The sequence below is a fragment of the Mesorhizobium sp. M1217 genome (assembly GCF_040318275.1).
GTDB lineage: Bacteria > Pseudomonadota > Alphaproteobacteria > Rhizobiales > Rhizobiaceae > Mesorhizobium.
Genome location: NZ_JAMYMA010000001.1, coordinates 281,103 through 338,773, shown reverse-complemented (window position 1 = coordinate 338,773; position 57,671 = coordinate 281,103). Strand labels below are relative to the sequence as shown.

Genomic DNA, 57,671 nt, shown 5'->3' with positions numbered 1-57,671 from the left:
GCGAGATCGGTGGCACCGTCGGCGACATCGAGGCGATGCCGTTCCTGGAGGCGATCCGCCAGCTCGGTAACGACCTGCCGCGCAACAACGCCGTCTACGTCCACCTGACCTTGATGCCTTACATTCCGACGGCGGGCGAACTGAAGACCAAGCCGACACAGCATTCGGTCAAGGAGTTGCGCGGCATCGGCATTGCGCCTGATATCCTGCTGGTCCGCGCCGACCGGCCGATCCCCAAGGAAGAGCGCAGAAAACTGTCGCTGTTCTGCAACGTGCGAGAAAGCGCCGTCATCCAGGCGCTCGACGTGCCGCATATCTACGACGTGCCGATGGCCTATCACAATGAAGGGCTGGATTCGGAAGTGCTGGCCGCCTTCGGCATCGATCCGGCGCCGAAGCCGCGCATGGAACGATGGCAAGCGGTGTCCAACCGCATCCACAATCCGGAAGGCGAGGTGACTATCGCCGTCGTCGGCAAATATACCGGCCTCAAGGATGCCTACAAATCGCTGATCGAGGCGCTGTCGCATGGCGGCCTCGCCAACCGGGTCAAGGTCAAGCTCGACTGGATCGAAAGCGAGATATTCGAGAAGGAAGACCCGGCGCCGTGGCTGGAAAAGGTCCATGGCATTCTCGTCCCCGGCGGTTTTGGCGAGCGCGGCTCGGAGGGCAAGATCCTGGCGGCGAAGTTCGCGCGCGAGCGCAAGGTGCCGTATTTCGGCATCTGCTTCGGCATGCAGATGGCCTGCATCGAGGCGGCTCGTTCGCTGGCCGGCGTCGAGCACGCATCATCGACCGAGTTCGGTCCAACCGAGGAGCCGGTCGTCGGCTTGATGACCGAATGGCTGAAGGGCAACATGCTGGAAAAGCGCAGGGAAACCGGCGACCTCGGCGGCACCATGCGGCTCGGTGCCTACCAGGCCGACCTCGCCAAGGGATCGAAGATCGCCGAGATCTATGGCGATACGCAGATTTCCGAACGCCATCGCCACCGCTATGAGGTCAATGTCGACTACAAGGAGCGGCTCGAGGATTGCGGCCTGGTGTTTGCCGGCATGTCGCCGGATGGCGTGCTGCCGGAAACGGTCGAATATCCCGACCATCCCTGGTTCATCGGCGTGCAGTATCATCCCGAGTTGAAAAGCCGGCCGCTCGATCCGCACCCGCTGTTTGCCAGCTTCATCGAGGCGGCGGTAGAGCAGTCGCGGCTGGTCTAGACTAGCCGCTGATGCGAACTTACGTCGCGCTGCTCTACAGCATCATCCTGGGCGAGGGGCGGCGGGTCGTCATGTCCGATCTCAAGGCGATGGCCGAAGGCCTGGGCCTGAACAACCCGCGCACACTGGTGGCGACCGGCAATCTGGTCTTCGAGGCGCAGGAGACAGAACTCGCGGCGTTGGAGCAGCGGCTGGAGGCGGCGTTCGCAAAGACTTTTGGCCGCCATGTCGACATCATCGTGCGCCGCGCCGACGGCTGGCTGAGGCTGGCGGCCGGCAATCCGTTCCCAGCCGAATCGGCTAAAGCCGCGGACCAGGTGGCGGTGCGCGTGATGCGGGCGCCTGTTTCCCCCGATGCGGTCTCTGCGCTGCAGGCCTATATCGGCAGGAATGAAAAGCTGCAGGCGGTCGGCGGCGACATCTGGATCGTCTTTTCGCGCGAGACGCCGAGTTCGCGGCTGCTTGCGGCGGTGAGCCACAAACGCCTCGGCATCGGCACGTCGCGCAACTGGAACACCGTGCGCCGCCTGGCCGAGATGGTCGCAGAATGAACGGGGCGGCTTGCGCCGCCCCGAATCCGTTTAGGCCTTGGCCATCTTGGCCCAGGCGCCGAGTGCCATCGTACGCAGCACGTAATAGATGACGCCGGCAATTGCCACGCCGAAAAACCAGCCATAGACGCCCCACCAGGACGGCAGCAGGCTGGTGAAGTTGGGCAGGATCGACGAGAAGACCGCGCCAATACCGGCGGCGATGAAGGCATTGACATGCCAGCCGCCCTGGAAGCGGAATTCGCCATTCTCCCTGTAGAGCGCCTCGACATCGACCTCGCCCTTCCGGATCAGGTAGTAGTCGACCATCATCACGCCGAAGATCGGCCCCATCGTCGCGCCAATGATGTTGACGAAGGAGGCGGCACTGCCTTCCCAGGGCGCGAAGGGATAGAGCACCAGCGCGATCAGCGCCGCGATGTAGCCGCCCTTCTTGAAGTCGATCTGACGTGGAAAGACGTTGGAGAAGTCGAAGGCCGGCGACACGAAGTTTGCCACCACATTGATGCCAAGCGTCGCTACGGCAAAGGTCAGGGCCGCGAGCGCCGCCAGGAACCAGCTGTCGAATTTCGCCGAGATCTGGTCAGGATGCAGCAGCACCTCGCCATAGACGTCGAAGGCGGCGATCGTGGTGACGCCGGCGACCAGCGAGAACAGGATGAGATTGACCGGCAGGCCCCAGATGTTGCCCTTGCGCAGCGATGCCTTGTCCGGCGCATAACGGGCGAAATCGCAGAAGTTGAGGTAGAGCGCTGAGAAATAGGTCACCCAGATCGCCGCTACAGCAAACAGCGAGGTCCAGGAGCCCGGCGTGCCCGGCACGCCCGCGTCCTTGGTCTTTTCCAGCAGCACATCCATCGGGATGTCGCTGGTGAAGGCGAAGGTGCCTGCCTTGATGCAAAGATAGATCGCCAGGATCAGCATCATCACCCACACCGCCGGTCCGGCCCAATCCTGGAAGCGGCGCACCGTTTCCATGCCCCTCTGGATGATCAGGAGCTGCAGCGCCCAGATGACGGCGAAGCAGATCACCTCGAGCCCGGAGTGGCCGAGGAAATGTGTGCTCTGGTTGAAGTCGGCGAACCATTGCGAGCGGATCAGCAGGGCTACGATCGCGCCGGAGGCCGCCGCCGTCTGCGCGCCGTACCAGAAGCAGGCGACGATGGCACGCACCAGCGCCGGTATGTTGGCGCCCCAGATGCCGAAGGAGGCGCGCGCCAGGACCGGGTAGGGCACCCCGGTCTTCACGCCGGCATAGCCGACCATGTTCATCAACGCATAGATGATCAGCGAACCGATACCGATGGCGATGATGAAGTTGACGAAGCCGCCGCAGAACAGGAACAGGCTGGCAGCGAGATAGTAGCCCCACAGGCTGTGGACGTCCGACGTCCAGACGTTGAAGATCGAGAACGGTCCCCAGTTTCGAACCTTCGCCGGAGCGAGATCCTCATTGTACAGGTCCGGTGATGCGCCTTGTATGGTCATAGAGATGTCCTCCCCTTGTTACCGCACGCGCCTCCACGCGTGGCACGCAGGTTAAGCCTGACGCAGGGGAACCGGCAAGCAGACGATTTGCCGGCTTTGGGCTTAAAGATATTCAATGAGAAACGCGCTTATCGACCGGACGCTGCCGTGGCTGCGATATTGAGCTTCGCCCTTGATTCGGTCTCTGCCTTGTTGTCGGCCGGTCGGGCACCGGAGACCGGCGAGACTTCGAAATTGGCCCCGAGCCAGGCTATTGCGCCGGTCACGCCATCGAGGACATAGGTTGCGGCCGTCGGTCCGTTCGGCTTCACTCGGATCGAGATGCCGCCAATTTCGTTGATGGCCTCGAAACCGTGTTCGTCCGATGTGTCGTCTCCGAGGAATATCGGCCGCCGGCCGACAAAGGGCGGAATGTCCATGAAACGCCGGATGGCAGCACCTTTGACGGCTTCCAGAGGCATGAGCTCGACGCCGGCGTTTCCGGGAAGCACCCGATAACCCTTCGGAAGCCGGGCCAATGCCTGTTCGACCAACTGGATTGCCGGCGCAAGCAGTTGCGGCGCTGCTCTTGTATGGACGGCAAGGACCGGACCCTTGCGCTCGACATAGACCTTGCCGCTGCCCAGTTCGGCCTCGATCTCGTCGGCAAGGGCGGCGATGTCGGCAGGCGCGTCGGCGGCATCGATCGGACCCGTCGGCGTCAGCCGGTGCTCCAGCCCATAGAGGCCGGCGATCCTCAGCTTCAGCGGGTGGAACAGCTTGTCCACAGCGGGGATCGAGCGGCCGGTGATGAAGGCGACCGCACCATCCAGCCGCTGCTCGATGCGCCCAAGCAGATTGCGCAATTCCTCGCCGACCGACACCGCGTCGGGATGGGCAGCGTGTTCCAGCAGGGTTCCGTCGATGTCGAGGAAGAGCGCCCATTGCCCTTCCGGCAGGTACGGCGCCGGCGGTTGTTCAAAGCTTTTCACGACGCTGCCTTCCGTGCCCGCTCGAACATCGAGATGACGTTGTTGGTGTTCGACGGCGGGCGCTCGCCAGTTCCGGTCACCCTGTCGAGATCGCCGCGTTTGCGCAGGCGCGCGGCATCCAGCAGCATGCTGCCGGCCCAGCGGTAGACATTATTGTCGCGGACCATCTCGCGCATCGGCCGCAAACGCTCGCGCTGCTCTTCCGGCGTCATCGTCAGCGCCTGCAACAGCGCCTCGCTCATCATGGCTGCATCGTAGGGGTTGACGATCAGTGCCTCCAGCAATTCGCGCGAGGCGCCGGCGAAGGTGCTGAGCAAAAGCACGCCCTGTTCGTCGTCGCGCGCCGCGACGAATTCCTTGGCGACAAGGTTCATGCCGTCATGCAGGCTGGTGACCATGCAGATGTCGGCGGCGCGATAGACCTCGTAGACCTGCTCCTGCCGATGATGTTCGGCGACCATCAGGATAGGGCTGTATGTCTCGCTGCCATAGCGCCGGTTGAGCTCCTCGGCACAGCGGCGGCATTCGTCATGGAGTTGCTGGTAGGCCGGCAATGTCCCCCGGCTCGGCGCCGCGATCTGCAGGAAAACCACCTTGCCTATCCATTCGGGATATCTGGTGAACAATTCGTCCAAGGCATGGAAGCGATCGAGAATGCCTTTCGTGTAGTCGAGGCGCTCGACGCCAACGCATAGTTTGGTCTCCGCAGACAGGCCGAATCTGTCGCGGACACGGGCGCGGCACTCCTCGACAGACGGCAAACTTGCGAGCAATTGGGCCGGCCATTCTATGGAAATGGGATAGGCGTGGACCAACGTGGTCTGTCCGCCATAGGAGATCGCCGCGTCGGCCCGTTCTATGCGGCTCTCCAGAAAGCGGTCGACACTTTCGGTGAAGTTGTTGGCATGGAACTGGGTATGAAAGCCGATGATCGAACTGCCGAGCAATCCCTCCAGGATCCGCTCACGCCACGGACAGATGCTGAACACTTCCGAATTGGGCCACGGGATGTGCCAGAAGGTGATGATGATGGCGTCCGGCAGGCGCTGACGGATCATGCGCGGCAGCAGCGCGAAGTGGTAGTCCTGTACCAGCACGATCGGCCGCTCGTTGCGTGCTTCGGCGACCACCGTATCGGCGAACTTGCGGTTGACGGCCTCGTAGGCGTCCCAGTCCGAGGCGCGAAAGATCGGGCGGGTGAAGGCGATATGGCAAAGCGGCCATAGGCCCTCATTGGCGAAGCCCAGGTAATAGCCCTGATATTCCTCCTCCGTCAGCCAGACCCTGCGCAGCGTGTAGGACGGATTGCCTGGCGGCACCTGCACCCGGTCGTCCTTGTCGACCGTGAGACGGTCTGCCGTTCCGCCGCCATAGGCGATCCAGGTTCCGGCACAGGCGCGGGTGATGGGCTCGAGTGCCGAAACCAGCCCGCTGGCCGGCACCAGAAGTTGGACCCCGTCATCCTTGATGTTGTGGATGTAAGGTTCGCGGTTGGACACCACGATGACCTGTGCGTCCGGCAGGTCGTCGGCCAGGATCTTACGCAATGTGTCGGGCGACCATGTGACCAGCGCCGCGTCGGCCGACTGGCCGTTCTTTTCGAACTCGCGCAGCACCTTGCGTGCCGCTTCCGATGCGACATCCTCGCTCGGCGTGTATGCGGCCGCCGTTGCGCGGCCGCGGCGCTGGCGGGATATCGATAGGAGAATGGCAAAAGCGGAAAAGCCAAAACTTGCAATCAGCAAAACCCAGAGCAGGTCTACAGTATAATCTGACATGGAATGTGATCTCGCCTCCGGCCGCCGATAGCCGTTTTTATTGCTCTGGTTCACTGCCGTGCGACAACAACAGTTCCCACGCCGCCCATTTTTGCAACGCACAAAGAGGCTATCGGTTCCGGACGATTGCGGTGCCGCGCGTCGTTTTCGATGCGCCGCTGCGAGGCGGCGTCAGGTGCGCACGATGAGCGGTACCATCCCCTCATACCGATCGGCGAGAAAGGCGACGACCCGATCGCCGACACGCTGGAATGTGAGGTCGACCACCGCCGAGCCGACACCCAGATGCCGCAGTGTCAGCGTGTCGATGCCGATCGGCAGCCTCGGGCGGGTGACCCGGATTTCACCGTCCCAGCCATCGATTTCCAGGCCAAGGCAGGCCTGCATCAACATGAAGGCCGATCCCGCCGACCAGGCCTGCGGCAGGCACGCGACGGGATAGGCGATCGGCGCTTCGCCTGGCGACCTGGTAAAACCGCAGAACAGTTCCGGCAGCCGCATGTTGAAATGGACAGCCGACTCGAACGTGCCGCTCATCAGCCGCACCACGCTGTCGCGTACGCCATAACGTGCCAGGCCGGCACCGCACATGGCAGTGTCGTGCGGCCAGATCGAACCGTTGTGGTAAGACATGGGATTGAAGAATATCGCATCGTCGGCCAGCGTCCTGACGCCCCAACCCGAGTGGAACGACGCCGAGAGCAGCTGATCGGCGACCAACTGCGCCCGTTCCGGCTCGGGCAGCCCGACATAGAGGAGATGGCCGGCATTCGACGTCCGTACCTTGCAGACCTCGCCGGCACCGTCGATCGCCATGGCGTAGAAATTGAGATCGTCCATCCAGAAATGGCGTTCGACCGCGGTGCGCATGGTTTCGGCGCGTTCGTCCCAATGATCGGCCTTGTCGTCCTCGCCACGGCGGCGGGCGAGCGCTGCCAGACCACGGAACGCAGCAAAGACATAGCCTTGCACCTCCACCAGGGCGATCGGCCCCTTGGGCATGCGACCGTCGGCATGGAAGACCGAATCGAAGCTGTCTTTCCAGCCCTGGTTGGCGAGGCCGGACTCGGCGCCGCGCTGATAGGTAACGAAGCCGGTCGCGCGGCTTATCTCTTCGGTCCATTCGGCCGCAGCACAGAGCGATGGCCACAGGCTGTCGAGGAACGCCATGTCGCCGGTACGATCCGCATAGGCACAAGCGAGATGAATGTAGAGCGGCGTGGTGTCGACACCGCCGTAATAGCGGCCAAACGGGAGCTCCCGCAGTGCCGCCATCTCGCCCTTGCGGGTCTCGTGCATGATCTTGCCCGGCTGCGAATCGCTGAACGGCGACGTTTCGGTTGCCTGATGCTGGGCGAGGAAGGCGAGCACGCCGCGCGCCAGCCCGGGATTCAACCACAGCATCTGCAGTGCGGAGATCACCCCGTCGCGGCCAAACGCCGTCGAGAACCAGGGTATGCCGGCATAGGGGTAAGGTCCGGTTGCAAGCTCGGTGGTCAGCAACGCCACGTCCGCGCGCGCGCGCTCGATCCAGTCGTTGAAGACGCGGCCAGAGCTGTGCACCGTCGCGCCGTGGCGGCGTTTGGCGCGCATGCCGAAGCGAGCGCGGGCGGCGGCAGCCCGAAAACGGTCGCGGTCGGGTGTCTCCGCCACTTCCGGGCCGACTTCGATATAGAGGACCTCGCTGCTGCGCTTAGTCACCGCAATCAGGAAATCCGCACGGTTGGTGGTCAAATTGTCCGGGGCTTGCGAGAACGAGATCGCCGACAGGCGCACAAGCTGGTCCAGCCCGTCATATCGAAGCACCACGGACGTCGGACTGGTCTCGGCGGCATGGGCTATCCCGCGCTTGGGCCGGGTCGAGCCGCGCACCTCGAACATGTCACGGAAATCTGCTGCGAAATGCAAGGAAACCCGAATGGCCGACGATTCCTGGCTGTAGTTGGAAAGGGTGATGCGCTCGAACAGCCGGTCCTGCCAAAGCAGCCTGACGCGTTCTATGTGGATCGCGCCCTGCGGAATATCCCGGCCACCGACACTCTGAATCGGCAGATTGGTCAGGTTCGAGGTGAAAAGCACATTGTCCTGGCTGAGCGATGCGCCGAGCAGTGACATTTGCCGGCCACCGACCGTCAACCGAAATTCCGAAAGCACACGCGTGTCGTCTCGGAAAAAGCCGTCGCCGGCGCCGCGGATGTCGCCATAGGCGTCGGCCACCGCGAAGCAGTCGCCTTGCTTGAGGGCGAACAGCCGGTGCGGCTCCCGAGGCGCGACCTCGTCGAGAGAGGCAAGGGCTACGGCGGGATCAAGCTTACGCTCGTCGAGTTGATTCATTCGTCACAAACTCTGTCGTTTCGTTCTCAACTTCCGCAATGACGCCGATCAGGACGCTCTCGCTTCACCGGGAGCGCCGATCAGGCGCGCATAGGCTGCCACATAGTCGTGGGCCATTCTCGTGGCAGAAAAACGGTTCTCGAATACGGCTCTCACCTGACGCCTGTCGAGGCGTAGCATTTCCGGTATCGAGGCGACCGCAGCGTCGACTGTATCGACAAGGAAACCGGTCACGCCGTGGTCGATGATCTCCGGCAGGGCACCGCAATTCCAGGCGATTACCGGCGTGCCGCAGGCCATCGCCTCTATCGCGGCAAGGCCGAACGGCTCCGGCCAATCGATCGGAAACAGCAGGCCGGCCGCCTTGCCGAGGAATTCCGCCTTTCCGTCCTCTTCGATCTCGCCGATATAGTCGACACGGTCGCCGTCGATCAGCGGCTCGACAGTGTCGTGGAAAAACGCGCGGTCGTCATCGCCGATCTTTGCGGCAAGCTTCAGTTTCAGCCCGGAGCGCAAGGCGATCTCGATGGCACGATCGGGGCGCTTGTCGCGCGACAGCCGGCCCAGGAACGCCAGATACGGCTCGTCCGCATCCGTCTCGAAAGTCGGCTCGTAGATATCGATCGGCAGCCCGTGATGGATGGTCGCCAGCCAATTGGCCTTGGCGAGCCCGGCTCTCTGGCTGCGGGAAATCGAGATCATCGGAAAGCGCGGAAAACGTTCGTAGGCCGGCGCCAGATCGACATAGTCGAGCCTGCCATGCGGTGTCGTCACCGTCCGGTCGGGCATGTGTTCGAAGAAAGGAAAATGCAGGAAGTGGCTGAGATGGAAGTGGATGACGTCGAACTGCTGCGCACGGTTCCTCACCTCGGCAAGCATCGAGAAATGCGCCGCGGTTTCGGATTTGTGGGGGCGCGGATCGAGACGCAGCGCACGCTCGCGACACGCCACCAATTTCGCCGACGTCTCGGTATCGCCGCTGGCGAACAGGGTCACGTCATGGCCAAGCTCGACCAATCCTTCGGTCAGATAGGAGACGATGCGCTCCGTCCCTCCATAGAACCGGGGTGGCACGGATTCATGGAGCGGCGCCACATGGGCTATTCTCATGTTTTGGCATTTCCCTCAAAAAAAGACTGCTCGTGGGATCGAAATGCATCAGCCGCGCTAACGTTCCCGTACAACGGCAAGATGTCGCGCAATTGGGACTGCTGGAACTTCTCGTCCACCCAACATTTTTCACGGCAAGCCTCTTTTGCCGGGAACCAAAGGGCCAGTTCGCGAGTTTAGTGGGGTTCGATCGTACGCATCCGGTCGACGGGGAGGAAACGATGGACCGCTTGCAATTCTTTTCGCCCGTGCGGATTTTGCGCGGACAGGGACAGCCTGTGGAGGAGATCGACAGCGTTGCCGAAGCGATGGCATTCCTGCGAAAATGGCCGGCCGGGCGGCGCGGGCCGGTTTACCAATGTGCGGTGAATTGCTGTGCTGCGGCCATGGCCGGCCGGATGTCGGCCGAGGAAGCGAGAAAGGCTTTTGCCGGCTTCGCCCGGATCACCCGCCTGCTCGAGGGCGATCGGCCGTTGCCGGTGAGCGGCGAGGATCGGCATCGCGCGGATGCGCTGCGACGATAGCGCCAGCTGCCGCTAACCCTCAAAACAAGATATCATTCAGCCGGAACGCCCGATCGGCGACCGACTCGCTTTCGCGAACAGTCGTTTGAACTGGGCTACAGCACCGTTCTCGGCGATGTAATCGCAATAGGCGGCGTAATCGGGGTCGCGTGACAGATGGCGTTCCTCGGTGATGGCGCGAAGTGCATAGACGGCGTTGAGCCCGAGCAGGATGGCGGAGTGCCGCAGCGCTTCAGCGGGTCCCGTAGCGGTGAGGAAAGGGACGGAGACCAGCCACCAGGAGAGGTTTTTCGAAACATAGGCGGGGTGCTTGATCCAGCGATACGGTCCGCAGGTGATGATTCCGCGGTTGGTGAGATTGGAAAATCTCAGGCCAAAGCTCACGGTGGACCAGACAAAAATCAAGACGCAGAAGACGATCGCCGATCCCCAGAAAACCTGGAGCGCCGGTGTGGGCATCACCGCCGTCCAGTTGGCGCCCGTTTCGTAATTCAGGTAGGCACGGGTGGTGGCATTCATGGGTTCATAACAGGCAAGACAAACCAGCCAGCCGAACACAGTGGGCTCGACGGTGCGGATATGGTTGTCGAGGACGCGCAGCGTGAAAATGTAGCCGACGACCGCGACAAGGACATCCACCATGAACAGGAGATCGATTGCAAAAGCGTGCCAGCGCATGATGTCGAATTGATACGGTTGTTCCAGTCCGGCCAGGATCGAACCTAGCGCGGAGCACAGATAGACGAACATCAGCGGCAGGAAGAAGCCTTTGACGATCCAGCCCCGCACATGCTGGCGTATCTGCTCAGTCCTTTGCGGCACTGCGCCGCCGAGGACGAATGCACCGATTTCGGCATATGAATCTTCCGGATCGGTTTGCCGGCGATCGACATAAGCAACATAAAACGGCGCGGTGACGAGCAGCGCCGGCAAGGTGTCGTAGAGAGCTGCCCAGTTGGGGGCGTAAAACTCACGCCGGTATTCCGGCAATATCCAGTAGACTGCGGCAATCGTCGTGAGCGTGACGATGAAGCCGATGAGTTTGCGCATGACGCGCTCGACTTCAAGCGCTCGCATCGGCTTTGCCTGCAATCCCGTTGAACGCCTTCGAAACGTCTGGAAATAGGCCGTGTCGACCGCGATCATCGCTGCCGCGGTAGCTGCAATGACAGTCATGGCCTGCAAATGCACAGGCCAGCTTCTGTCGACGAGCACCCCGACGGCCAGCGCAAGACCAAGCAGTCCTGCAAGGCCGGTGAGGGGCGCGGTCGCGGATTTCGGTTAGAGCGTCAAGCTACTACTCCCGTTGTCGTGAGGGTTTGATCGTCGTGGGCGGCCGGCACGGGTCACGTGGTGTGCCCACCCGCCGCCGCTGGAGCCACTTGAGCAGCTGCTACACTCCACCGCTGCCGTTGGATCCGCCGCTGCTTGTTCCGTCATTGCCGCCGCTTGAACCACTGGTGCCACTCGAACCACTGCTGCCGCTGGATCCGCTGCTGCCGCTTGAACCACTGGTGCCGCTCGAGCCGCTGCTGCCACTCGAACCACTGCTGCCACTCGAACCACTGCTGCCGCTCGAACTGCTGCTACCACTCGAACCACTGCTGCCGCTTGAGCTGCTGGTGCCGCTCGAGCCGCTGCTGCCACTCGAACCACTGCTGCCGCTTGAGCTGCTGGTGCCGCTCGAACCACTACTGCCGCCTGAACTGCTGGTGCCGCTCGAACCGCCGATGGGCCCCTTGTTGACATTGCGCGGGGAGGGATGGTTGTTGGGCCCTCGCTTACATTCTCGCAGGTGCACTTGCGCTGATATTTGGTGCCGAAAGCACTGCGTTCATTGCTCGCCTTCTGGCAGACCACCCTATGGCAAATCAAAGTCGCTTCGGTTGTCTCGGGGGTAAGGCCTGTGATGACTATTGCGGTTGTCGTGGCCGCCATGCCCATGATTGTGAACCGGAGTAAATTCCGAAAATTTTGCATAGATACCTCGCTTTCTGACGCCTCGCTTCTCGGGCTTTCGCCCAAGCTTCCTCATTGTCGAGCGGGTGTTTGCAACAAGGCCGCATACGGATCGCTTACGCCTCAGCGGTCGGGCTCAGGGGCGGCGTAAAAACGTTGGACAAAGCGCAGACAATGGTGCCGCATTGCGGTATTTCGATCAGAAAAAGACCAAAGATGCGCTTTTCGGGGGAAACAGATAATGTCGAAACGGCTTAGACTGGTGTTGGGAACGGCCGGCGCAATTGCCGTCGCCATCGTCTGGGGGATCATCGCCACGTCGATGGGGCTGCCATCGATCCTGATAACCGTAGGAGCGGTCGCGATCGGCGCCGGCATCTACAGCTATCAAAGCCGGAGCTGATCCGGCATCCGGCGACGGCGGCTTAGCCCAAAAAATCCCACAGTCCCGGACTGCCCGCGGCAATGTTCAGTGTACGAAAATTACCAACGGCAGCGTCCTGTGGAACGTGTGGCCTCTCGAAGCTATTGTGGTGGCGGTCCGAGACACCCCCGCCCGGGCCGTTGGCTCACCCAGCCGAGTGGTCCGCTGCTACCCAATGGCGGCGGACCGTTCACCCGCAAGACGGACCCCGGAAGACGGACATTGTGCCGAATCGAGGGAGAACCATGGTCGTTGACGAGATTGCAGCGCGGCGCCTGAAAATTCTGATCGGGCAATATATCGAGACCAGGAAGAGGCGCCACGATGAGGTTTCTACCGCAGCGGCTGAGATCGCCATCAGGGCTGTCATGCCGAATTGCCCGGTCTCCGGAAAAGCCTTGGACGACATGATTGCGGCATGTGCGTTCGAACATGGGCTGGGGGTGCTGTTCGATCGACCTGACGCATGAAGGCTAAAATTAGATAAACCGACCAACCGGAACCGGCATGCCGAGATATTTTTTTCACTTCCGAAACAATGACGGCCGCTTGACGGAAGATTTCGAGGGTCAGGAGTTGGACGGTTTGTCCGCGGCTCAGGATAACGCCATGGCTTCGGCCAAGGAAATCCTGGCCGAGGGCCTGCTCAGCGGCAGCCCGGTCCTGACAGGTCTTTCCTTCGAAATCTGCGACGAGAACCGGAAGCTGCTATTCCGATTTCCCTTCTCGGAAGCTGCCGAAAAGGCTGGCACTCGACCGTGATTGGCCAAAGGGCCCGCAATGCGGGCGAGCTTTGTCGAGCCTGGCTGAAAAACCGCATGTCGCGGCAAGGCGGTCGTTGGCGCAAATCAGCACCATAAGCAAATTAGTAGCATAGCTGCCGGCACAAAGCAAGAACAAACATGGCTTGCCTTGCCGACAGGGGAACTATTTATGCTCCCGTTTGTCGGCCCAGGGCTACCGTAGCGTTCCAGGATCTCGAGGGCAGGGGACTGACCAAGGCGAGCGCGGCGAGACTGATCCGCGATCGCGACGGCCTGATCTCCCTGGTCGCCGAGTTGGGCTCTCTGACGCTCCAGGCGCGACGAGGGCGCCTGACACTTTCGACGCACATCTGCTGCGGGCATTGCCCTGCTGTGCGCAAATATGTGATGAGGAGGTGCCGCGCCATCGTTGCGGCGCGCAGATTAAGCCGGGCAGTGTGCTAACTTCCGCTGGCAATCGACCAATTTCCGGACCGGCCTGGTACGTGACCGTGATCTTGAGTCGCAGTGCATGGGAGTTCCATTCCCGATCTTGGCTTATTACGTGCACCGGAAGCGCTTCGTTGCGGGATAAGGCCATGTCTGATGACGGCAGAGTTTCTCTCTGCCGTCATCAGAACACATACCGAATGCTGGAGGATACAGGTGAAATTGAGAGACGCGGCACTTGCTGTTTTTTCAAACAAACGCCGAGGCGTGGCTTGGTATAAGATCGCACAGAAGAAGGCGGACAGATACGGCTTCTATGTCTATTCCAGCCATATGGTCTGGAAGGACCAGCCATTTTTCCGCAAGGCACTGCAGCGGGTCAAAAACATCCGCGGGATTCCAGATCCGCGAGCTTTTGTCCTGCAAAGCTGCCTACGATCGATCGAGCGGATCGACGGCGATGTGGCCGAATGCGGCGTAAGGCAAGGCCGGTCGACGATATTCATGCTGATGAGCGATCTTCGGCCACGGCACTATCACCTTTTCGACTCGTTCGCCGGCCTCTCGGAACCGACCGCAGAGGATCGCAAGCGAAACGGCCAAACGCCGTGGAAGTCCGGCGATCTCAGCACTGACGAGAGGGTAGCCAGAGAGAATATTTCGGACTTCGGCAACACAACTTTTCATGTGGGATGGATACCGGAAACTTTTCCCAGCGTAGCCGACCGGCGTTTCGCCCTGGTCCATATTGACGTCGATCTATACGAGCCGACGCGTGACGCGCTTGCCTTCTTCTACGATCGGGTGTGCGCACATGGCATCATCATATGCGATGACTACGGCTCCGCGCTCTGTCCTGGAGCCCGAAAGGCCTTTGACCATTTCTTCGAAAACCGCCCGGAAGGCATTATCGAACTTCCAACGGGGCAGGCGATTGTCGTAAAGGCAAGCTAGTCCTGAATGGTTGCGGCGGCTCTCCATCGGATGAAGCGAGGACGTCGCCGAAAGCCATGATGGAAATCGGCAGGGCACGGGTATCAATTCTCGCTTGATGGCACCTGAGACGGAGCAAAATAGGCATTGAAGAACTGCTCAACGATCTCGTCGACGACTGAGTTCTTTACGTGCCGCAAGTCCTCTCTGTAGCTACGAGCAAGGCCCCCATAGGTGACAAGCTCGAACGAGGGAAGATAATGGACATTGTCCCGTTCCCGGCAGACTTGACCAAGCACGGCGCGAAGAACGGACTTGCCTTCAGTGCTCGCGGTGACGACATCCGCGTCCTGAAATGTGCGCGCCAATGCAACCGGTGAGACCGTGAGAATTATCGGCGCATCGGGTTTGCGTTCACGGACCATGTCCACGGCAGCCATCACGTTGGCGTAGTTTTCCTGAAAGCTGCTGACGTGAAGCGTTGTTTCCTGCATTCCGCCGCCGCCGAGATAGAGCGGCTTCTGCGCTGCTGCTTTGCCACTGGCCTTGTTGATGAAGACCTCGGTCATTCCAAAGGTGAATATGAATGCCGTGGCGGCATCGAAGCCAGCCCGCATCTCCCGGTTTACGCTCCCGATCACCTCTTTGAGAACTTCCGGAGATTTGGCGAAAATACCGCGCCGATACGGGTCCTGAAAGCTGGCCGAGCCCCAAGGGACGCGTTTCTTGACCTGCCACCAGTCGTCGTCTGCCTGATCCCACACGCCAAGCATTTGCTCGAGCTGGAGGCGAACAGTGAAAGTGTTGTAGAAGTTCATATGTTCCTGCCGAGGCAGCTCATCTACAATGGCCTCCGCGGGGTCGAAGCTGATATTTCCGTAGGACGGGACGCATGCGATGCGTCTGTTTGTCAACGCGCGTCGAATTTCCTGCGCAAAGCAACTCCCCATCGTGAAGAATATATCGTCAGAAGTTAAAACGGGGGTTTTGCGTATAGTAATGGCGCCAGAGCTTACAAAGTCGCCATACTTCGCGTTCAATTTATCCGACGCCATCAGACGGACAGGTTTGGCGTATCCGAGTCGATTGCGTATCCGAAGGTACCTTCGTTTAACTCGCTCCAGAAATGGCACAGTCGCTCCATAGTGGTCACAGCTGGCCCCAACCGCAATGCCGGACATGTAGTCCGCTTCGCGGCTAGCTGCAATCAGAAGGATTCAAGATTGACTATTCGAACGACGTCAGACCTCAGATGCGGTTCTTTTGGCGCATGTTGTCGCGGCGCAGTCTGGTCCCGCTTCACGCTTCATTAAGGCGTCTGTCGGGCTGTCCGCTGACCCCGACAGTTGTGCAGAAATCGCCTTTGGTGGATCGGCAACGCAACATGAGCCGCGCCCTTGGGACCGGGGGATCTCTCTCGCGCACGTCTGGCGTAACCCAAGGCAGACCGAGGGATTAGGGCCTACCAGAGAGGGTAATTGTCCTCCGGCTCAGCTTCCTCGTCAGCTTTTCCTCGTTTTTTTATGACCATCCGCACCAATGCTATTGCGGCTACAACCAGCAAAGCAGCGGATGTCCAAAAAAATATACTATTCATGGAAAACATTCATAGTTTTCTCTCGTATACGTCAGTATATTAGAGGTTTCTCTTTGGAAAAGTTCAGAAGACCCTGTTCCATAATCGCGTTGGCAACAAACCTGGCAGCAGAATCCGCTCCCTTCTCGGTGAAATGCACCTCGTCGTAATAATTTCTATCCAAAGTCTCGCTGCGTTGGCAAAGGTAAGGCAACGATCCATGGAGATCAACGACCGAGGCGCCGGTTCGCTTGGCTATGTCTTCCACAATGCGTCTGTGTTCCCAAACCGCGTTTGCAGCGGGATCGTTTGGGTCTTCCTGCCGATAATTGGGGTTTACGAAGAGAACCGAGGCTCCGGCTGCCTTTGCGAGGACGACCAGTGCACTAAAGTTCGCACGAAACGCGTCTGGTGGATTGTGCGCAATGTGCTTCGAATTTCGACGTCCATCGCCTCGACGTCGAACAATGTTCCCGACATACGCGGTCGCCAGATTTTGCCGTCTTTTGAACCAACCCGAAAGCCCGCCACCTGACGGTGGCTCGAACCAGGAGCAGGAATACTGGTTGTAGTCTCGAGACAGTCCTTCCAGTCGGCGAGGATGAACATCATTGTGGGTATAGTAGTATACGATAAGATTAGGTGACAATGGTGCTACGTGGAAAAGAAGTCTCAAAACGTTCTCGACCGAGGTATATCCGCCAACTCCTGCGTTGACGATGTCAATTTCGACTCCCGGTTTCAGATCCCTCAGGTATTCGCCCAGCCGGTGCGGATAAGTACGGCTATCGTCTTCTATTCCGGTACAATAAGTAGACGATTCTCCCATACAGACAACTCTTAGACATTGCTCCGGCTTCGGCATGGCGGTTTCCGGGCCCCGGAAGCCCAGGCTATTGTGTCTCGATCTGCCGTTGCCCGAGTGCCACACAGGATTCAGCTCATATAGGGTATAGGGGTTTGGCCGAACCAAAGGTGTCGGGCAACCAGCCCATTTGGCAATCAAGCCTGGGAAACCGATCTGGAGCAGCGCCCTATCGCCTAGAAGCATAATGAGGCCTTTGCGCAAAGTGCGCCGCGCTCTCCAAAGTTGCTTTTTAACCACGTTCATCTCGACACCATGTAGCAACGCCTTTCGTGCGCGCGCTCAATCGGGCTCAAACTCACCGCGGTAGTCCATTGCGAGGGCGGAATCCTGCTTCGGCTTATGGAGAACGCAGTTACCAGCCACCAGCACGTCCAGATCCGTTCCCATGAAGCAGCGAAAAGCATCCGTAGGGGAACATACGATCGGCTCGCTGCGCACATTGAAACTGGTGTTCACCAAGACAGGACAGCCGGTAAGCGCTTCAAACCGGGTGATCAACGCGTGGTATAGCGGGTTGGTCTCGACGTGCACCGTCTGAACCCTGGCCGAATAGTCGACATGCGTGACGGCAGGAATCTCGGACCGACGGACGTTCAGCTTGTCTATTCCGAACATAGCGGCCTCGGATGCAGTCATCGCGCGGTGACGGCTCTGCTTAACCGGAGCAACGAGGAGCATATAAGGCGATTCACCCTCCAGATCGAACCAGTCCGACACATGTGCCGACAGGACTGAGGGGGCGAACGGACGAAAACTCTCGCGAAACTTGACCTTGAGATTGAGCGTCTTCTGCATATGGTCCGACCGCGGATCTGCAAGGATGGATCTGTTGCCAAGCGCCCGTGGTCCGAATTCCATCCTGCCCTGGAACCACCCCACCGCCTTGCCGTCGGCCAGCGCCGCAGCCGTGGCATCGATCAGTTGGTCGGTTGGCATGACTTCGAAAACGGCTTTGGCTCGGCTGAGTTGCGCTTCGATCTCGCTCTGACCGAATTCCGGACCGAGATAACTCCCTTTCATGGAATCTTGCTTGGCTATAACCCGCTCACCGCCGAGTTTAAGATGCCAGGCGGCGAGTGCGGCCCCAAGCGAGCCTCCTGCGTCGCCGGCTGCGGGCTGAACCCAGATTCTCTTGAAGGCACCATCTCTGAGCACTTTGCCGTTCGCCACGCAGTTAAGCGCCACACCGCCGGCCATGCACAGATTGGGAATTGCAAAATCTCGTGCCAAGCTGCGGGTCAGCCGAAGAACGATCTCATCGGCGACGGCTTGGATGGACGCGGCAACGTCCATGTGAAAATCAGTTAACAGATCGGTATCAGGGCGCCTTACCGGCTGTCCGAAGAGGCTGGCGAACCGTGCGTTCGTCATTTTCAGTCCAGTGGCATACGCGAAATAGCTTTGGTCGAGACGGAAGGTTCCGTCCTCCTTCAGGTCGACCAGCTTTTCCAGGATCAGCGATTTGAACCGAGGCACACCATAGGGAGCCAGCCCCATCACCTTGTATTCGCCACTGTTTATCTTGAAGCCGAGATAATAACAGAACGCTGCGTATAGAAGCCCGAGCGAATGCGGAAACCGCAATTCCCGCACGACATCGAGAGTTGCGCCCCTGCCGATCGCAACTGTCGTGGTTGCTTTCTCGCCAACGCCGTCGAGAGTTAAAACCACAGCTTCGTTAAAGGGCGACGGGAAAAACGCGCTGGCCGCGTGGCTCACGTGGTGTTCGGAAAAAAGGATCCGGGATGGATCCTTGAAGCCGCGGTCGATTCTGCGGAGTTCGTCGAAAATGATCCTCTTCTGAAATAATTTTCCCGTCAGCCAAGCGGGCATCGCCTTTCGGAATGAATCGAATCCGCTAGGAGCGGCGTCGAGATAGGTTTCAAGCAGACGCGAAAATTTTAGCAGCGGCTTTTCATAGAATACGACGTAGTCCACATCCTTCAGCAAGACACCGCCGGTCTGCAAAACGGACCGAATGGCGTTTGAGGGGAAGCGTTCGTCGGCTTTTCGACGGGTGAACCGCTCCTCCTGGGCCGCCGAAATGATGGCGCCGTCGACGACGAGGGAGGCCGCGCTGTCGTGGTAGAAAGCCGATATGCCCAATATATTGGTCATAATATTGTCTTCAAAACTGATTGGTCATCGAGTTCAAATCGTTCTTGGTTCTTCGTTCAATCCAAAATGTATCATTGGAATGCGTTCTTTGGAGCCGTCGGCAGATCACTCTGACCAACCGGCGTGCAAATCCGACGGGAAATACCACCCCAAAGAACGTCGATGCACACACCAAGTCGGAAAACCAACCATTGGTCGCAGCCCTCTTGGAGGGCACGTTGTGAATGTCAGACACTATTTTCGCCCACCACGAGAATGCACCCAAGCTATTGGCAAACGATTGAGCCGAAGGAACAAAGCTTGTCAAGGACGCGGCGTATCACCGAGCCGATTGAGCCCGTGCGGCAGCCTTGACGGTCGCCATTCAATGAGTCGGGTTCGGCATTGACTGCGGCTCCGAACGAAGCCACAGACATGGAATAGGATATGAACTATCGCGGATGCTCAAGCGGCGTCCCGAAATCGTGCGGGTCGGCAGAGAGCAGAGGCCCTCCGGTACCAACGCACATCGCATCGGGAAATGGAATGAGCGCAAAGAGACGAATTTCGGCGGTGCTGGCATACCCGCTGGTTAAGCGTCTGATCATCGAGAATCTGCCGCCGCACAAAACGCTGTATCTCGTCGGTTTGCTGTGTTCGATCGCCGTTGCGGCGACGACCGCCGCGTCGGCTTGGATCATGAGCACCATGGTCAATAGCATCTATGTGGAACGCAACGCTGCCGCCGCATGGGGTATCAGCGCCGTAATCATCGGCATTTTCCTGGTTAAGGGCATAGCCGCCTATTGCCAGACCATCACGACGGGGAAGATTCGCCGGGCTATCGTCTCGGACCTGCAAAACCGCCAGTTTTCCCGAATGGTGCGTTTCGACATCGGTCGTTTCGCCAATCAGCATCCGGCGAAATTCGTCTCCAAGATCATGTTCAACGCGCGCGCCGGGTCATCCGTTATTCTCACGCTCACGAGCAGCACCGTCTCCGATGTGCTGACGCTGATTGGCCTGGCAAGTGTCATGGTCAAGCAGGATCCGATGATGTCGCTGATATCCGTGGCGGTTCTGCCGCTGCTGTTCCTGTCGGTGGGCGCCATAACCAGGAAGCTCAAGGCGCTGGCAAGGGGCGAGACGGAGTTGGCTGCACTGGTCCAGTCGATCGGCACGGAAGCCGTCGAAGGTATCCGGACCATCAAGTCCTTTCAGCTCGAAGACAAGGCGGTCGCCAGCTTCGCAAAGGCCGTCGGCAAGATGGAAAGGCGCGGCATCCAGATAAACCGGACGTCAGCGTTGATGAGTCCGTTGATGGAGACCGGCGGCGGCGTGATCATCGGGCTGTTCGTCATTTATGCCAGTTGGCAGACCCTCGGCAACGGCAAGACCCCGGGCGAGTTCATGGCCTTCATAACCGCCTTTCTGCTTGCCTATGAGCCCGCCAAGCGGCTGGCCCGCGTCAATGTCGATATCCAGAAGCAGATGGTGGCGGTTGAGCAGATGTATGATTTGATCGATACGCCCGAGCAGCGACAACTCGCAACCGCCGGCGAGCGCCTCACCGATGTCGAGGGCGGTATCCGTTTTGAAGATGTGGCCTTCTCCTACGAAGGCAACAGCCCGGCGCTGCACGGCGTTTCCTTCGAGGTACGGCCCCGTGAGAAGCTGGCGATCGTCGGCCGCTCCGGCGCCGGCAAGACCACCATCGTCAATCTGATCCTGCGCCTCATTGAGCCGGACAAGGGCCGGATCCTCATCGACGGAAAGGACATTTCCAAGATCGGCCTCGCCGACGTTCGCGACAATATCGCACTGGTGTCACAGGATGTCTTCCTGTTCGAAGGCTCGATCCGCGACAACATCCGCGACGGACGCCCGGGCGCCACCGATCAGGAAATCGAGTCCGCGGCGGACCTCGCCCGGGTCACCAGCTTTTCCTCCAGCCTTGAAAACGGGCTCGACACTCTTGTCGGGCCGAGTGGCACCAACCTGTCGGGCGGGCAGAAACAACGCGTCGCCATCGCGCGCGCGCTGCTCAAGAATGCTCCGGTAATCGTCTATGATGAAGCAACGTCCGCGCTTGACGGCGAAAACGAACGGGCGGTCATGGAGGCTGCTTTCGACGATGCATTCGAGCGCACGGTGATCTGCATTGCGCACAGGCTTTCAACCATCAAGGCAGCCGATCGCATCCTGGTGTTTGACGCTGGCATTCTGGCGGACGCCGGGACTCATGACGAGCTTGCCAGGCGCAGCGAAATTTATCGCTCGATCTTTCACCTGGAGGCGTCCGGCCCGATCGTCGAGGGCAGCAAGCAGCTGCGGCAAAGCGTTTTGCGCTGACGGCGATGACCAGTTTTTATCACGGTTCCTATGTCAGGTATGTGATTGCTGGGATAGGCCTGCGATTGCGCCGATACACAAAGGCCGCGCGGACATTGTTTGCCGGCTCCAAGCCTCATTCCGTTCTTGAGCTGCAGGCCAAGGCCGACGCGCTGATCGCGCGCAGGGACTGGACAGGCCTTGAAGCAAGTATCAATGAAATGGCCATCATGGCTGACCGTTCCCGCAACCCCGAGCTGATGCAGAAGGCAGGACAGGCCTTCGAACGGCTGGGCAACTTCGCCCGGGCGGCCGAGCTTCGGCTTACCGCTCGCCGGCTGCGGAAGGGGAAAAATGCCAACGAGTGGACCGGGGAGAACCTCGGTTCGGATACACTGCTGATCGATCTTGTGGAGGATGACCCGCGCAGCCTTGGCCGGGTTATCCGCCACGCGCGACTGGCCGGCGCCGCCGCTGCCTATGCGCAAAGTGCAACAATTCGGGCAGAGCCGCGGCTCATATCAATTCTGCAGCGAACGTTCCCGAAGGCGACCGTGGTCCCGGCGCAGCAGGATGTGATCGGCGACAAACGTGCGACCTTCGAAGATCTCGCCTGGGTGTTCGGACGCGATGCCGAGAAACTTGCCGCCGACTTCGTGCCGCTGCGAGCAGATCCTGGGCTCGTCGAGACATTCCGCAAGCATTATCGCTCGATCACGGATCTGCCGCTGGTCGGCCTCTCCTGGGGTAGCAAATCCCACACCAAGGACGTGCCTGACTTCCCCGAATGGGCACGGTTCATCGCCCAGACACAAGCGACATTCGTTTCGCTTCAGTACGGACAGATCAAGCCGGCGCTGCGGCGCCTGCGCAATGGCAATGACGCGCGTCTTATCTATGACGACAGCGTTGACCAGATGGTCGATATGGACCGGTTCGCTGCACAGGTCGCAGCGCTCGATGCCGTCGTGACGATCAGCAACACGGCGGCTCATCTATCCGGAGCACTTGGTATTCCGACTATTTTCCTGATCGACGACAATTTTCAGACGGCGTGGCCAGTCATCGGCGATCGAACGCCTTGGTACCCGAAGGGCGTCGTCATTCGTAAGGAAGGGCGCGCGTGGTCGGTGGTGCTCGACGAGGTTGGTCAAAGACTCTCGTCGATCTTGACGACGCATTCCGACGCTGCCTGTTGAGGATCGCCGTGCCGAACAGACGATCCGTCCTTCAAAAAGCAAAAGCTGCGGACCTGCGCCCGCAAGCAGGCGCGGGCAAGCGGCTACAGACACTTTTTGATCGAGCAAAGGAACTTCTTAAACGGCCCTCGCGTCATGCCGACGAAAGCGTCGAACGGCATATGAGGCTGATGGCGGAGAGCGTCGAGCGAAGCGACTGGAAGGCGGCCCGGGACCATGCGCTGGCACTCGGCCTGCTGGGTGAGCAGCTTGGCGATCGCGGGCTTGTCAAGAAAGCCGGGCGTGGCCTCAGACGTCTCGGCGGCGGGAACCGTGCCTGGCAGTTGATTGCGTCGAGCAAGCAAATGCCAGGCAGGCCCGAATGGGATGGCAGTGATCTTGCGGGTCGCAGGCTTGCCGTCGAGCGCCGCGAAGGCGATCTTGCGATTTTCCTTCAGTTCGCGTCGTTGCTTGGCCCGGTGATCGCGGCTGCCGAGCGATGCATCGTCTCGGTCGAGCCGCGACTGGTGCCACTCTATCGCCGAACATATCCTGCGCTCGATCTCAGGCTGGAGGAACAGGGGGAGGTGGCGGCGGTGGACGCCGATGTCTTCGCCTGCTTCGAGACACTGGCGAAGCACTTCTGGCCGGATGAACCGGCAGCACGCGCGCCCTTCGTCCCGTTGGAGCCGGACCGCCGATTGGTCGCCGAGTTGCGCAGCACCTACCTCGATCGCGGCCCCGGTCCTCTGATCGGCTTTGCCTGGGGAAGCCTGAACAAGGCCAAGGACCTGCCGGCCCTGGACGATTGGCGGGCGTTGCTCGGCAGCCTGCCGGGACGTTTCGTCAGCCTGCAATATGGCGATGTCGGGCCGGCGCTCTCCGAGTTCGAGCACTGGGCGCCGGGACGCATCATCCATGACGCTTCCGTCGACCAGTTGTCGGATATGGACCGCTTTGCCGCGCAAATCGCTGCGCTCGATGCCGTGGTGACGATCAGCAATACCGGCGCCAATCTGGCGGGGGCGCTTGGCGTCCCAACGGTCGTCATGCTCGACGACGGGTTTCGGCTGTCGTGGCCCGCCTTCGGCGAGACCGTGGCCACATATCCAAGCGTTCGACTGGTCAGAAAAGGCGGCCAGGCATGGGCGTCCGCAATGCAGGAAGCAGGTGGACGGATCAGGCAAATCATCAGTGGAGTTGCTGATGGCCGATAGCCGATTTCTTCTCCGGTTCCGCCGCGCTATCGCGCTTGCCGGCTACAAATACAAGGTTTGGTTCCGCAGTCATCGGCGGCAGCTTTTCCTTCGCTGGCGTGACGGCGATATTGCCGATCAGATGGCGGATTATCGGCGAAGCATCGAGGCGCGCGATTGGTCGGCCGCGCTGCCGAAAGCCCTGGCGCTAGCATCGATCGCGAAGTCGAGGGGCGAGGTACATCTGCTCGACGAGCTCGGCAAGGCGCTGATGCGGATGGGCGCTTACGGCCCGGCGGCCGAACTCAAGATCGCCCGGCGCCATATCGTTGAAGGCCGTGTCGAGCGTGAGTGGCTCGGCCAGGATGTCTCGGGCCAGGTACTGCTCGTCGACCTGATGGAGACCGAGAAGCAGGGGCTGGCCACCGCGATCCATCATGCGAGTTCCGTCGGCCGCGCGCTCGCCCGCGCCGCACGATTGATCGTGCTCGTCGAGCATCGGTTGGTGCCGTTGTTTCAGCGGACATTTCCCATTGCCGATGTGCGGGCTGTCGGTCCCGGGAACAAGGCCGCCTACGCCGAGGCGCAGGCCTTTGCCGGCGTCCAGCATCTGACTGCTGTGTTCGAAACCAATGAGGCGACGATCCGGGAGCATTTCGTCCCGCTTAAACCGGATCCGGCGCGGGTCGCTGAACTTCGCGCCCGCTACAGCGAGGACGGCCGGCCGCTGGTCGGCGTCGCATGGGGCAGCTCCAATCCCGGCAAGGACCTGCCGCCGCTGGCGGCGTGGCGTCCCCTGCTTGGCCGACAGGACCTTCGGTTCGTTTCGCTGCAATATGGCCGGACCGAGTCAGACCTGAAAATCTTGACCGATGGCGACCCGACACGTGTGTTGCACGACCCTACCGTGGATCAGCTTGTCGACATGGACATGTTCGCCGCGCAGGTTGCAGCGATGGACGCCGTCGTAACCATCAGCAACACCGGGGCCCACCTGGCGGGCGCCCTCGGCGTCCCGTCGGTCTTCATCCTTGGTGACGGCTTCAAACGTTCGTGGCCAGTGGAGGGCGACCGCACGCCCTACTATCCTTCGGCCGTGCTGGTCTCAAAGCGCGAACGGCCCTGGGCCGAGGTGATGGACGAGGCGCGACACCACATGTGCTCACTCATCGCCTCTAGTTGACTCCGCCACGCCTGGCATCGCGAACGCACTAGGAAGGCCACAGCAGCCAAGTGGTCAAGGGCCTTTTTTTACGGCGAGAACGCTGTAAACTGCCGGCTGGCGGCTGGTTCAAGACTTGGAGGGCGATGCATATCTTTGGGTAGGTCGGGGAACAAGTCGGCTTCTCTTATCAGCGAAGACTTTGTGCAGCGGCTCCTCGCGGTGTACAGGCTTGTGCATCCAGGAAACCTGTTCAGGCGGGGGCGTATCTACGCTCGCGGCAGGGCAGAGACGAGGACGGTCTACTTCGTCCCACACAATCGCAACAATGTTCGTCTGCTGGCTGATGCGGCTCAACTTCTGGTCGACGGCGGCATTCAATGCGTATTCGCGCATATTGACGGATTGAAACGCGGCGGCGTCGCACGCCCTGAACTAAACGCCCGGGGAATGTCGCATATCAGCTTTGCTGAGCTCAAGCGGACGATCAGACCCTGCGACATGCTGGTGACTGGAAATGACTATGCACCGCAATTTTTTAGGCGGTTCATAGATTCTATCAACTTCGGAATGGTCCGTGTGGTCGGCCTCATCGGAGGTGCGAGACTGCTGCAGCCGCATCGATTTGTGAGAGCTGACTACATCCTGTCGATGGGACCGGCAGCGCTGCAGCAACGACGACAACCGACCTACATTGTCGGCTCCCCGGTAATTGAGCGTGCCGTCGAAAACGCGGGCGCCAGGCACGATGAAGGGCTTTTCGTGCTGGTGAACTTCAAGGGGGATATCGAAGACCTCGCAGACCGCCAATCGATTGAAGCGGTGGCAGCCGCATGTGCGAAACTCGGCCTTGCCCATGTCGTTAGTGTCCATCCCACGATGTTCGCAAAAGTCGACATGCCGAACAAATCGCCCGTAGACTTCGCACAACTGCTCCCGGACGCCCTGGCGCTAGTAACTCGCCCAAGCACCACGGTTTACGAAGCGATCGCCTGCGGCATTCCGGTGGTGCTCTTTCCGCTGGTTTCGCCGATGGTCGAGTTCGACAGTCCTATGGGCGCTTTCAAACCAACATGGTCGGAGCATCAACTCGTCGACGATATCCTTGCTGCGGTCAGGTCAAGACCGACCTATTTTGAGCAAAGCCGGGACTTCCTCAATGCCAATCTGTCGATTGATCCAAAGATGCCAGCTTCGCAACGGATCGCCAATGCTTTGATCGATATTTACAACCGCTGATTTGCGCAATCAAAGTGCTCGCAATCGGAGGCCTAAGTTGAGATTGTTGTCCAACTTCTTCGCAAAAAGGCCGCCACTCCTTGTCGTCTCGTTTCCCAAGTCCGGGCGGACGTGGCTGCGCGTAATGCTTGACGATCTGGGCGTCAATGCGGCTTACACGCATGATGGTTCCGACCACAAGGAGCTGCGTGACATTGCACAGATCAGCACCGACAAATCACGCTACAAACGGCAGCGGATCCTATTTCTGACGCGAGACCCCCGCGACACTGTGGTGTCTGGATATTTTCAGGTTTGCAAACGCCATCAGCTGGGAGCAGGTCCGATAGGCGAATGTGTAAGGAGCCCCAAACACGGCGTCGAGAAGATTGCCCTTTTCAATCTGCAGTGGTTCGCAGCCGCAAGTTACATGCGAAAAATTGCGCTTCTGCGCTATGAAGATATGCAGCGGGATACAAACGACGCTTTGCGCAGTGTCGGAAACTTTGTGGGAAAGTCCTTCGACGAGTCCAACCTTGCTGATGTGGTCGTCAGTAGGTCGTTCAAACGAATGCAGCAATCTGAAATCTCAGGAGAACTGGGTGCGCGCTATGGCGGAAAATTGCGACCACGCAATCCTGACGACCCGGAAAGTTTCAAGGTTCGAAAAGGTAAGGTCGGTGGTTATTTGGACTACCTCAGCGTAGATGATGTAGCCTTCTGCGACAATGTACTTGCGCGGCTCGATTACTGGAAGCGGCTCGATGAGGCCTTCCTGCGGCATGGCATATCTTATATCGGCGACAGGGGCAGGTGTGAATTGATCCGATGCATCGGTTTGTCTGCGGATGCGGACATAGCGGCACGACGCCGATAGCTACGATTTTGCCTCATATGCCGATGCCTTTTTTGCCATCTAGGTTCTGCTCTCCGGTTCGAGAAGGCCGAGAAGCAGGTCTGGCTGGCCACAGCGATCCATCATGCGAGTTCTATCGGCCCGCGCGCTCGGCCCGGGCCGATCCCCAGATCACGGCCGCCTACGGCCCTGGGCCGAGGTGATGGACGAGGCGGAGAAGAACATGAGGCGCCTGCTCGAGGCCGCTCGAGCCTGACCGTACAAATCAGCAGGGCGGTTGAGCATCCAGGCAGTTTCCTATACTGGTCTGGCCCGGCTGGCGGAGCCGGCAAAAAGCTTTCGAACCGAAGATCTTCCTGCGGAGCCAATGATGTGCGGATTGTTCGGCGTCTATCGTGCCGAGGGCTTTTCGCCCGACGATATCCATCGTGCCGACCAGGCCCGCGACACGCTTGTGCACCGCGGCCCGAATTATGGCGGCGCACGTGTCACCAGCGATCTCTATCACGGGTTTCGGCGTCTCAGCATTATCGACCTCTCGGCGGCAGGCAATCAGCCCATGGTCAGCGCCGACGGGAAGTTCGCGATCACGGTCAATGGTGAGATCTACAACTATCGCGAGCTCCGCGCCGATCTGATTGCCAAAGGCTGCGTATTCACCTCGCAGTCCGATTCCGAAGTTGTGCTGCATGGCTATCGGGTGTGGGGGCTCGAAGGGCTCTGCGAGAAGCTGGACGGCATGTATGCGGCGGTGATCCATGACGGGGAACGCCGCAAGCTGCATGCGATCCGCGACCGGCCGGGCATGAAGCCGTTCTTCTACTTCCATTCGGGACGCCGATTTGCCTGGGCGTCGGAACTCAAAGCGCTGCAGGCCTGGCTCGGCGACGATCTGCCGCCGATCGACGAGACGGCTGTCCTGGACTATCTCGCATGCCGCTATATTCCAGCGCCCAAAAGCCTCTACCGCAATATCTTCAAACTTCCGGCCGCAAGTCGGCTGACATTCGATCTGGAAACCGGCCGCGTCGATGTCGGGCGTTACTGGACCATGCCTACCGAACTCCGCTCGGACAATGACGACCGCCTGGCCGACGGGCTGCGGGACCGCATGCAGGCGAGCGTTGCCGCTCACCTGGTGAGCGATGTGCCGGTCGGCTATTTTCTCAGTGGCGGCATAGACTCGGCGGTTGTCCTGTCGCATGCCGTTGCGGTGAACCCCACGGCAAAGGCGTTTTCGATCGGCTTCGAAGATCCGAGATTTGACGAGAGCGCGCAGGCGGCCAAGGTCGCGGCGCTGTTCGGCGCCGAACACGCGATCCGGATCCTGCAGCCGACAGAGCTCGATGACGTCTTCGACCGCACGCGGGAATGGTATGACGAGCCGCTTTCCGACAAGGCCGCCATCCCGGCGTTTCGTGTCTGCGAATTTGCCAGCCGCGACAGGACCGTCGTGCTGACGGGCGATGGCGGGGACGAGCTTTTCGGCGGCTATCGCTCATACAAGCGGTTTAGCGGCATTCGCAGGAAGCAACGTTTCGTCCCGTTCGGTTCACAGAGCGGGTGGCGCCTGAAGGACCGCAATTTGCGCCTGATCACCACGCGCGACCCGGTCGAGCTCTCCATCGCCATTGGCTCCGGCAGAACGAGATGGCAGCGCGACGTCTATCGCGAACGCCTTGCCATCGCTGCTGACTATGATGAACTCGCCCATCTCAGGGCGTGGTGGAAGCCGGAACTCGGACCGTTGCGCAGCCTGCAATATCTCGATTTTCATACCAGTCTGCCCAACAATATCCTGACCAAGGTCGATCGGTTGAGCATGTCGGTTTCGCTCGAAGCGCGTATCCCGTTCCTGTCGCGAACGATGATCGAATATGCGTTCAGCCTGCCGGAGTCGTTTCTTTACAAGGATGGCCAGCTTAAGGGCGGGCTTAAATACGCATATCGCAATGTTTTGCCGGCAAGCACGCTCAAACGTAAGAAGCAGGGATTTGGTCTTCCACAAAGCTGGAAGCGAACGGCCGTGGCTTCGCAATCCGAGGAAAGCTATCAGGAGGCGGTATTGTCCGGTTTCCTGAAAGGCGCCAAGTTTTCGAATGCCTCCGCATAGCCACCCTCAAGGCTGCCAGCATTTCTTTTTCGCCGTGACGGAGCGGGGTCGGGCCATGGGAGCACTGCCGACATGGTGATGCGGACCGGATTCATATGCGGCTGCGGTCATAGCGGCACGACGTTGATCGCGACGATCCTCGCAGCCCATCCCGACGTCTACCTGCCGTTCCAGGAAACCAATGTCTTCTTCAAATGGACGCCGCTGGCGATGTTTCGCTATTGGAAGCTGAAGCGCGCGGCGCGCGGTGCCGGAAAGACCTTGCTGCTTGAAAAAACGCCGCGGCATATCCGTCGCGTCGGCCGTATTCGCCGCCTCGTGCCCGGGGCGCGTTTCGTGATGCCGGTGCGGGACGGGCGCGACGTCGTGGCGTCATTGGCCAAGCGTCTTGGCGATCCAAGGGAGGCGCTCGACCGCTGGATCGGCGACAATGCGCTCGTTCTCGCCGAACAAGGACAGCCGGATGTACTGATCTATCGCTACGAGGATCTGGTCGAGGATCCGGCCAAGATCGTCGAGCGCATCTGCGGCTTTCTCAACCTGCCCTTCAGCCCGGACCTGCTCGACTATCACAGGAAGCCGCAGCAATGGTTCAAGCCGGCCGAAGTCGAACTTGAGAAGCAACATACTGCACTCCGCAACCAGCAGGTCAATCAGCCGATCTATGACGGGCGCGGACGATGGAAGACCGACCTTGGTCAGCAGGAATTGGCGGAGCTTACCGAGGGCCGTGGGAAGCCCCTGATGCAGGCTTTCGGGTACCTTTGAGCGATACGCCCGATATTTTCACTTTGGAAGCGCGCGCGCATAGCCAAACTGATCGAAGTCGCGCTCATATGCGCGATAGATGGAATCCGCCAGTTCTGGCGTGAAGTAGTCGGCAAGCCTGCGACGCGAGGAGGTGTGCAGGGGCGGAATCGCCGCGCGCCGCATATCGTCGCCTGCACCGACATGATCGAGAACCCGTTCGAAATCCTTTGCGAAAGTCTCGGTCTTGCCGATGAGGTCGAACGCAACTCCTGGAACTTCGACAATGTCGCTTTGCCTCTGCCAATGTTTGTCGATGCGCCATGTGGACGTCTTGCAGGCAAAGGCGACGAAATCTGCAAAGGACAGGCTCTTGTCAGCGCCGACAGGCAGCGCCGGATCGGCCCGTTCGCGGTGGGCCAGATAGACCTCGACCCTGCCATAGCCAGGCACAAGGGGACGGTCGCGATATTGGTCGGCCCAGCACGACAACAGCCTGGTGTAGGGATTGCGAACGAAGGTAAATCGCAAGGCTTCAGCACTTGTCGCCATGTGGTGGAACTGCACGATGCCATGGCGAGGCGCCTGCAACCGTGACGCCTTTCGGTTGTGGACCTTCCAGTTCTGGTCGCTGCGCCACCCCGACACGGTGTCGTTGCCGATCATGGCTGCAAGGTTGCTTCGAATGCGGCTGCTGGCCGCCTTCGGCGTTGCCAGGTACAGGATCTTGAGTTGCGGGACCACGTCGATCAAGTCGTCCGGCAGGTATGCGGTTGCCACGGCCCTGCGGTAGAAGGCGAGGGCTTCCGGATGCGCCCAGGCAAGAAACGGCTCCCTGACTACGTCGCGAAGGCTTTGCAGCCGTGGCCGCAACGAGCGCTCGAGGCGACGGAATGCGCCGAGCTGGGGTTTGCCCGGCACGACATTATCGGGCGAAACATGGCTGGTCGTCATCGGCAAAAACCCTCGCCTTGAAATCAGTCTACCTGTCGTGGCATAGGCCTGTAAGCAGGCAGACTGTCTTTACCGCATTGCCCTATCCAAGGCTGGCTTACGGCGCTTAATAGACTGCGAAGAAACTCCCGCCAAGTTCGAAAGCTCAATTGAGGTGGATAGAGGCATCGCGCGTCGCACGGGCTTGTCACAGCACGACCAACGCTTCCGGCCCTGGTGCAGGACAATGATCGCCTTTTGTGCTGCGATGTTTTTCCGGGGTGGGAAGGCGTTAGACAACGCAAATGTTCCGCCAAATTTTTTACATTCAATCTCTAACTTGGCAGCGTCGACAGACTTACGCTATACGCCGCGGTGGGCACGGTAAACGGGGGACGAAACCACTCACGGATCGAGGTCGAATGTGCTGAAACGATTTCGGAAAATCAAAACAAAGGTTGGCCGAACGGTCGCCAAAAGGACCATACCGGCTTCTCCGTTTTACAAGCGATACCCGTATGGCGGCAAATTGACGATACTGACCGCCGATCGGCAAGGATTGTTTGATCCCGATCACGGATTTTTCTACAATCGCATTGCGAAGTCGGCCAACTCTACGGTCACAATAAACTTGGCCCAGCTTAAATTTCGCGAAAAGTTCCAGCTCGCCGGCGCGAAGAAACAATTGCTGCAGAGCGACACCCTGTTGCGTCCGTCGCAATTGACCGTCGATCAGGTTGATTCGATTTCGAACGTGTTCGCGTTCACGTTTGTGCGGAATCCCTACAGCCGCGTGCTGTCGGCCTATTTGGATAAGGTCGCGACGGGAAAGAAAAACATCGGTAAGCGCGGCAATATCCCGACTTTCTGTGAATTTTGTGATCTCCTGGAAGATGGCTGGCTGTATGCGGACCTCCATTGGGCTCCGCAGACATCGTCGCTTGTCATGCCCACGTCCGAGTTTGATTTTATCGGTCGTGTCGAAAATTTCGCCGAGGACTTCCAAAAGGTGTGGGATCGGATCAGTGGCGGCAGGCAAATCAGCAACACCATCCACCGCAGCCAAAGCCGAACGGATGCGACGAGCAAGGCCGACGATTACTATGATAAGAGATCGCGCGGGATCGTCTCTAGCCTCTATGCCGAGGATTTTGAGGCTTTCGGCTACTGACGGCAATGCGCGGCTTCTGCTCGGCGGCGCACAGTCTACCTCAGGAAAACGACACTCCAGTCGATCATGTGCAAATCTTCACGGCGTAGCGAGGTCAAATGGCTCTGTCTCAGCATGATCGGCAGGTCCAAGCCGAACCGACAGTGCCGATCCTGTTCGTGCGCCAGCGTTATGCGCCTTTCGGTGGAGGCGAGATCATGCTGGAAAACATCATGGCCGCGTTCGCGGCGCGTCAGCGGCCGGTGGCCGTGCTCTCCGGCGACTGGCCGCGTAATGAAGGGATAGAGTTCATCCATTGCGCCGGCCGCCGCTTTCCGCGTTCGCTGCGGGCGACGTCCTTTGCTCAAGCCGCCTGCCGCAAGATCGCCGAGATGCCACGGGCGCTGGTGCAGAGCAACGATCGCCTCCCGTGCTGCGATGTCTTCCGGGCCGGGGAGGGCGTTCATGCCGCCTATCTTGCCGAGCGGCGGCGTTTCCAGACGCGGCTTGGCAGGGCGGCAATGGCGCTGAGCCCTTTTCACCGCCAGACGCTGCGCCTCGAGCGCGCAACCTATGCCAGCCCACGGCTCAAAGCTGTCATTGCGATTTCGAAAATGGTCGCAGACGACATTGTCCGTCACTACGATTATCCGGCGGAAAATGTGCACCATATCCCCAACGGCGTGGACCTCGACCGCTTCAATCCGCAACTGCGCCAACAGCATCGGACCGCGGTCCGCGCGCGGCTCGACGTCGACGATAACAGGTCGGTCGTCCTGTTTGTCGGCTCGGGCTTTGCGCGAAAGGGGCTTCTTGCACTGATGAGGGCTGTCGCCAGGCTCGATGGCGAGCTGGAATTGTGGGTCGTCGGCCACGATTCGCGCGCCAACGCCTTCAGGCAGACTGGTGACAGGCTGGGTCTCGGCGCAAGGCTCAAGATGCTGGGGCCGCAAAAGGACATGTTGCCGTGGTACGGCGCGGCCGATATTGCCGTGCTGCCTTCCATCTATGATCCTTTCGGCACAGTGGTGATCGAGGCCATGGCCAGCGGCTTGCCCGCTGTGGTAAGCACCGGCTGCGGAGCGCGCGAGCTTGTCGAGCGGTTCGAGCCGACGCTTGTTTGCGACGCGGCCAGCGAAAGCGACCTCGCTGCAGGGCTCGCGCACGCGCTGCAGTTGTCGTCACGATTTGAGACCGCGACCCGGGTGAGAGCGGCGGCCGAGCATTATGATTTCAACCTCATGATAAAGCGAATGATGGCGCTGTATGAAAGCCTTGATCTGAAATGATTTTCGACTTTGTTGGATTAGGTTAGTACCCTCAGTGCGCTAACAGGCCGGGAGCCGATGCTGCAGATACATTCGAATGACAGCGGCAGCTTTGATGCCGGAACCTTCTGACCGTGCCGGTGCTCTCGGTCGTTATCATCACCCGCAATGAGGAGGCGTCCATCGCGCGCTGCCTTCGTTCGGTGGATTTTGCTGACGAAATCGTCGTTCTAGACAATGACAGCAGCGACAGAACCAGGGACATTGCCGGTGATCTCGGAGCCAAGGTTTTGATGACCCTTGATTGGCCCGGTTTCGGCGCGCAAAAAAACCGTGCGCTTGCCGCGGCAACGGGGGATTGGATCCTTTCGCTGGATGCCGATGAGTGGGTGGAGGCGCCGCTCGGTGCGGAAATCAGAGCCGCAATCGCCGACCCAAAAGGCTATGACGGCTTCGAAATACCGAGAAGATCGCGCTTTTGCGGGCATATTGTCCGCCATGGCGGCTGGTCACCCGATCTGGTGCTCAGGCTATTTCGTCGCCGCTCCGGGCGCTTCAGCGACGACACCGTGCACGAGAAAGTAGTGGTGAACGGGAAGGTCGGGCGATTGTCCCAGCCGATCGAGCACGACTCCATCGCCGACTTGGCGGATGCCCACGACAAGATTGGCCGGTATGCGGAAGCGTCCGCCGCGCGGCTGCTTGCCGAGGGCAAAAAAAGCTCGATAGGCAAGGCGGTTTTGCGCTCCGTCTGGGCCTATATGCGAAGCTATGTTTTCCGGCTGGGATTTCTGGACGGTTCCACTGGGGCGATGGTTGCCGCTTATTCCGCCAGCTACACCTATCAGAAATGGGCGCGTGTGGCATTGGGGAGCGAGGCCAATTCCACCCGAACCAGCAAGACCGAGGCCAGGACAAATCTGTGAGAAACCGGCTTGGGCGACTGCCATTGTTGCCGAGCCATCGCCAACTAGTTAGTGTACGACCGTTTAAATCGAAAGCTAGGGTAGTGAATATGACTGATGCGTTTAGGGTATTTATCGGATGGGACAGCCGTGAGCCGATCGCGTACGACGTCGCGCGCCACTCGCTGCTCAAACATGCGTCGGCGCCTGTCTCCGTCATTCCGATCAAGCAGGACGAGATGCGTGCCCGCGAGCTGTATTGGCGGGAAAAAGATCCGCTCGCCTCAACGGAGTTCACCTACACGCGCTTCCTGACGCCCTTCCTCGCCGGCTACACGGGTTGGGCCCTGTTTTGCGATTGCGATTTCCTGTGGCTCGGTGACGTCGCAGGCCTGCTGAAATATACGGACTCGGACAAGGCGGTCTATTGCGTCCAGCATGACTATACGCCGAAGGCCACGACCAAGATGGATGGCGTGGTCCAGACATCCTATCCTCGGAAAAACTGGTCGTCGTTGATGCTGTTCAATTGCGCGCATCCCTCGGTCAAATCGCTCACGCCAGAGGTCGTGAACCAGGAAAGTGGCGCCTATCTTCACCGAATGCAGTGGGTTGCCGACGAAGATCTGGGCTCATTGCCGGTAGAGTGGAATTGGCTCGAAGGCTGGAACGAAAAGCCTGCTGTCGGCACACCTAAGGCGGTCCACTATACGAGCGGCGGCCCGTGGTTTGCCGAGTGGCAGAATGTCGACTATGCCGATTTGTGGATAGCAGAACGCGACGAATTCCTGGCTTCAGATCAAGCACAATCTTCTCAGAGCGCAGTTCGATAAGCGGCATCGTGTTTGGCAGGTGAGCGCTTCCGAAGTGGCATCGATTTCGTGTCGCGAAGAGCGCAGCAACCAGCCGTCAGACGCTAGGCGTCGACAACAATGCGTGGTGCCGCCTTGGGGCGGGACCGGGGACGGATTGTGCCTAAATCTGGCAGCTCAGGCCGGATAAGATGCCGCACCCAGGTAAGGATCAGCTCGCGGCAATATGATCGGTCTGGGGTCCGTCAGCTCTTTCATCGGCCTAGCCGGCACGCGAAAGTCGACCATGCCGTCACTGCGAAGACGCCTCGATCGTTTCTTGGAAAACCGCGGGCCTAAAATACCGCGGCTGCAGCTGAACCATGTCGAGCGCCTGGCGCTGGTCCGTCGCCATGGTGATTTTTCCCTTGCCTATTCGGCCGCCGTGCAGAAGGGGCTTCATTACTTCGGCGATGCCCAGGGCTACATCGCTTACGGCAGCAAAACGCGACATCATTTCGCGCTCGGTGATCCAATGGCTGCCCCGGCCGATCGGCGCGACTATATCAAACGTTTCGTCGAGGTTGCAGGCAGCCCGTGGTTCGTGCAGATCGGCGAACAGACGGCGCGCGTGCTTGCCGGGCTTGGCTATCAGGTCAACCGCCTTGGCGTCGACACCAGGCTTGTCCTGCCCGGCCACGACTTTTCCGGAAGGCGCAATGAGACAGTGCGCTATTCCGAACGTTGGCTCTTGAGGAAGGGGTTTTCCTTTGCGGAGGACAACGGGACCGTCTTCCTCGACGAGATTGCCAGGCTCTCCCAGAACTGGCGGGCAGACCGCATCGTCAAGCGCTGGGAGATGAGGTTTCTCAACAGGCCCTTTGCCGATCACCTTGGCATCGACATGCGCCGCTTCGTCCTGCACGGTCCGGATGGAGAGCTCGTGGCCTTGCTGGATTTCGATCCGCTGTTCAGTGACGGCAAGGTCATCGGCTACACCACCTCGTTCAAGCGCAAGCACATCGATACCTCGGCGCATGCCGAGATCGGCCTGACCAAATTTGCGGTCGACCGCTTTCGCAACGAAGGTGTTTCCGTCGTTACCCTCGGCCTGTCGCCGCTGGTCGAAATCGGACCCAGCGGGTTTGTCGAAAGCGATTTCTGGCGGTGCGCTTTCCAGCGCGCCTATGAATCGCCGTGGGTCAATCGCACCCGCTTCAACCTGCAGGGGCAGGCGGCCTTCAAGCGCCGGTTCCACGGTGTCGAAGAGCCGACCTATCTCGCCTTTCGCAAGGGGACCTTTTTCGAGGCGCTTTCTCTGCTCCGGCTGATCAGGGCCGTCTAGTGCCTGGTGGATGGGGCTCGTCGTCTCCCAGTATGTCGACCTCACACCGGCCAGGCTTGGTTGTTTAGGTGGGAAAGGAAGGCCGCGGCGGGATGCAAAAGACCGGCCGCGAAGCGCCGGACGGTTCTTGCTGTCGTCCCCAGTCCCGCCGGGGCACTTTTGGTAGCCCGAGAACGGCTCCGCATCAGCGCCAAGGGGTCGGATTCACGGTTGCTGCAGCGTACCGCCAGGAATAACGAGGGTACCTTGGCCTGGCCTTGAGTATCTGAAGCCTATGAAGAACAAAGCGACGATGATCAAACAAATGACGATGACCGCGACGACGCTGCCAGGACGGTGTCCGGTATCTGGCGGTTGGACCATTGCCTTCCCGCATGGCTATCGCCGTTGACCTTCTTCATTCTCCAGCCGAGCATGACGACTGTCAATGGATGCAGGAGTTGCCCCCGCCGTCTGTTGCGCAAAATGTTTTCCCGTGGGTTAGTGGCGGCGCGTTGAGTTGGCCAAATGATCGATCAACCTCTCCCCGTTCACGGGAGAGGGTATCGTCCTTCGACGAACTCGCGAGGCAGGTGGGCGGCGCGGACTCAACCAATATTACGGGAAGACCGCCGCGTATTCGCTGCGGAAATCCCCGATGACGTCGTCGACCGTCATGTCGGGGTCGCCCTGGAATGTGTACATCGTATTCCACACCGAGTTCAGCCAGTCGGTGTCGGATATGTTGAAAGGATTCTGGACGCTGAAGCCGGGCTTTTTCAGCGAGTCGAGGACGAGCTGGTTGCAGGCGTCGAGCTTGTCGGTCGGAACGTCCAGGCGCACCGGGCTCGATCCCTTGATGGAAGCGAACTCGGCGTTGATCTTGGGGTCGACGACGGTACCGGCGAAGTCGAGCTCTGCCTTGAGCACGTCATCGGGCTGGCCGCCGAGGATGCCGAACGCATCCACCGTCACCGATAGCGCCTTGGTGCCGGGAATGTTGATGCAGCCGAAATCCTCGCCGAGCACCTTCTTGTTGGCCTTCCACTGACCCTTCATCCAGTCGCCATGGATCTGCATGAGCGTCTTGCCCGAAATGACCGTGCTGGTCGTCTCGTTCCATTGCCGGTTCACCCAGCCCGCGTCGGCCTGGCTGGTGATCTTGCGGAACATGTCGATCGCGTCGCGCAGGCCTTTCTCGTCGAACACAGTCTTGTCAGGCGTTTCACCATAGAAGCGGTTGTATATGTCCGGGCCGGCGACGGCAGCGACCAGGGCATGAAAGAGATAGCCGGCCTGAAACGTGTTGCCGCCCACTCCGATGAAGGTGAAGCCGGCCTGCTGGACCTTTTTCATGTCGGCGAACATATCGTCGAGCGAGGCCCATTTGGTCGGGTCGACGCCGGCCTCGGCGGCGACCTTCTTGTTGTAGTAGATCATCCCGTCGATATGGACGCCGGTCGGGATTTTGCGGATCTCGCCGTCGACCTTGATTGACTTCAAAACCGTTTCGGGAAAATTCGGCGTCGCCCCGATCTTGTCGAAATAGGCGTCGAGCGGCTCGCCCAGTCCGCGTTTGGTCAGATCGCGATAAAGGCCAGGCTCGGAGTTGATGAACAAATTGGGTGGTGTGCCGGCGACGATCAGGCTGACCAGCGGGCTGGAGCCGGCCTGCTCGTGCGGCACGGCCATCTCGGTAATCTTATTACCTTTCGCTTCGAACGCCTTGACGATCGCGTTGAGCGCGCCGATCTCGCTCTCATTCGACCATGTATGGAACAGTTTGAGCTCGGTGGCGGCGGCGCTGGCGAACGGCGCGGCGCCGATCGCCAGCGCCAGTCCAAATGCGCCCAGCAGTCTCTTGGACGTCAGTCTTCTGGACATCGTTTCCTCCCTATTGATGTTAAATCCGACTCCGAGTTTCGGCGTCGAAAAGATTGAACCGGTCGGCCGGAAAGATCGCTCTGACGCTGGCGCCGTCCCGCAGCGCGCCGATCTGCGAATGGTCTACATGCACAGCCAGCAGCTCGTCGGCGGCCGCCAAGAAGGCGGTACCGTCGCTACCGGTCTTTTCGCTGTAGCGCAGCGGCAGGTCGAAGATGGCGGCCGGTTTGCCGCCATTCGGCCTGCCGATCGAGAAATGCTCCGGCCGCAAGCCGACCAGCACCTTCATGCCCGTGGCCGGCTGCCTGATGAAGGAATAGTCGGACAGGTCCATCTCGACGCCGGTCGACCGGTGGGTCGCGACGACGCGGTCGCCGGTGAGATCGATCGTCGTCTCGAAGACGTTCATCGGCTGCGAGCCGACAAAACGAGCGACGAAGAGGTTGGCCGGCCGCTCGTAGATCTCGTCCGGCGTGCCGATCTGCTGGATGACGCCGCCGTCGATTACAGCGATCCGCGTCGCCATAGTCATCGCTTCGACCTGGTCATGGGTAACGTAGACGACCGTCTTCTTGAGGTCGTGGTGGAGCTTCTTGATCTCCAGACGCATCTCGGTGCGCAGCTTGGCGTCGAGGTTGGACAACGGCTCGTCGAACAGGAACACGTCGACATTCTTCACCAGCGCGCGGCCGATGGCGACGCGCTGGCGCTGGCCGCCGGACAGTTGCGCCGGACGGCGGTCGAGCAGCGGTTCGATACGCAACAGCTGTGCGGCCCAGGCGACACGCCGCTCTATCTCGCCGCGGTCGAGCCGTTGCGCCGAGAGGCCGAACTTCAGGTTGCCGCGCACCGTTTTTGTCGGATAGAGCGCATAGGACTGGAACACCATGGCCAGGCCGCGGTCCTTGGGATCGAGATCGGTGACATCGCGGCCGCCGATGGTGATCGAGCCTGCGGTCACCTCCTGCAGGCCGGCAAGCAGGTTAAGCAATGTGGTCTTGCCGCAGCCGGACGGGCCGAGCAGCACCAGGAACTCGCCGTCATTGACGGTGAGGTCGAGATCCTCGAGCACGGTGACGCGCCCGAACTGCTTGACGATATTTTTGAATTCGACCTTCGGCACGGCTATCCCTTGATGGCTCCGGCGGTGATGCCCTGGACGAAGAATTTGCCGAGCCCGAAATAGACCACCAGCGGCGGGATGGCCGTCAGCAAAGCTGCGGCCATGTCGACATTGTAGTGGACCTCGCCGCGCTCGGTGATGACGGTGTTGGCCAGGATGACGGTCATCGGTTGGGCGCCCATGCCGCCAAAGGTGAGCCCGATCAGGAAGTCGTTCCAGACGCTGGTGATCATCAGGATCAGCACGACGATCATGATGTTGCCGGACATCGGCAGGATGATCTCGGCGAAGATGCGCCAGAAGCTACCGGAATCCATGATCGCCGCGTTGATGATCTCGGGCGGCGCGTCCTTGTAGAAATTGCGGAAGATCAACGTCAGCAGCGGCATCGCCAGCACGGCGTGGATGACGGCGATCGCCCAAATGGTGCCGTAGATGCCGAGCGAGGCGGTCAGGGCGACCAACGGGATCATGATGATCTGGAACGGCACAAAGGCGCACATGAACAATACGAACAGAAAGGGGCCAGCCCAGCGGACGTTCCACAGAGCCAGCGCGTAGCCGGTGACCGACGCCAGGGCGATCGACAGGAACAGGCTCGGGAACAGAATGGCGAGCGAGATGAAGAATCCGTGCCTGACACCCTCGCACGTCATGCCCGAGCAGACTTCTGCCCAGGCCTTCCACCAGCCTTCGAATGTCCAGGTGGTCGGCAGCGAAAAGACCTCGCCGAGCGCGATCTGGTCCATTGTCTTGAAAGAGGTGACGATCACCACGTAGAGCGGGATCGAAATGAAGGCCGCGCACATGGCGAGGAACACGAGGACGGCGATCGACGCTCCCTTGATGCGGCCGGCGCCTACGGGGGTAGACGCGCCCGCCGATGCGCGCGGCCGCTGATGTCTCGTAAGCGGACACGGCATTCATACGGCGGCGGCCTGGCGACGGCGGACTTGCCAGGCGGTGACCAGCATCAGCGGCAGGAAGACGGCAGCCGTGATCAACAGCATGATGACTGCTGAGGCGGACGCGTAACCGATGTTGGAGCGGGTCGAATAGGCGTTGATGACGAAATAGGCCGGCGTCCAGGTTGACGTACCGGGTCCGCCATTGGTCATGGCGAGCACGATGTCGTAGGTCTTGACCACGCCGAGCGACAGCAGGATCGCGCAGGTCAGGAACGTGAATTTCAGCATCGGAATGATGATCTCGACGTAGAGCCGCCAGAAGCTCACGCCGTCGAGCTTGGCGGCGCTCCAGATTTCCGTGTTGATCGACTTCAGGCCGGCCAGCATCAGCGCCATGTAGAAGCCGAGCCCGTGCCAGATCGAGGCGAGAATGATGCCGTAGATTGCCGTGGCCGGATCGGCCAGCCAGTTGAAATTAGCGCTTTCCCAGCCCAGCTGGTGCAGGAAGTTCTGGACACCGAGGGCCGGGTTGAACATCCAGCGCCAGACGATGCCGGTGACGATCAGCGACACCGCGAGCGGATAGAGAAAAATCGTCCGGAAGAAGCTTTCGCCGCGCTTTTCCTTCTCGATCATCGCAGCCAGGATGAAACCCAGCACGATGGCGAGCGCGCTCCCGATCGCCAGGACGACGACGTTCCGGAGCGAGGTCATCCAGACGCCGTCGCTGAAAAGCCGGTCATACTGGCGCGCCCAAACTGCGGGGTCGATCGCGTAGTCAGGGAAACGACGCGAACGCGTGAACGACATCCAGATCGTCCATCCGATGGCGCCGGCGAAGGCCACCAGGGTGACCGTGAGCGCAGGAATCAGCGCAAGCTGCGGCGAGACCTTGCTCCACCTGAGCGCCATTCGGGTTCCTCCCTCGAAGGCCTGCCTTAGCCGATCGCGGCCCTGGCAATTTTCATATTAGCGTTAAACCAATCATGACGATATCGCTCTGTCAACAGTAACAAGCAAATCGGGATCAAATGGCACCGGGCATTCGAGAAAACGACGCTGCAGCGCAGCAAACCCGCGCTTTGGCGGGTGAGAACTCATATTGACAAAGCGCGCGGCGGGGAGCAAAGGCGATATTAACGCTCATACGAAATTCGACCTATCGGGAGGAAAACGTCATGAAAGGGATCACCGGCTTCGGCCACGCCGCCATCAAGGTGAAGGACCTGGACGCCAGCCTCGCCTTCTATAGGGACAAGCTCGGCTTTCCCGAGATGCTGCGCCTTCACAATAATAAGGACGGCAGCACTTGGCTGGTGTATCTCAGGATCACGGAAGAGGTGTTCTTGGAGATATTTCCCGGCGCGGAAAACGATCGCGCTCCCGGCTGGAACGCCAACGGCGTCAATCACATGTGCCTGACGATCGACAATCTTGACAGCTTCTGCCCGGCGATCGAGGCCAACGGCATCAAGCTGACCGCACAGATCAAGGACGGGCTCGACGGCAACCGCCAGGCCTGGATCGAGGATCCTGACGGCAATCGCATCGAGCTGATGGAGATGCACGCCGATTGCCTTCAGTACAAGGGTCTGAAACGGTTGCGCGAAGAGGGATTGCTGCCGGCTTAAGTCCTCTCAGGCAACATGGCCAATGTGACGAGATCTTGCAGAGAACCCGTACCCGACTGAAGGACATCGCGGTGGCCACCGGCTACTCGGCGAACACCGTTTCGCTGGCGCTGCGCGGCAGTCTGCGAATTCCGGAGGAAACGCGCGACCGTATCCAGTCGGCCGCGCAGAGCCTGAACTATTTTCCGAACACCATCGCGCAGGCGCTGGTCAGCCGCGAGACGCGGACGATCGGGCTGGTGCTCACCGACATCATGAACCCGACGCTGACGCTGGTGTCGCGTTTCCTCGAGAGGGAGCTCGCCCAGCGTGGTTATTCCCTGATGCTGGCCGCCAGCGACCACGATTCCGCCAAGGAGTGGAGTGCGCTGAACGTGTTCCGCTCGCGGCAGGTCGACGGCATCCTCATCTATCCGACCAACCACGACCGGCTCGACCACATCCGCGCGGTGCGTCAGGTCGGATATCCCGCACTGGTGCTTGCCGATATTCCGGTTGCCGGCCTCGACGTGGTGGCGATCGACGACCGCAGCGGCGGCTACAAGGCGGTCCGGCACCTGATCGAGCGCGGCCATCGTCGCATCGCCATGCTCGACGCGGCGCAGCTGCTCGGCAACAGCGAAAAGCATGACGGCGCGTTTCGCGCCGTGACCGAGGCAGGGCTTCCCGCCGATGCGCTCGTCGTGGTCAAGCCCGGCGGCCATTCGGCGACCGACGGTTTTCAGGCGATCGGCGAGGCAATGAAGCCGAAGCAGCGGCCGACGGCGCTGTTTGCCACGACCGATTCGCTCGCCATTGGAGCGTTGCGCTGGTGTCGCGAGCAGGGCGTCTCCGTGCCCGGCGAACTGGCGATCGTCGGCTATGACAACACCGAAGCGGCGGACTTCAGCTCGGTGCCGATCACATCGATCAACTATGCCGCCGCCGAGGTCAGCAGCCATGCGGTTGAGCGGATCCTGTCGATGATCGGCAAGCCGTTACCGACGCCGATCGTGACGCTGATCGATCCGGAACTGGTGATCCGCCAATCCACCTGAGGCACGGCGCGTTCGATCGTCAGACACGACCAGCGTGGCAGCGCGATGCGCAGTGGCGGAGCGGACGTTGCTCACCGGTTTCGTGCGCCCGACGTGTGCAGCGAAAGATTGATGTAGCTGAGGGGCTTTCAGTTGCGGCGGCAAAATCGTAAATTCGGTTACGTTTGGGTGGGCATCCTCGCCAAATTGGTCTGACAGAGACATTAAGAAGATAATGAAATGAATATGTTACGCCACAGACTTGCGGTGGCGCCGATGATGGATTGGACAAATACGTGAGCAAAATCAGATAGTTATTGGATGTCGTGTGCAAAAACTGCACACGAAAGTTCTGCTTCTCTTCCATTTTCGTTTCTGCGAGGCGGTGGCCGTTTCCACCCCACGGTTCTCGGTCGCCCACGACCAACCGTCCGAGACTTCGAAGCAACTTGCGTGAGGTGGGTTTTGCGAAAGCTAGAAATCCGCTCGTGGTTTCCGAACACACCGGCCTTTGGATTGCGAGGTGTCTGTTGCTTCGGTCGGATGTGCGGAGAACGGTCGCTTCCAGCAACGCCGAGTCGCCGGGGAAATGGTTAGGTCAGGATGACCGGTGGTCGTGAAACGCAATACCGTGTGTCGCCCATTATATGGCCTGTAGCCTGAAATCACTCGCTGCGACGGGCATGACAGCCCTAAGCAGCGCGATCGACTTTTCCAGGCCTTCCAGGCTGTTGAGCAGAACGTCTTCGTGTTCGATCGAGAGCCAGCCGTCATACCCGGCCATTTTCAGGCGATAGCAGAATTGCCGCCACCACTGCTCGCCGTGGCCGAAGCCGAGCGTGATATAAGACCAGCTGCGGGAGGTGATGTCCATCAGTGAGCCATTTTCGAGCAGAGAGGTCTTCGCCTGCACTGGAGTGTTGAGCATCGTGTCCTTGGCATGGACGTGATAGACGGCCTCACCGAGTGCTTCGGCCGCAACGAGCGGATCCGCGCCCATCCAGAACAGATGCGACGGGTCGAGATTCGCACCGATGACGGGACCGACAGCCGTTCGGAGCTTTAGAAGCGACGGAACGTTGTAGACGCACTGGTTTCCATGAAGTTCCAGCGCGATGCGTTCGACCCCGCATTCCTTGGCAAGTTTCGCAATCTCCGCCCAGAAAGGCAAAAGCTTCTCTTCCCACTGGTAGCGCAAGATCTCTTGCGTCTCCGGCGGCCAAGAAGAGACTACCCAGTTCGGCATGAGGTCATCCTTGCGTCCCGCCGGCAGGCCAGACATCGTGCAGACAGTCGTGATTCCCATCTCGCCGGCGACGCGTATTGTGTCCTTCAGGCATTCACCTTGTTCGGGTTGCGTTGGATGTAGCGGATTGCCGTTGGCGTTGAGCGAAATGATTTCGAGGCCACGGCGTTCGAAGGCTTTGGCGAAGGTCCGGCGCGCATCCGGGCTCGCCTTGATCGTCTTCAGGTCGAAATGCGGCGCGGTCGACCAGCCGCCTGTGTTCACCTCGACACCAGAGACGCCAAGGCGTGCGGCATGGTCGAGAAGTGCATCGAATGTCGTGCCGCCGAGGCTGTCGGAAACGAAGCCCAGTTTCATATCTCTTTCCTCTTACCGGTTGTACAGGGCTGGCTTTTCCGCCCTCGCAATGGTGATGCGTTGACCCTTCTGGAGGGCCTCAACGCCGGCTTCGGCGACCCGAGCAGTGCAGTAGCCATCCCAAGCGTCTGAGGCAACGGCCGGGAATTTCCCCGTTCGAACGAAGTGAAGGAAAGCCTTGTTCTGGAGCCGGTAGGCTTCTGCAAAACGGGGTCGCCAATCCGGTGCATAGCGCTCGTAGACCATGAGAGCGCCGTTTTGCCGCGTGGGGGCGGACACATTTAGAAAGATCGATCCCTTTTCGCCAACGAGCTCGCCGCGCACGTCATAGCCATAGGCGGCGTTGTTGTTGATCTCGACATTGACGAGCTGACCATTGTCTGTCTCGAGAACCATGAAGACCGGCGCTCCAGTCGTCGAAGCGTCGACGCCTCCCGGCTGAAAAACCGAGATCGCAGTATGATCGGCGCCCAGTATGAAGCGCGCGATGTCGAATTCATGCGGCGCGGAATTGGTGATCGCCATCTGGCCGGTGAAATTCGCCGGCGCTTCCACGTTCCGGTGAAAGTTATGCATCATGATCGCCCGGCCAAGCGAGCCGTCGTCGAGCGACGCCTTCATGTCCCGATAAGATGGATCGAAGCGGCGCATGAAACCGAGCTGGACGAACTGCCGGCCGCGCGATATTTCCGCGTCGATCACGTCCAGGCACTCCTTCGAACTTTGCGACAACGGCTTTTCGCACAGGACCGGCTTTCCTGCTTCGATCGCGGCGAGCGACAGGGGCGCATGGGTCTCGTCCGGGCTGGCAATGAGCACCGCGTCAACGTCGCTGCGCTGGATGGTTTCCACGGGATCCGTGGCCACATCAGTCGCGCCGCAATCCCTTGCCACTTTTTGGGCCCGCTCTGGTGAGGCGTCGCACACGACCTGCAGGTTTGCCCCCGGCAGGTCTTCGGCGACAATCCGGGCATGGTCGGCGCCCATGATGCCCGCGCCGATGATCGCTATTCTGATTGACATTCATAATGCCCTATTTTCTGAGAGCCCACCGGCGAAGAGACTTGTCTCCATAAGCCGCAAGCACAACGATTACGCCCAGAAGCAGCACGAACCATTGTGGCTGCACGCCGTTGACGACGAGGTAGGATTGAATGGACGACAGGACGAAGGCTCCCATGAGTGCTCCTGGAAGCGAAATCCGTCCGCCGGCCAGCAGACATCCGCCAAGCACACAGGAAGCGATGGCCTGCAGCTCCATGAGACGTCCCATGGAGCCGTCCGCGAAACCGAGTTTGCCTGCCTCGAGCGTTCCCGCAAGGGCCGCCAGCGTGCCGCAAAGGACAAAGGCCGAAAGCTTGATCCGATCGACGCGGACGCCACGGGAATGCGCGCTTTCGACTGAACCGCCGACCGCGAGCAGCCGGTTGCCGAAAGGCATTGCCTTCAGCATCACCATCAGAATGACGAGCACGATAATCAACCAGTACAGCGCGGTGTTGAAGTGAAGGAAATCACCTCCGCCGAGAATCCAGTACGTCCATCCCTTGCGAGCCGCATAGGGAATCGAAAACGAGAATCCTTCCGTCAGTGCGATGGCAATGCCGCGGAAGATCATCAGCGTGCCGAGCGTGATGATGAGGGACGGCGTCTCCGTACGGGTAACGAGCAGACCGTTGATAAGACCGATTGCGGCGCCGACAACAATCGCGGCCAAGGCGGCGAGCGAGGGATCGACGTTCGCGGCGAGCCAGAGATAGGCCAGCGCGCCCATGCCGAAGGTCGAACCGACCGAAATGTCGATCTCTCCCGTGCCGATGACCAACGCAACGCCAAGACTCATCAGCCCCAGCGTTGCCGTCACCTGAAGGATCGTGCCGATATTGTCGATGTTGGCCCATCTGCCGTCCGAGGTTGAGGCGAATATCGCGATCAGAATCGCGCCGATCAGAAAGATGCCAATCTCCGCATGACGCCGAATGAGGGGTTTGGCGACCGACATTGCCATCAGATAGTCTCCCGCCTTTCGACCACGCGGCCACCCTGCCGAATGACTTCTTCAAGCTCCTCGGCGGTCATGGAATCCGTGGAAGCGTCGGCGACCTTTTCGCCGTTTTCCATAATGACTATGCGGTCCGCGAGTTTGTGCACCTGGAAGATGTCGTGGGTGATATAGATGACGAGCAGGCCTTGGTCCTTGAGTTGGACCGCCAGCTCGTTGACGTGCTCGCGCTCGCGCACCGACAGGTGGTTCGTCGGTTCATCCATGATGACGACACGGTTCTTGAACTCGACGGCCCGACCGATCTTAACGGACTGACGCTCTCCGCCGGAAAGGCGTTCCACCTCGTCGTCGGCAGATACGCTCTCGCGAAGGCCGAACTGCCGGATCACCCGGCTGGACTTCTCGCGCATCAAGCTGAAATCGAGGAAGGGAATGCCAAGAATGCGCTTTACCGGTTCCCGCCCGAGGTAAAAATTGCGGGCAATCGATAGATTGTCGCAAAGTCCGACGGACTGCTGGATCGTCTCGATACCCTGGTCGATAGCGAGCTTCGGGTGAAACCTCTCGACCTTCTTGCCGTCGAAAAAGACCTCTCCGGACGTCGGCGCGTAAATGCCGCAAAGAACGCGGATTAACGTTGTCTTGCCGGCGCCATTGTCGCCGACGAGCCCGACAAGTTCCCCGGCACGGAAGTCCACCGACACGTGCTTGAGCGCGTGAAAGGCGCCAAAGTGAAGGTCAACGTTCTTGACCTGAATAAGGGGGTGATTCTTCGTCATTTGAGCGTCCTCCCGCATCAAACGCTGTGCCCGAGGAAACGGGCCAGTTTCTGGTTGAAGATGACCGCCACGATGAGCACGACGCCGACGAAGCTGACGTACCAGGAAGACGGTGCGCCAAGTGCTATCAGTTCGTAGCGGAAGCTCACGACGATGAGCGCTCCGAGAATGGCGCCGAGGATCGAACCGCGCCCGCCGGTCAGCAGGCAGCCGCCGATGACCGCGGCGGAAATTGCCTCAAGCTCCATGTTTTCGCCAAGCGTGACATGGGTCTGCGGCTGGTTGCACAAGGTCAGGATCCCGGCGAAGCCAGCCAGCGATGAGCAAAGGATGAAGGCGGCGATCTTGACGCGCTCAGTGCGCACACCGCGAGATTCAGCGCTTTCCAGACTGCCTCCCGTTGCCAGAAGCCGGTTACCGAACGGCGTCGTCCAAAGCAGAAGGCTTAGGATTGCCGCGACCACGACCAGCCAGTAGGTGGCGGCTTCGATGCCGAAGAGTTCGCCGCCGAGCAGGCGGGTAAGGGGATGGCTGCGTGCCGGCGGCGAAAAATTGTGAACAGATCCACCCGTCCAGACGTAGATGATACCGCGGGCGGTAAAAAGACCGCCCAGCGTGACGATCATGGACGGCAACTGTCCCTTGACGACGGCGACAGCCTGAAGAAACCCGGCGAGCACGGCAATGCCGATCGCGACGATCAGGGAGCCAGCTACACCGAGGGTCGGTTCCAGGGTAATGAAGGCTACCCCCGTCAGCCCATAGACAGAACCGACCGACAAATCGATTTCCTTGGTCATGATGACAAGGGCCTGGCCCATCGCCACGAAGGCGAGGATGGACGCGAACTGCGTCACGTTGGAGACGGTCTGAATGGTCCACCAGCCTGAAAAGTCGATCAGGGTGAACACGATAAGCATGACGGTGACGCCGACAATCGCGCCGAAGCCTTGGCTTCGCACAAGATATTTCATGACACTTGGACTCACCGGTTTCAGCGCGCGGCATTGACCGCGAAAACGAATAGGGGCGGCCGGACCCTTGCGGAATTCGGCCGCCCCCTCTCGGGAGGAACCCTTACCAGGTGTTCTGTTCGTCGTACGCCTTGTCGCCGAACACGGTGCGAACCTGTTTGGCCCACTGATCGGCATTGTCCTTGTTGATGATGACGGGGCCGGTCAGGATATCGCTCTGAGGGGCGTACCCGAATTCCTTGTTCCAGTAGAGCCACTCCATCGGCTCATAACCCTGCAGCCAGAAGCCCTGGCTGTTGGTCGCCAGCACGTGGCCCGCTCTCACGCCTTCAATCGAGACTGGACCTTCATCCACGGTCAGGATCGTCATGCCCTTGTCGTCGACATCGGGATCGAGCTTCATTTCGTTTGCCACACCCCAGGCCCAAGGTGAGGACCAGCCGGCAACGGTAAAGATGTAGTTCGTGTCGGGATTGGCCTGCAGGAACGATTGCAGCGTATTGCGAGCTGTTGCGGGCTCCGCTCCGATAAACAGCTCATCGAACTTGGCGCCAACCGCCTCCATAGCATCCTTCATGCCCTTGCAGCGCGCTTTCAGACCCTGGTGGGCAGAATCATGGCTGGCGCAAACGATGTGTTTCGGCGTCGGGATCTTGCCCTCCTTCGCCTGCTCGATCGCGTACTCGCCCAGCTTCTTGCCAGTGAGATACTCGTCGCCGCCGACATAGGTCAGATAGGGAATGCGCTCGCCTGCAGGCCGGCTGTCGGGAATGTTGAAGGCTACAACCGGGATGCCTTCCTCGATCGCCTTGCGCAAAGGCCCCTCAAAAGCGTCCGAGCTGACGATCGGAACGGCGATGCCATCTGGATGTGTCGCGATCGCCTGCTCAAGAAGACGAACGTGCTCCTGAACCGAGTAATTATTGGTCGAAATGTACTCGGTCTTGACGTTCGGGTACTTCTTCTCGAACTCCTTGAGCGACAACGTCAGCCAATTCATGTTCGGATCGTTCGATCCGATATGAGAGACCATGACGAAGCGGTATTGCTTGCCGCTGTCCTGCGCATCGGCCACGCTAGCAACGACGCCGGCGGCCAACACGGCAGAAAGCATCGCTAATTTTCTCAAGTTCATGGGGGCTCCTCCCTCCGTTAAGTCGATGTGACTATTCCGATTGAGGTCACATCATTCAAGGCGGATGATAGCCAATCTGCGATGGCATTAGCATCAACTTCCGCTGCGGCGCACAATTATAGTGCAAGCCCTTCAAAACATTGCAGTTGCAAGAAGCGACCACTTCCTCGATGATGTATTTGACATCATGATGAGGAGTTTCCATTGGTCGATCACCCGCCAAACCGGACATGGAGAGGCCCAACTGTTCATGAGATCGCCCGCCTGGCCAGGGTTGGGTCTGCGACGGTCGACAGGGTTCTGAACAACCGTAGTGGCGTGCGCGAACGAACAAGGGCGCGTGTTCTAGGAGCGCTGGAAAAACTGAGAAACGACACCGCCGACAGTGATGTGCCTGTTCAGATCCGGCTATTTTGTGATTCCGGTGAAACGTTCAATGCTGCGATCGCCTCCGCGGCCGAGGAGGTCAATCGAACAGTTGCGGGGGTGGAGATCAAAGGCGTTTACGTTACAACAAGCGAGTTGGAACCGATCTCGTTCGCACGCCAACTGGAACAGGAGGGCAGTGGCGGTGATGGTGTTGTTGTGATCGCTCGAGAACATCCCGCTATCAACCGTGCGATAAGAAAACTGCAAACCGCCGGAATTCCAGTCGTCTGCCTTACCACCGATCTGCCGAGTTCCAGACGCAGTGCGTATATCGGCAATGACCAGTATGCCGCTGGCAGCGTAGCTGCCCTGCTGATCGGCAATGCCCTACCCAAGGAACGCAACAGCATCCTGATTGTCATGAGCGTGCCATTCCGGTGTCAACAGGAGCGCGAGATGGGGTTTCGCAGAGTCCTGCGCTCCGATTTTCCCTATCTCAAGATAGAAGAACGTGTGATTTCGGACGATCGGCCGGAGAGCACATGCGAGCAACTGACCCGTTACTTCGAAGTGAATGGACACCCAGCGGCTATCTACAACGTCGCCGGCGCAAATCGCGGCGTTGCGAAGGCGTTGGAGACCGCAGGTAAGGCTGATCAGACAGTATTCGTGGGCCACGAGTTGACGAACCATTCCCGCAGTCTGCTTGAAACCGGGATCATGGACTACGTCATCTCCCACGACTTTGTCAGTGAATTGGCCTCAGCGGCGAGATGGATAAAGGACAATTTGAACGGCGTGACAGCTGAGCCGTCCCATTCGCAAATATTGGTGCATACGCGATACAATTGCGGTCCATGAATCAATGGCCGCATCAATAGCAGCTCCACATTTTTCGTGTGTGCTCCGCGTGCACTCAGCCATCGAAACGTGGCGAAAAGCGTCGCATTGTGTCGTACATTTGTCTGCACTCGGTGCAAGTTAACCAATTGAGACTATAGAACAATGAAGCAATATCAATCACATAGACTAGCCATAGCCCCCATGATGGATTGGACGGACGTCGCGAAAAGCAACGTCTATTCAATCACTTAGCGGAATCAATCCCTCTAAGTTGTACTGTCGTTGTACTCATCGGGAGCTATTGGGCACTTGGGCAAGAAACTGGCGCATTTCGGGGAAGGGGGCACGAATGGCGGATGGGAGGTAGCATCCTCGGTCATCTAGGGATTGCTGAACTCCAGGCGCAACGAAGCCACACGAGCTCGAATGTGCTCTCGACTGGCCTCGAGGCGGCTAGGAACGTATCGAGCGCCGATCTCCGGCCGCAGGGATAGTCGGCGCCGCTCGCGTTTTTACGAAGCCGGCGGCTCTCGGGCGCGTCTATGCTGTTGAAGCGACGCGTTGGCCGTGGATCTCGATCGTATCGCCGTCGATGACCGACGCGACGCCGGCAAGCCGCCCGGCAACCGCTGGCGCCGCTTTTGGCTGACCTGGCCCCTGGTGCGTCATCGCTGCATTGCGCGCCCGACGGCGCCAGGAAGGCAGTCACTGCCGCCACCGCCAACAGCCCGAGCACTTAGGAACAACGCGTAAATGGCAAAGTAGGGCGATCGCAGCGATCGGTGTGGAAGCCTTCCCGCTGCCGACCGACGGCAACGGTCGAGCCCGCGCTTTCCTTCCTGGGGTGGCGCGGGCCGCTTCGGGTTCGAAATTGTGTCAATTGCCCGTCGAACCTACTGCCCTCCCTGGCGCGACCCGGAATGCATAACGATTGCGGATGTGGCTGTTAAAATGGCGGCCCTTTGCAAAGGCAGATTTGAACGCAGCAAAGGCCTCAACCGGCACGTCCAAGAATTGATAATGCTTCCCGCTGGCCACAAACCAGACCGAGAGAACCCTAGTGTTTGGGTCATAGTCGAACTTGCTGATTGATGTCGACGGCATGGTAGAGGTACTTCGGCAACCGCCTCGCTCCTAGTTATCCAATTCAAGCGGCTCGTGATCCGCCTGTTCGTGCCACATGACCTGCCGGAAGTCGCGACGGTCTACCTGCTGGCCGCAAATTGGGCACGTGTGGAAATGGTCGTGCCCGTTCGTCGGCTTCTTGCCGTAGGGCTTGCCGGAAATGCGTGGTCCAAGGTCCGCAATTCTTGTCATCCCCACCGAACACGGCTGGTCTGGTAAAAGTTCCGTCAGTTTGGTTTTTCTCAGCAGGTGAAAGACATCGCACCAAAAGCGGTAGTCGAGCAAGCGGGACCGGGCCGCGAGATCGCGCTCCAATGCGCGACATCGTCGCGCGCGCCGGCTGCCGCGGCGATCCCGCCCGGCTCGGCTGAGCCATTGGCAACGTCTGGAGGAAATCATGCGCGAAGCCTTCATCTGCGGCTATGTCCGTACGCCGATCGGCCGGTCGGCGGGTCGTTGTCCGGATGATCTGGGAGCGGTGCCGCTGAAGGCCCTAATGGAGCACCACGCCAGGTCGATTTCGGCGCGATCGACGACGTCATCTTCAACTGCGCCAACCATGCGGGGGAGGACAACGTCGAGCGGATGTCGCTGCTGCTCGCCGATCTGCCCAAGGAGGTGCCGGGAACCACGATCGACCGGCTCTGCAGCTCGGACATGGATGCCGTCATGACGGCCGCGCGCGCGATCATGCACTTTGTATGCGGATACTTGCCAGGAACTAACAGCGCGCTCTCCACGCGAGCGAGTCGACGGCGCTGGCAATCTGGCAACGAATTTTAGGATGAAATGGAAAAAAAAATTCAACATGGGTTGCAAAAAATACGAGATTGGTATCCAATATTGTGAGCGTTGATTGTCGATACGCTCTGAAGTGGGCGACATGGAGGGGTTGTCATGGCTGATGATTGTAGACTTCGCGACGACTGGCACGTGGCGGCAGACCAGGCAACCTGCTTGGCGTAGACCAGTTCGTCGCGCGCCTTCTAGGCGTGGACATCACCGTTCGTCGGTAAGCGCGAGACGGCTTTGAGATAGTCCGCAACGATCCCGGAAATCCGAGGGAGGTGTCGGACGAGCTTGCGCTCGATTTGTGAGGAGACCGGCCCGATGACGCTCGAAGTATTCGCACGAGCCTTGCCGAAGGCCGAACTGCATCTGCATCTCGCGGGAGCGGTGAAGGCTGAGACCTTTCTGAAGCTGGCGCGGAAGAATGGCGTCATCTTGCCGCCTTTCGGTGAAGTCGAGGAGCTTTACCACTACGACAATCTGGTCGACTTCCTCAAGATCTACGACCTCGTGGCGCGATCCGTCGTCAGTGCCGACGATTTCCACCTGATCGCCTACGAGGCGCTCGCCCATGTCGCCAATGCTGGCGGACGCTATGTCGAGTTCTTCTTCAGCCCGCAGGTGCATCAGGACGCAGGCATAAACTACCAGACGATGTTTTCCGGCATTCTGAGGGCCATGGACGACGCGGAGGCCGATTTCGGCCTGATTTCGCGGTTGATCCCGGCCATCAACCGCGAACTGACGGTTAACCGTGCTTTTGAATTCCTCGACCGGGTGCTGCCGTTCCGCTCGGAAAAGGTGATCGGCATTGGGCTTGATTACGACGAGGAGCCGTTTCCGCCCGCGCCGTTCAAGCCGGTTTACGAGCGGGCGAAAAAAGCAGGTATGCGTCTGACCTCGCATGCCGGAGAAGGCGGCCCGGCCGCCAATGTGCGTGACGCGCTCGACCTGCTCAGCGTAGAGCGCATAGACCACGGCTATCGGGTCATGGAGGACCGCGCCCTAGCCAGGCGATGCGTCGACGAGGGCGTAGCCTTCACCGTGTGCCCGAGCTCGACCGTCATCCTGACCCATTGGCGTGACCTCACGGCTGTCGACCATCCGATCCGCATCATGTTCGAGGCCGGGCTCAAACTGGTAGTCGGCACCGACGATCCGCCGATGCTGCAAACCGACCTTGCCAAGGAATATCGGCTGCTGGCCGAAACCATGTCGCTCGACCGCAGGACACTCGCTGACCTTGCTCTCAATTCGCTCGACGCCGCTTGGCTCGACGAGTCGACGAAACGCCACTGGCGTGCCGCTTGGTCGAACGAGATCGACCAACTGTTAGCCGGAGCGGAGCGCGCCGCGTGAACCACCGACGTCAAATCCGCTCGGGAGAGGCCGACCGGAAGACAAAGCAAATCGGGATCCAACCCAGAAGCAACCCAGAGGGAAAAGGCAGAATCCTATGTTCATGACCTTCTTCACAAGAGTAGCGGCTCTGTCCGTGCTCGCCATCGCCTGTATTGCCATCGGCACCGGGCTTGCTCGGGCCACCGAGCCCGACAAGCTTCGCATCGCGGTCATCCTGTCCGCTGGTCTCGAGAGTGGTTGGGACGCCACGCTCATCCAGGCCCTCGAAAGAGTGAAGGCGAAGAAGCCGCACGGTCTCGAGATCACGTGGAAAAACACCGATCCACTCTGGGGCGACGATGCCGGGGACGCGATGCGGGTATTTGCCGAAAGCGGTCAGTACGACATCATCTGGGCCCACAGCTCCTATTCAGACCAGGTGAAGAAGCTCAAGGACGAGTTTCCCGATATCCTTTTCGTCGTCGCCGGGTCCGGCAATGAGGGGCTGGGCGGCAACCAATACTGGGTCTACAAGCGTACCTATGAGCCAGCCTATCTGCTTGGCACGATAGCCGGCAAGATGACCAAGTCGAACAAGCTCGGCGCCGTCGGCCCATTTCCGTCCGACGACATCAACGACGAGATCAACGCCTTTTTCGACGGAGCCAAGGCAGTCAACCCCAAGATCGAGCGCAGCGTCGCCTTCATTGAGTCCTGGTACGATCCAGCCAAGGCGGCCGCTTACACCTCCGCCCAGATCGCCACCGGCGCCGATTTGATCTTCCAGCTGATGGATACCTTCAAGCCGTGTGAGGAAGCCAAGATTCTCTGCTTCGGCGCTCTCCAGGACCAGCACTCTCTTTCACCGTCAACCGTACTGTCGAGCGCGATGGCGCTTTGGGATCCTGACGTGAACCACATCATCGATGCCTGGTGGGCCCACAAGGCGGAGGGCAAACCCTATGCCGGCAACACCGACAAGCAGTGGGTCTCGATGAAGGACGGCGGCGCGGCGATGGCCCCCTATGGCGAGCTCGAATCCAAATTGCCGCAGGACGTCCGCGGCGACGTCGAAGCGCTGAAGGCCAAGATCATGGCTGGTTCCTTCGAGGTTCCGCTCGACCCATCCGATCCGAAAGCACACTGACCCGACAGACCGTTCGGTCGCGACTGCCGCCGAGGTGGTCGCTTCCGCCCCCCAAGCCCTTCGGAGCCTATTATGTCCACTGCCTTGCGCGTCGAAGGCTTGACCAAGCGCTTCGCCGGCGTTGCCGCCAATGACGATGTCGACTTCGATCTGCGTCCCGGCGAGATCCACTGCCTGTTCGGCGAAAATGGAGCCGGGAAGTCGACACTCTCATCGTGCATCTTCGGCCTCTATCGCCCTGACAAGGGGCAGATATTGGTCCTGGAGAAGCCCGTTCAAATCGCCTCGCCGATCGATGCGATCCGCCATGGCATCGGCATGGTGCACCAGCATTTCGTGTTGGTGCCGGAATTCACCGTGCTCGAAAATATCATCGTCGGCACTCAGCGCTCGGGTTGGCGGCTCAACGCGGCCGAAGCCAGGCAGAAGTTGAAGGCCATCTGCGATGACTATGGCCTCGACATCGATTTCGACGCCTATGTCTGGCAATTGCCGGTCGGTCGCCAGCAATGGGTGGAAATCTTGAAAGCGCTATTCTCGACGCCCAGATTCTCATCCTCGATGAGCCGACGGCGGTGCTGACGCCGGGGGAATCGCGCATTCTGTTCGACATCATGGGCAAGATGTGCGCCCGCGGCCTGTCGATCATCCTCATCACCCACAAGCTGATCGAGGTCATGCAGTCCAACCGGGTCACGGTGTTGCGCAAGGGCAAGGTCGTTGCGACTCTCAATGCTGCCGAAACGTCTCCGGACGAACTCGCCCGGCTGATGGTCGGCCGTGACGTGTCGTTCACGATCAGCAAGCCGGAACTGACGCCGGGCGAGACGGTGGTCGCGGTCAACAAACTGACCGCAGTTGGTCTCTGGGGCGAGGCCGTTCTCAAGGACGTTTCTTTTTCAGTCGCGCGCCATGAAATCCTCGGCATAGCAGGGGTTGCGGGAAACGGCCAAAAGGAGCTGTTCGAGGTATTGTGCGGGGTGCGCAAATCCCGGGCCGGCTCGATCCGGCTGATGAACGAGGAGATCGCCGGGCTGACGCCGCGCTGTCTGATGGATCGTGGCGTCGGCCACATTCCGGACGACCGTTTCCGCGAGGGTCTGGTGCCGGAATTCAATGTCGCGGAAAACCTGGTGCTGGGCTGGCAGCGCAACGCGAAATACCGCAGCGGCCCGCTGATGAACGCCAAGGCGATCGCCAGGCTGGCGCGCGACATGATCGCCGAATACCAGATCGCCACGCGCGACGAAATGGTCGCGGTCGGCAAGCTGTCAGGCGGCAATGCGCAGAAGATCATCATCGCCCGCGAGTTCCTGAATGCGTCGGGCCTGATGCTCGCCAACCAGCCGACACGAGGGCTCGATGTCGGCGTCATCGAATATGTGCAGTCGCAACTGCTGAGGAAGCGCGCCGAAGGCTTCGCCATCATCCTGGCGTCGGAGGAATTGAGCGATCTGTTCGGGCTCGCCGACCGCATCGCCGTGATGTTCAAGGGGGAGATCATGGGCGTGGTCGATACCAAGCAGACGACCATTGCCGAAGTGGGTGTCATGATGGCCGGCCAAAGGCTGCAGACCGCACACAGCTTGGAGAGGATCCAGGCATGATCCGCTTCGAGCAGCGATCCGAACAGAACAGTCTTTGGACGGCCGCCTCTTTTGCCATGGCCATTCTAGCGGGCCTCGCGGCCGTGGCACTTTTACTTGTCTCGACCGGTGCCGATATCGCCCAGGTATTCGACGCGCTCATCATGGGCGCGGTCGGCTCGCCAAAGGCGCTGGCGACAACGCTCGTCAAAGCGACGCCGATTATTCTGACTGGCTTAGCGACCGTGATCGCTTTCCGGGCGCAGTTGTACAGCATCGGTCAGGAAGGCCAGGTGTTTGCTGGCGCCATGGGCGGCTATCTCGGTGCGCAGTTAATGGCGGGGATGCCGCCGCTCCTGTTCTTCCCGGCCGTACTGTTGTCGGGGATGGCGGCGGGAATGTTGTTTGGATGGCTGGCCGCCATGCTGAGGAACAGTTTCGCCGTCAACGAGATCATCTCGACCTTGATGCTGAACTATCTCGTAGTCTATTTGTTGTCCTGGCTCCTGGAAGGGGGGCCTTGGGGCGAGAGCGGCGGCACCGTCTCCTACCAGCAGTCGCCGATGTTATCTGGCGATCACTTTCTTCCGGCTCTCTTCGGCAGCAGGGTGCTGCATGCAGGCGTTATCCTGCCGTTTATAGCCGCCACCATCTGCTCGATTGTTATATCCCGAACACCGCTTGGCCTTGAGATCCGAGGCCTCGGCTACAATCCAGTTGCGCTGCGTCACAAGGGCGTCAACATCGGTCGCACCGTTTTCATCGTATTGATGACGAGCGGCGCGTTGGCGGCACTTGCCGGCGCCATCGAGCTTTTTGGCGTGGCGCATCGGCTGCGTGCCGACAATCTCGTCGGGCTTGGCTACACGGGCATCATCGTAGGTATGATAGGTGGTCTCAGGCCACTCGGAACGGTGTTAGCGGGGTTGTTCTTCGGTGGGCTGGCGAGCGGCGCAGTCTATATGCGCGTGCTGGGCGATGTGCCCGGATCACTAGTGCCCGCCATCCAGGGCATCACCCTTTTCTTCTTTCTTTGCGCAGGCGTCCTGGCGCGCTACCGCGTCGTGAAGGTAGCCGTTCAATGAGCCAGCTGTTCCAGGAAGCGATCACCGTAAGCATTCTTGCCGCGACCATCCGCGCCATGACGCCGTTGTTGTTTTCCGCCATGGGCGAGCTGATCACACAACGTGCCGGCATCTGGAACATGGGTGTGGAGGG

52 protein-coding genes and 1 pseudogene (2 of these 53 cut by a window edge) are annotated in these 57,671 nt (G+C 59.8%); 31 read left to right on the top strand and 22 right to left on the bottom strand.

Features of this window, described 5'->3' with window-relative positions; translation table 11 throughout:
* Positions 1–1,217: the 3' portion of a CTP synthase gene (pyrG, locus tag NKH37_RS01740; protein ID WP_352448839.1), read on the top strand. The gene continues 412 nt to the left of window position 1, outside the view; only the last 1,217 of its 1,629 coding nucleotides appear in the window; its start codon lies off the left edge, out of view; the stop codon is at positions 1,215–1,217.
* Between the two features lie 11 nt (positions 1,218–1,228).
* Positions 1,229–1,768 (top strand): DUF1697 domain-containing protein, encoded by a 540-nt coding sequence (locus tag NKH37_RS01735; protein WP_023717705.1) that lies wholly within the window; start codon positions 1,229–1,231, stop codon positions 1,766–1,768.
* Positions 1,769–1,798: 30 nt separating this feature from the next.
* Here the strand turns inward: NKH37_RS01735 and NKH37_RS01730 are convergent, their stop codons facing one another.
* From NKH37_RS01730 to NKH37_RS01710, 5 genes are all read right to left on the bottom strand, one after another.
* The gene (locus NKH37_RS01730) at positions 1,799–3,256 is read right to left on the bottom strand and encodes an NCS1 family nucleobase:cation symporter-1 (RefSeq protein ID WP_352494608.1); all 1,458 of its coding nucleotides are present in this window, start codon (positions 3,254–3,256) and stop codon (positions 1,799–1,801) included.
* A 128-nt stretch (positions 3,257–3,384) separates the two neighbouring features.
* Entirely contained in the window at positions 3,385–4,227 is an 843-nt protein-coding gene (gene otsB, locus NKH37_RS01725) for a trehalose-phosphatase (RefSeq protein WP_353004264.1), read from the bottom strand.
* Positions 4,224–6,005, bottom strand: a complete 1,782-nt coding sequence (locus NKH37_RS01720; protein WP_352482652.1) for an alpha,alpha-trehalose-phosphate synthase (UDP-forming) — start codon at positions 6,003–6,005, stop codon at positions 4,224–4,226. Before NKH37_RS01720 ends, otsB begins: the two co-directional genes overlap by 4 nt.
* A 171-nt stretch (positions 6,006–6,176) precedes the next feature.
* Complete coding sequence (locus NKH37_RS01715) at positions 6,177–8,339, bottom strand: amylo-alpha-1,6-glucosidase (RefSeq protein WP_353004265.1); 2,163 nt, start codon at positions 8,337–8,339, stop codon at positions 6,177–6,179.
* A gap of 48 nt (positions 8,340–8,387) precedes the next feature.
* Positions 8,388–9,449 (bottom strand): glycosyltransferase family 4 protein, encoded by a 1,062-nt coding sequence (locus NKH37_RS01710; RefSeq protein WP_353040768.1) that lies wholly within the window; start codon positions 9,447–9,449, stop codon positions 8,388–8,390.
* Between the two features lie 92 nt (positions 9,450–9,541).
* On the opposite strand from NKH37_RS01710, the gene NKH37_RS01705 reads away from it, so the two are divergent.
* Positions 9,542–9,973, top strand: a complete 432-nt coding sequence (locus NKH37_RS01705; RefSeq protein WP_502905988.1) for a DUF982 domain-containing protein — start codon at positions 9,542–9,544, stop codon at positions 9,971–9,973.
* A gap of 36 nt (positions 9,974–10,009) precedes the next feature.
* Here NKH37_RS01705 and NKH37_RS01700 read toward each other — a convergent pair whose 3' ends face one another.
* Positions 10,010–11,149, bottom strand: coding sequence for a methyltransferase family protein (locus NKH37_RS01700; protein WP_353004269.1), 1,140 nt, complete (start codon positions 11,147–11,149; stop codon positions 10,010–10,012).
* A gap of 206 nt (positions 11,150–11,355) precedes the next feature.
* Here NKH37_RS01700 and NKH37_RS01695 point away from each other — a divergent pair, with 206 nt between their 5' ends.
* The 5 genes from NKH37_RS01695 (at position 11,356) to NKH37_RS01675 (ending at position 14,503) form a co-directional block, all read left to right on the top strand.
* A complete protein-coding gene (locus NKH37_RS01695; protein ID WP_353040766.1) occupies positions 11,356–11,874 on the top strand; it encodes a hypothetical protein in 519 nt (172 codons plus the stop codon).
* A 299-nt stretch (positions 11,875–12,173) separates the two neighbouring features.
* Complete coding sequence (locus tag NKH37_RS01690; RefSeq protein WP_023717698.1) at positions 12,174–12,335, top strand: hypothetical protein; 162 nt, start codon at positions 12,174–12,176, stop codon at positions 12,333–12,335.
* A gap of 266 nt (positions 12,336–12,601) precedes the next feature.
* Positions 12,602–12,826, top strand: a complete 225-nt coding sequence (locus NKH37_RS01685; protein ID WP_353004271.1) for a hypothetical protein — start codon at positions 12,602–12,604, stop codon at positions 12,824–12,826.
* A gap of 37 nt (positions 12,827–12,863) precedes the next feature.
* Positions 12,864–13,118 carry a DUF6894 family protein gene (locus NKH37_RS34020; protein WP_023717696.1) on the top strand — a complete coding sequence of 85 codons (255 nt, stop codon included), beginning with the start codon at positions 12,864–12,866 and terminating at the stop codon, positions 13,116–13,118.
* 587 nt (positions 13,119–13,705) lie between these two features.
* Positions 13,706–14,503, top strand: coding sequence for a TylF/MycF/NovP-related O-methyltransferase (locus tag NKH37_RS01675; RefSeq protein WP_353040764.1), 798 nt, complete (start codon positions 13,706–13,708; stop codon positions 14,501–14,503).
* Positions 14,504–14,586: 83 nt separating this feature from the next.
* Here NKH37_RS01675 and NKH37_RS01670 read toward each other — a convergent pair whose 3' ends face one another.
* From NKH37_RS01670 to NKH37_RS01660, 3 genes are all read right to left on the bottom strand, one after another.
* Entirely contained in the window at positions 14,587–15,522 is a 936-nt protein-coding gene (locus NKH37_RS01670) for a GSCFA domain-containing protein (protein ID WP_352640900.1), read from the bottom strand.
* Positions 15,523–16,110: 588 nt separating this feature from the next.
* Positions 16,111–16,923, bottom strand: coding sequence for an SGNH/GDSL hydrolase family protein (locus NKH37_RS01665; protein ID WP_353004273.1), 813 nt, complete (start codon positions 16,921–16,923; stop codon positions 16,111–16,113).
* 282 nt (positions 16,924–17,205) lie between these two features.
* Complete coding sequence (locus NKH37_RS01660; protein WP_353004275.1) at positions 17,206–19,044, bottom strand: carbamoyltransferase family protein; 1,839 nt, start codon at positions 19,042–19,044, stop codon at positions 17,206–17,208.
* A 525-nt stretch (positions 19,045–19,569) separates the two neighbouring features.
* Between NKH37_RS01660 and NKH37_RS01655 the strand changes: the two genes are divergently transcribed.
* The 8 genes from NKH37_RS01655 to NKH37_RS01620 all read left to right on the top strand — a co-directional run bounded on the left by NKH37_RS01655 (position 19,570) and on the right by NKH37_RS01620 (position 29,845).
* Positions 19,570–21,375: an ABC transporter ATP-binding protein gene (locus NKH37_RS01655; protein WP_353004277.1), complete on the top strand. Its 1,806-nt coding sequence runs from the start codon at positions 19,570–19,572 to the stop codon at positions 21,373–21,375.
* Positions 21,376–21,440: 65 nt separating this feature from the next.
* Positions 21,441–22,553: a glycosyltransferase family 9 protein gene (locus tag NKH37_RS01650; protein WP_352640893.1), complete on the top strand. Its 1,113-nt coding sequence runs from the start codon at positions 21,441–21,443 to the stop codon at positions 22,551–22,553.
* 161 nt (positions 22,554–22,714) lie between these two features.
* Positions 22,715–23,749: a glycosyltransferase family 9 protein gene (locus tag NKH37_RS01645; RefSeq protein WP_352482639.1), complete on the top strand. Its 1,035-nt coding sequence runs from the start codon at positions 22,715–22,717 to the stop codon at positions 23,747–23,749.
* On the top strand, positions 23,739–24,911 hold the full coding sequence (locus tag NKH37_RS01640; RefSeq protein WP_352482637.1) for a glycosyltransferase family 9 protein: 1,173 nt from the start codon (positions 23,739–23,741) through the stop codon (positions 24,909–24,911). Before NKH37_RS01645 ends, NKH37_RS01640 begins: the two co-directional genes overlap by 11 nt.
* 201 nt (positions 24,912–25,112) lie before the next feature.
* Positions 25,113–26,129, top strand: a complete 1,017-nt coding sequence (locus NKH37_RS01635; RefSeq protein WP_156948027.1) for a glycosyltransferase family 28 protein — start codon at positions 25,113–25,115, stop codon at positions 26,127–26,129.
* Position 26,130: 1 nt separating this feature from the next.
* Entirely contained in the window at positions 26,131–26,985 is an 855-nt protein-coding gene (locus tag NKH37_RS01630) for a sulfotransferase domain-containing protein (protein ID WP_353040565.1), read from the top strand.
* A 349-nt stretch (positions 26,986–27,334) separates the two neighbouring features.
* Positions 27,335–29,077: an asparagine synthase (glutamine-hydrolyzing) gene (gene asnB / locus NKH37_RS01625; RefSeq protein WP_353004280.1), complete on the top strand. Its 1,743-nt coding sequence runs from the start codon at positions 27,335–27,337 to the stop codon at positions 29,075–29,077.
* 72 nt (positions 29,078–29,149) lie between these two features.
* The gene (locus tag NKH37_RS01620) at positions 29,150–29,845 is read left to right on the top strand and encodes a sulfotransferase family protein (protein WP_023717684.1); all 696 of its coding nucleotides are present in this window, start codon (positions 29,150–29,152) and stop codon (positions 29,843–29,845) included.
* An 18-nt stretch (positions 29,846–29,863) separates the two neighbouring features.
* Here NKH37_RS01620 and NKH37_RS01615 read toward each other — a convergent pair whose 3' ends face one another.
* Positions 29,864–30,778, bottom strand: a complete 915-nt coding sequence (locus tag NKH37_RS01615; RefSeq protein WP_353040762.1) for a sulfotransferase family protein — start codon at positions 30,776–30,778, stop codon at positions 29,864–29,866.
* A gap of 508 nt (positions 30,779–31,286) precedes the next feature.
* On the opposite strand from NKH37_RS01615, the gene NKH37_RS01610 reads away from it, so the two are divergent.
* From NKH37_RS01610 to NKH37_RS01590, 5 genes are all read left to right on the top strand, one after another.
* Positions 31,287–31,928 (top strand): sulfotransferase family protein, encoded by a 642-nt coding sequence (locus NKH37_RS01610; protein ID WP_023717682.1) that lies wholly within the window; start codon positions 31,287–31,289, stop codon positions 31,926–31,928.
* A gap of 98 nt (positions 31,929–32,026) precedes the next feature.
* On the top strand, positions 32,027–33,196 hold the full coding sequence (locus NKH37_RS01605; RefSeq protein WP_353004285.1) for a glycosyltransferase family 4 protein: 1,170 nt from the start codon (positions 32,027–32,029) through the stop codon (positions 33,194–33,196).
* A 113-nt stretch (positions 33,197–33,309) separates the two neighbouring features.
* Positions 33,310–34,101, top strand: coding sequence for a glycosyltransferase family 2 protein (locus NKH37_RS01600; RefSeq protein WP_352844043.1), 792 nt, complete (start codon positions 33,310–33,312; stop codon positions 34,099–34,101).
* 89 nt (positions 34,102–34,190) lie between these two features.
* Entirely contained in the window at positions 34,191–34,913 is a 723-nt protein-coding gene (locus tag NKH37_RS01595; RefSeq protein ID WP_352587205.1) for a glycosyltransferase, read from the top strand.
* A 265-nt stretch (positions 34,914–35,178) separates the two neighbouring features.
* Positions 35,179–36,216, top strand: a complete 1,038-nt coding sequence (locus NKH37_RS01590) for a phosphatidylglycerol lysyltransferase domain-containing protein (RefSeq protein WP_353004287.1) — start codon at positions 35,179–35,181, stop codon at positions 36,214–36,216.
* Between the two features lie 597 nt (positions 36,217–36,813).
* Here the strand turns inward: NKH37_RS01590 and NKH37_RS01585 are convergent.
* From NKH37_RS01585 to NKH37_RS01570, 4 genes are read right to left on the bottom strand one after another with little or no spacing between them, the layout of a single operon-like run.
* Positions 36,814–38,079 carry an ABC transporter substrate-binding protein gene (locus NKH37_RS01585; RefSeq protein ID WP_023717677.1) on the bottom strand — a complete coding sequence of 422 codons (1,266 nt, stop codon included), beginning with the start codon at positions 38,077–38,079 and terminating at the stop codon, positions 36,814–36,816.
* Between the two features lie 19 nt (positions 38,080–38,098).
* A complete protein-coding gene (locus NKH37_RS01580) occupies positions 38,099–39,202 on the bottom strand; it encodes an ABC transporter ATP-binding protein (protein WP_353004289.1) in 1,104 nt (367 codons plus the stop codon).
* 2 nt (positions 39,203–39,204) lie between these two features.
* Positions 39,205–40,125: a carbohydrate ABC transporter permease gene (locus NKH37_RS01575; RefSeq protein ID WP_353004291.1), complete on the bottom strand. Its 921-nt coding sequence runs from the start codon at positions 40,123–40,125 to the stop codon at positions 39,205–39,207.
* The gene (locus NKH37_RS01570; RefSeq protein ID WP_353004293.1) at positions 40,126–41,022 is read right to left on the bottom strand and encodes a carbohydrate ABC transporter permease; all 897 of its coding nucleotides are present in this window, start codon (positions 41,020–41,022) and stop codon (positions 40,126–40,128) included.
* A gap of 266 nt (positions 41,023–41,288) precedes the next feature.
* On the opposite strand from NKH37_RS01570, the gene NKH37_RS01565 reads away from it, so the two are divergent.
* Positions 41,289–41,741 (top strand): VOC family protein, encoded by a 453-nt coding sequence (locus NKH37_RS01565; protein ID WP_353004295.1) that lies wholly within the window; start codon positions 41,289–41,291, stop codon positions 41,739–41,741.
* Between the two features lie 35 nt (positions 41,742–41,776).
* The gene (locus tag NKH37_RS01560) at positions 41,777–42,778 is read left to right on the top strand and encodes a LacI family DNA-binding transcriptional regulator (RefSeq protein ID WP_031193584.1); all 1,002 of its coding nucleotides are present in this window, start codon (positions 41,777–41,779) and stop codon (positions 42,776–42,778) included.
* A 622-nt stretch (positions 42,779–43,400) separates the two neighbouring features.
* Here NKH37_RS01560 and NKH37_RS01555 read toward each other — a convergent pair.
* From NKH37_RS01555 to NKH37_RS01530, 6 genes are all read right to left on the bottom strand, one after another.
* Positions 43,401–44,360, bottom strand: a complete 960-nt coding sequence (locus NKH37_RS01555; protein WP_353004406.1) for a sugar phosphate isomerase/epimerase family protein — start codon at positions 44,358–44,360, stop codon at positions 43,401–43,403.
* 12 nt (positions 44,361–44,372) lie between these two features.
* Positions 44,373–45,383, bottom strand: coding sequence for a Gfo/Idh/MocA family oxidoreductase (locus NKH37_RS01550; RefSeq protein WP_353004408.1), 1,011 nt, complete (start codon positions 45,381–45,383; stop codon positions 44,373–44,375).
* 10 nt (positions 45,384–45,393) lie between these two features.
* A complete protein-coding gene (locus NKH37_RS01545; RefSeq protein WP_353004410.1) occupies positions 45,394–46,368 on the bottom strand; it encodes an ABC transporter permease in 975 nt (324 codons plus the stop codon).
* Positions 46,368–47,162, bottom strand: coding sequence for an ATP-binding cassette domain-containing protein (locus NKH37_RS01540; protein WP_353004412.1), 795 nt, complete (start codon positions 47,160–47,162; stop codon positions 46,368–46,370). The genes NKH37_RS01545 and NKH37_RS01540 overlap by 1 nt, the downstream gene beginning before the upstream one ends.
* The gene (locus NKH37_RS01535) at positions 47,162–48,118 is read right to left on the bottom strand and encodes an ABC transporter permease (protein ID WP_353040760.1); all 957 of its coding nucleotides are present in this window, start codon (positions 48,116–48,118) and stop codon (positions 47,162–47,164) included. The genes NKH37_RS01540 and NKH37_RS01535 overlap by 1 nt, the downstream gene beginning before the upstream one ends.
* A 103-nt stretch (positions 48,119–48,221) precedes the next feature.
* A complete protein-coding gene (locus NKH37_RS01530; protein ID WP_353004415.1) occupies positions 48,222–49,193 on the bottom strand; it encodes a sugar ABC transporter substrate-binding protein in 972 nt (323 codons plus the stop codon).
* A 264-nt stretch (positions 49,194–49,457) separates the two neighbouring features.
* Between NKH37_RS01530 and NKH37_RS01525 the strand changes: the two genes are divergently transcribed.
* Complete coding sequence (locus tag NKH37_RS01525; protein WP_353004416.1) at positions 49,458–50,483, top strand: LacI family DNA-binding transcriptional regulator; 1,026 nt, start codon at positions 49,458–49,460, stop codon at positions 50,481–50,483.
* Between the two features lie 858 nt (positions 50,484–51,341).
* Here NKH37_RS01525 and NKH37_RS01520 read toward each other — a convergent pair.
* Together NKH37_RS01520 and NKH37_RS01515 are read right to left on the bottom strand one after the other, a co-directional pair.
* On the bottom strand, positions 51,342–51,569 hold the full coding sequence (locus NKH37_RS01520) for a KTSC domain-containing protein (protein ID WP_353004417.1): 228 nt from the start codon (positions 51,567–51,569) through the stop codon (positions 51,342–51,344).
* Positions 51,570–51,599: 30 nt separating this feature from the next.
* Positions 51,600–52,004, bottom strand: a complete 405-nt coding sequence (locus NKH37_RS01515) for a hypothetical protein (protein WP_353004419.1) — start codon at positions 52,002–52,004, stop codon at positions 51,600–51,602.
* Here NKH37_RS01515 and NKH37_RS01510 point away from each other — a divergent pair.
* From NKH37_RS01510 to NKH37_RS01480, 7 genes and pseudogenes are all read left to right on the top strand, one after another.
* Positions 51,988–52,280: pseudogene (locus NKH37_RS01510) on the top strand (thiolase family protein); the annotation flags it as partial. The gene NKH37_RS01515 and the pseudogene NKH37_RS01510 overlap by 17 nt on opposite strands.
* Before the next feature lie 420 nt (positions 52,281–52,700).
* On the top strand, positions 52,701–53,738 hold the full coding sequence (add, locus tag NKH37_RS01505; protein ID WP_353004421.1) for an adenosine deaminase: 1,038 nt from the start codon (positions 52,701–52,703) through the stop codon (positions 53,736–53,738).
* A 103-nt stretch (positions 53,739–53,841) separates the two neighbouring features.
* Complete coding sequence (locus NKH37_RS01500) at positions 53,842–54,867, top strand: BMP family lipoprotein (protein ID WP_353004424.1); 1,026 nt, start codon at positions 53,842–53,844, stop codon at positions 54,865–54,867.
* Positions 54,868–54,939: 72 nt separating this feature from the next.
* On the top strand, positions 54,940–55,449 hold the full coding sequence (locus tag NKH37_RS01495; protein ID WP_353040758.1) for an ATP-binding cassette domain-containing protein: 510 nt from the start codon (positions 54,940–54,942) through the stop codon (positions 55,447–55,449).
* Entirely contained in the window at positions 55,377–56,474 is a 1,098-nt protein-coding gene (locus NKH37_RS01490) for an ABC transporter ATP-binding protein (RefSeq protein ID WP_353040756.1), read from the top strand. Before NKH37_RS01495 ends, NKH37_RS01490 begins: the two co-directional genes overlap by 73 nt.
* Positions 56,471–57,538 (top strand): ABC transporter permease, encoded by a 1,068-nt coding sequence (locus NKH37_RS01485; protein ID WP_353004428.1) that lies wholly within the window; start codon positions 56,471–56,473, stop codon positions 57,536–57,538. The genes NKH37_RS01490 and NKH37_RS01485 overlap by 4 nt, the downstream gene beginning before the upstream one ends.
* On the top strand, positions 57,535–57,671 hold the 5' portion of the coding sequence (locus NKH37_RS01480) for an ABC transporter permease (protein WP_353004430.1). It continues 796 nt past the right edge of the window; the window shows 137 of its 933 coding nt (coding positions 1–137); its start codon is at positions 57,535–57,537; its stop codon lies beyond the right edge, outside the window. Before NKH37_RS01485 ends, NKH37_RS01480 begins: the two co-directional genes overlap by 4 nt.

Bases quoted from the DNA above. Each gene is read 5' to 3' on its own strand.
- NKH37_RS01735 (WP_023717705.1), top strand. From the start codon at position 1,229: ATGCGAACTTACGTCGCGCTGCTCTACAGCATCATCCTGGGCGAGGGG.
- NKH37_RS01730 (WP_352494608.1), bottom strand. From the start codon at position 3,256: ATGACCATACAAGGCGCATCACCGGACCTGTACAATGAGGATCTCGCT.
- NKH37_RS01720 (WP_352482652.1), bottom strand. From the start codon at position 6,005: ATGTCAGATTATACTGTAGACCTGCTCTGGGTTTTGCTGATTGCAAGT.
- NKH37_RS01715 (WP_353004265.1), bottom strand. From the start codon at position 8,339: ATGAATCAACTCGACGAGCGTAAGCTTGATCCCGCCGTAGCCCTTGCC.
- NKH37_RS01710 (WP_353040768.1), bottom strand. From the start codon at position 9,449: ATGAGAATAGCCCATGTGGCGCCGCTCCATGAATCCGTGCCACCCCGG.
- NKH37_RS01700 (WP_353004269.1), bottom strand. From the start codon at position 11,149: ATGACTGTCATTGCAGCTACCGCGGCAGCGATGATCGCGGTCGACACG.
- NKH37_RS01690 (WP_023717698.1), top strand. From the start codon at position 12,174: ATGTCGAAACGGCTTAGACTGGTGTTGGGAACGGCCGGCGCAATTGCC.
- NKH37_RS01685 (WP_353004271.1), top strand. From the start codon at position 12,602: ATGGTCGTTGACGAGATTGCAGCGCGGCGCCTGAAAATTCTGATCGGG.
- NKH37_RS34020 (WP_023717696.1), top strand. From the start codon at position 12,864: ATGCCGAGATATTTTTTTCACTTCCGAAACAATGACGGCCGCTTGACG.
- NKH37_RS01675 (WP_353040764.1), top strand. From the start codon at position 13,706: ATGACGGCAGAGTTTCTCTCTGCCGTCATCAGAACACATACCGAATGC.
- NKH37_RS01665 (WP_353004273.1), bottom strand. From the start codon at position 16,923: ATGCCGAAGCCGGAGCAATGTCTAAGAGTTGTCTGTATGGGAGAATCG.
- NKH37_RS01660 (WP_353004275.1), bottom strand. From the start codon at position 19,044: ATGACCAATATATTGGGCATATCGGCTTTCTACCACGACAGCGCGGCC.
- NKH37_RS01655 (WP_353004277.1), top strand. From the start codon at position 19,570: ATGAGCGCAAAGAGACGAATTTCGGCGGTGCTGGCATACCCGCTGGTT.
- NKH37_RS01645 (WP_352482639.1), top strand. From the start codon at position 22,715: ATGAGGCTGATGGCGGAGAGCGTCGAGCGAAGCGACTGGAAGGCGGCC.
- NKH37_RS01640 (WP_352482637.1), top strand. From the start codon at position 23,739: ATGGCCGATAGCCGATTTCTTCTCCGGTTCCGCCGCGCTATCGCGCTT.
- asnB (WP_353004280.1), top strand. From the start codon at position 27,335: ATGTGCGGATTGTTCGGCGTCTATCGTGCCGAGGGCTTTTCGCCCGAC.
- NKH37_RS01620 (WP_023717684.1), top strand. From the start codon at position 29,150: ATGGTGATGCGGACCGGATTCATATGCGGCTGCGGTCATAGCGGCACG.
- NKH37_RS01615 (WP_353040762.1), bottom strand. From the start codon at position 30,778: ATGACGACCAGCCATGTTTCGCCCGATAATGTCGTGCCGGGCAAACCC.
- NKH37_RS01605 (WP_353004285.1), top strand. From the start codon at position 32,027: ATGGCTCTGTCTCAGCATGATCGGCAGGTCCAAGCCGAACCGACAGTG.
- NKH37_RS01595 (WP_352587205.1), top strand. From the start codon at position 34,191: ATGACTGATGCGTTTAGGGTATTTATCGGATGGGACAGCCGTGAGCCG.
- NKH37_RS01590 (WP_353004287.1), top strand. From the start codon at position 35,179: ATGCCGTCACTGCGAAGACGCCTCGATCGTTTCTTGGAAAACCGCGGG.
- NKH37_RS01585 (WP_023717677.1), bottom strand. From the start codon at position 38,079: ATGTCCAGAAGACTGACGTCCAAGAGACTGCTGGGCGCATTTGGACTG.
- NKH37_RS01575 (WP_353004291.1), bottom strand. From the start codon at position 40,125: ATGCCGTGTCCGCTTACGAGACATCAGCGGCCGCGCGCATCGGCGGGC.
- NKH37_RS01570 (WP_353004293.1), bottom strand. From the start codon at position 41,022: ATGGCGCTCAGGTGGAGCAAGGTCTCGCCGCAGCTTGCGCTGATTCCT.
- NKH37_RS01565 (WP_353004295.1), top strand. From the start codon at position 41,289: ATGAAAGGGATCACCGGCTTCGGCCACGCCGCCATCAAGGTGAAGGAC.
- NKH37_RS01555 (WP_353004406.1), bottom strand. From the start codon at position 44,360: ATGAAACTGGGCTTCGTTTCCGACAGCCTCGGCGGCACGACATTCGAT.
- NKH37_RS01550 (WP_353004408.1), bottom strand. From the start codon at position 45,383: ATGTCAATCAGAATAGCGATCATCGGCGCGGGCATCATGGGCGCCGAC.
- NKH37_RS01545 (WP_353004410.1), bottom strand. From the start codon at position 46,368: ATGGCAATGTCGGTCGCCAAACCCCTCATTCGGCGTCATGCGGAGATT.
- NKH37_RS01540 (WP_353004412.1), bottom strand. From the start codon at position 47,162: ATGCGGGAGGACGCTCAAATGACGAAGAATCACCCCCTTATTCAGGTC.
- NKH37_RS01535 (WP_353040760.1), bottom strand. From the start codon at position 48,118: ATGAAATATCTTGTGCGAAGCCAAGGCTTCGGCGCGATTGTCGGCGTC.
- NKH37_RS01520 (WP_353004417.1), bottom strand. From the start codon at position 51,569: ATGCCGTCGACATCAATCAGCAAGTTCGACTATGACCCAAACACTAGG.
- NKH37_RS01515 (WP_353004419.1), bottom strand. From the start codon at position 52,004: ATGAAGGCTTCGCGCATGATTTCCTCCAGACGTTGCCAATGGCTCAGC.
- add (WP_353004421.1), top strand. From the start codon at position 52,701: ATGACGCTCGAAGTATTCGCACGAGCCTTGCCGAAGGCCGAACTGCAT.
- NKH37_RS01500 (WP_353004424.1), top strand. From the start codon at position 53,842: ATGACCTTCTTCACAAGAGTAGCGGCTCTGTCCGTGCTCGCCATCGCC.
- NKH37_RS01495 (WP_353040758.1), top strand. From the start codon at position 54,940: ATGTCCACTGCCTTGCGCGTCGAAGGCTTGACCAAGCGCTTCGCCGGC.
- NKH37_RS01490 (WP_353040756.1), top strand. From the start codon at position 55,377: ATGGGTGGAAATCTTGAAAGCGCTATTCTCGACGCCCAGATTCTCATC.
- NKH37_RS01485 (WP_353004428.1), top strand. From the start codon at position 56,471: ATGATCCGCTTCGAGCAGCGATCCGAACAGAACAGTCTTTGGACGGCC.